The organism is Clostridia bacterium (assembly GCA_036562685.1).
Taxonomy (GTDB): Bacteria; Bacillota; Clostridia; order Christensenellales; family DUVY01; genus DUVY01.
The window spans coordinates 1-40,701 of the sequence record DATCJR010000181.1; the positions used below are offsets into that span (position 1 = coordinate 1).

The following is a 40,701-nucleotide window of genomic DNA, read 5'->3' on the forward strand; positions in this document are numbered from 1 at the left end:
TATCAAGGGAAATGACGGAAAGTTTTGGCTTTATTATTCTATGACTGGATATTTTGGCGGATCTAGAAGCTGTATTGGTTTGGCTAAAGCCGATAATGTTTTGGGACCTTATAAGCATGACAGTATTATCATAAAATCCCCTGCAGGCTGGGCTACTCCAAACACTATTGACGCCCAAGTAATATTTGAACAAAATGACCGTTCTAAGCAGATGTGGCTTGTTTATGGCTCATTTGGAAAAGGCATTCATATGATAAAACTTGACAGTCAAACGGGAAGAAGACTAGACAATCCTGAATATACAGGTACATACAATCTGGTAAACGGTGAAGACGCTTATTATGGAATAAGGATTGCCGGAGAAGGCGGCGGAATGGAAGGACCGGTATTGACGTATCATCCTGATGTAAAAGTGTATAACGAATCCACTGGTAAATATGAAACCAAAAGTTATTATTATCTGTTTACATCATACGGCGATCTTACTTCTACTTATCATATAAGAACTGCTAGGTCAGAAAGCATTACAGGACCTTATGTCGATGTTACAGGTCAGCAATTAAAATCTAATACTAGTAAGTGGGAGAATAGCACAGGCAATAAAGTTATGGGCTCTTTCCAATGGAGCGGATATGACGTAGACTTTAACGCTCCTGGACATAATGACCTTTATACTTTGGATAACGGCGTTAACCTTATGGTTTACCATTGCAGAACATATTACTTTGAAAACACTGGCAAGGGATCGGGCAATAACTATCATTATTTATATTTGTCTCAATATGCCTTTAATGAAGACGGACAAATAGTGGTTAACCCTAACCGCTATGCTTATGAATGGTTAAGACCAATCGACAAAAACGAGCTCCTAGATAAAAGCAACGGCAAGTACAAATTGATTATATTAGATTCTTCTACTACCAATAAAAAATCTGTTGCTGTTACCTTGAATGCTGATGGCACAATTACAGGCAGCAAGACCGGAACATGGGAACATAAAGGCGAGAATTATATCACGATAAGAATTGACAATGTGGTATATAAAGGCGTGATTATGCCGGCATGGCTGCAGGAAGAAAAAGCGGCAGGACTTACGATTTCTGCAATGTCTTCTAACGGAATGGCATTGTATATGAATATGGATTTCTAATGAAAAAGATATTTTCTCTTATTTTAGCTGTATTGTTGGCATTTACGATTGGATTGATTGGCGGATGCAATCGTAATATAGACGATACACCAAAAGATACCAAAGACGATATGGAAAAAGAAATGGCTTATCCTGATAATCCACAATTTTTAGCATTTGACCAATTAATGGGGCAACGAAATTATTTTGAGCAAAAAGAAATGTACGCCCATGATCCTTCTATCTTTCAGGATACAGACGGAACATTTTATGTGTTCTCTACTCATGGCAACGGCGATTTTCAAGTTCAAATAAGAAAATCCACAGACCTTATAAACTTTGAAACTTTGCCTTGCGCTATAAGCAATGACGAATTGACAGAAGGGAAAAATTATACAGGCCAAACAAACGTAGATGTTTGGGCGCCAGATGTAATAAAAGGTTCAGACGGCAAGTATTGGTTGTATTATTCGATGTCAACCTTTGGAAGTCAGACATCGTATATCGGACTTGCCAAGGCTGATAAGGTTACTGGGCCATATTACCATGATTCTATGGTAATAACCTCAAAACAAGGCGATTCTGGACCTAATTGCATTGATCCAAACATAATAAAAGATCCAAAATCCCAAAAGCTGTATATGGTTTATGGCTCTTTTGCGGGTGGAATATATATAAAAGAACTTGATGCTAGTACAGGCAGAGCGTTAGATAATAACTTTGGCGTGCGGCTTGTAGGAAGAAACAATGCATGGATGGCAATAGAAGGACCTTATATAGTATATAATCCAAAATTTAAAAATTATTATTTGTTTTTATCCTATGGCAGTTTGTCATCTGATTACAATATACGCGTTGCGCGAAGTTCAAAAATCGACGGCGAATATGTAGATGCTGACGGCAACAATTTGAGCCTTATGACTGATTTGAGTCAAAATTATGGTACTAAGATTTTGGGTGGATATGCTTTTACACAAGACAGTAAAAATGAACTTAAAAACGGCTGGATGGCACCCGGACATAATTCTGTGATTAATACTTCTAAAGGGTGGTTTTTGGTTCATCATGTACGCACATATCGATATGGTGAAGGACCTTTTATGATGCAGGTCAGAAAAATGGTGTTTAACGAAGACGGCTGGCCTGTGGTGTCGCCCTTTAGATATGCTGGAGAATTAAGCAACACATATACATCAGAAAAAATCGCAGGACAATATCAATTTATTTTTCAAGGCAAGGACACATCAAGTATCGCAAAAACAGCAGTTTTGGTAAACCTTGAAAAAGACGGACATGTGTCTAGTGATGAATTTAGCGGTCGATACAGCGTAGCTAAAGACGGTAAAATGACTATGTATATAGGCGATATAGTATATAAGGGCTTTATACAAGCGACATGGGATAATGACGCAAATCAAAAAACACTTGCAATTTCTTTGCTGGGCGCAGGAGAAAGCGTTATTGCAAGGCGTATATAATAAAAAACAAAATTAAAACTAAAAAACAGGAGCAAGATATCATGAAAAAAGCAAAAATATTTGCAGATAAGAATATGCAAATCGGCAAAGTCGAGCCTGAAATGTTTGGTTCGTTTATAGAGCATCTTGGAAGGGCGGTTTATGAAGGTATTTATGAGCCAGGTCATTATGCGGCTGATGAAAATGGATTTAGAACAGACGTAATAAAATTGATAAAAGAATTAGGTGTTCCTGTCGTAAGATACCCAGGTGGCAATTTTGTCAGCGGATATAATTGGAAAGACGGTATAGGTCCCAAAGAAAACAGACCGCGCCGCCTTGACTATGCTTGGAAATCCACCGAGACCAATCAGTTTGGTACAGACGAATTTATGAAGTGGTGCAAAAAAACAGAGATTCAGCCTATGATGGCGGTGAACTTAGGTACAGGCACTCCTCAGGACGCAGGCTATCTTGTAGAATATTGCAACCATCCAGGCAATACATATTACAGCGAATTGAGAAAACAAAACGGAAGCGAAAAGCCTTATGATGTAAAGTATTGGTGTCTAGGCAATGAAATGGACGGACCTTGGCAGATATGTCATCTAGACGCAGTTGACTATTCCAAAAAAGCGCTTGAAACGGCTAAAATTATGAAATGGGTGGATGACAGAGTTAAGCTTGTCGCCTGCGGAAGTTCAAGCGTAGATCTTGCAAGTTATCCGGATTGGGATAGAGTAGTTTTGGAAAACCTTTATGACCATGCAGACTATCTATCTATACATCAATATTATTGGAACCAAGGCGTAGATAATGATTTTTATGCTAGTTATCAGCGCATGGATGATTTTATAAAGACAGCTATTGCAACCTGCGACTTTGTAAAAGCAAAAAAGCGTTCCCAAAAGACGATTTACTTGAGCTTTGACGAATGGAATGTATGGTACTTAACTCAAACCAAACTGGAAAACTGGACAGAAGCCCCGCATATCTTGGAAGATGTATATACCTTGCAGGATGCTATAGTGTTTGGCGGACTTATGAATACGCTTTTGAATAACTGCCATAGAGTAAAAATGGCATGTCTTGCGCAGCTTGTCAATGTCATTGCACCTATAGCAACCCAAAAAGGCAAGGAAGCAATCAAGCAGACGACATTCTATCCTTTCAAATATGTAAGCCAGTATGGACGCGGCAATGCGCTTATGACTATAAGCGAATGCGATAAACTTGATTCAAAACATGGCGAATTTAAGACTTTAAGCCAATCCATAATATATGACGAAAAGAATAACAGCATTGCGATATTCATTTCTAATTACAGCGAGGATACAACTCAGGCTGAAATAGAGTTAAGGTCGTTTGGGGATTTGGAAGTTTTGGAACATGTTGTTTTAAATGGTACAGATCTAAAAGCTGTCAATGACTTTAACAATCCTAATAGAATTACGCCTAAGAATGTTGAAACAGGCAATATAAAAGACAGCAAGCTCGCTGTTCAACTGCCACCCCTTTCATGGAATATGATAAGAATCAAAATAAAATAATAAATAACCCTCTTATTTCCTCATCGAACGCGTAAAAAAAGCATTGAAGTTTTTCAATGCTTTTTTAACTTTTTTTATTCCTTGATAGCAATTAACCAAAAACCTCAAAAAAAGGCAAAAATATCTAAGATAATAAAAGTCTATTAATCTTCAAAAAAGTTTAATTTGAATTTTACTTGCATAAACTATTGCAAGAGGTTTTTTATGTGGGAAATAAGCATCAGCATTGATTCAAAGAAAGCGGCTTGCATAGACAATCTTATGCGCGATATAAGTCCTTATGTTAAAAAAGCCGGTGGAGTAATGGCTCGCGGCAGAACATTGACGAGGGATTATCTGTCCTTAGCTTGTGAAGACTGCAACCAAAAGCTAATAACGGATGCTTTGCATGACATAATTTCAGATATAATCATAACTGATTTTAAGCTAGAATACCTGCTGGAAAATTCGCGCCTGCCTATTACTAACCGCATCAGCTATAATGCTTTTATTAAGGCGCTTGTGGAATTTGACAGAGAATTTGACAGGGAGATGGTGATAAAAAAACTATTTTTCAAAAAAGAACTTATGCTAGACGGCTTTTATCATTTCCGTCTAAAAGAACTCAGAAGCCGCTGGCAAGAAATCTGCGACCTAGCCAATAACAATTCTATATATCTATCATATCATGAAACATTTCTGGAATTATTAAAGTTTTTGGTTAACACTATCAATTCAAAACTCGAAGAAGTACATATTTTTGATGAAAACGGCAAATATGTTTTTTATGATAAAGACATGAACAGATTGAAAAATGAAGAATTTCATTTAGACGAAGAAATAAACAGCGATACATTAATTCCATCGCTTATCAATCTTTCACCCCAAAAGATTGTATTTTATAGCATAGACAAACTGCCTGTTGTAATAGTAAATATGATAAGCAGTATTTTTGAAAACAGGATTGAAGTTAGATAAACATCGCCGTTTTTAAAAAACGGCTTTTTTTATATCTTGTAGAAGTAAAACAGTGTTTGTGCATATTTCATTGACTGTCCAAATTTTTGGGTATATAATCAAATAAATAATTTTTAAAAGATAATTAATTTATTGATATATTGGAGAAAAATTATTATGGAATTAGAGATTTTAAGACACAGTGCATCACATTTGCTGGCGCATGCTATTAAGCGTTTGTATCCCGATACTTTGTTTGCTATCGGCCCTACAACTAAGACAGGCTTTTATTATGATTTCGAATTTTCCACGCCCATAACAATGGCGGATTTTGATAAGATAGAACAAGAAATGACTAAAATCGCTAAGGAAAATCTTAAGATTGAGAGATTTGAATTGCCGCGTGATGAGGCAATTAAACTTATGCAAGAACAAAATCAGCCTTACAAAGTTGAACTTATCAATGATTTGCCTGAAGGTGAAGTTATAAGTTTTTATCGTCAAGGCGATTTCGTTGACCTTTGCCGCGGTCCTCATGTCAATTACACTTCTAAAATCAAGCATTTCAAACTTTTGTCTTTGACCGGCGCTTATTGGCGCGGCAGCGAAAAGAACAAAATGCTTACCCGTATTTACGGTACAGCTTTTGCTACTCGTGAAGAATTGGATGCATATATCAACGCTTTGGAAGAAGCAAAAAAGCGCGACCATAACAAGCTGGGCAGAGAGCTTGGAATATTTATGACTGAAGAAAATATAGGTCAAGGTTTGCCTTTGTTTATGCCTAAAGGCGCTAAGATAATGCAAAAACTTATGAGATGGGTAGAAGACGAAGAAGAACGCAGAGGCTATGTCTTGACTCGTACGCCTTATATGGCAAAAAGCAATCTATATAAGATAAGCGGACACTGGGATCATTATCTAGATGGAATGTTTGTCTTAGGGGAAGAAGATGTGGATGATGGTCTAAAGGCGCTTCGTCCTATGACCTGTCCTTTCCAATATATGATTTATAAAAACGGCGTAAAAAGCTATAGAGATTTGCCTATTCGCTATGCCGAAACATCTACTTTGTTTAGAAACGAAAACAGCGGCGAAATGCATGGCTTGATAAGAGTTCGTCAGTTTACCTTAAGCGATGGTCATATTATTTGCAGACCAGACCAGATAAAAGACGAATTTAAAAATGCATTAGAATTATCTTATTATTTGCTTGATACTTTGGGCTTAAGAGAAGATATAACCTTCAGATTCTCTAAATGGGATCCCAATAATAAAGAAAAATATATTGATGATCCTGAAAGATGGGAAGAAACACAAAATCTTATGAAAGAGATTTTGGACGGACTCAATATAGATTATGTTGAAGGCATAGGAGAAGCAGCTTTCTATGGTCCTAAGCTTGATTTCCAGATCAAGAATGTTTACGGAAAAGAAGATACTTTGATCACTATCCAGATTGACTTTGCCCTTGCAGAAAGATTTGGAATGGAATACACTGATGCTGACGGAACCAAAAAGCATCCATATATATTACACAGAAGTTCAATAGGCTGCTATGAAAGAACGCTTGCTTTATTGATTGAAAAATATGCAGGTGCTTTCCCGACCTGGCTTGCGCCTGTTCAAGTTGTGGTTATGTCTTTGACTGACCGTACAATACCCGAAGTTCAACAGGTTGCAGACGAGTTGACCAAAGCAGGCATATCTGTTCAAAAAGATATCAGAGCAGAAAAGATCGGCTACAAGATAAGAGAAGCGCAAGTTAATAAAGTTCCGTATATGCTGATTATCGGCGATAAGGATAAAGAAGCCGGTGTTGTAAGCGTAAGAAGCAGAAAAGACGGCGATATAGGACAATTTAAGTTAGAAGACTTTATCAAGAAGATTAGAGAAGAAATAGACACTAAGAGCAGATAAAATATTAGATATTAAAAAAACGGCATTGTTTTAAATGCCGTTTTTTTATATTCAAAATTTAAATTATCTTAATTAATTTATATAAAAAAAGGGCTGTTTTAAAAACAGCCCTTTTTTTGGTTTTAAAATATTACGGAAATAACTTATGTTATTTCTTTACGGGTTTAGCAGGTTTTTCGGGCTTAGAAGGAGCTGAAGTCGGCTTCTTTGTTGTGTCTGCCATAATTTACTTACCTCCTTGATTTTTTAAAATCGACTTCATTATACTACTTGCAATATCAAAGTCAATAATTATATTGGTGTAAAATTTTTTGGTATATCTTAAAAATCAATGAACAAAATTGATAAAAAGGTATATAATTAAATGGGTTGCTATGTTTGCAAACTGTAATATTTAATAAATAATATTGATAAAAACCATTGACAAAACAAACGCTATAATATAAAATAATTCAAGTAAAGCAGAAGTTATCTCTTCTCACCGGTTGGGATTCCCAAACCGAGTCAATATAAAGAATAATTTATATTTGATTTTTGAGAGCAGGTAATTTTTGCCTGCTAATTTTTTTATTTTTGGAGGTCGGTTATTTTTAAGGATTTAGAAATCAATGAAAGGATTCGTGACCGCGAGGTAAGGGTTATTGATGAGAATGGCACCCAGCTAGGCATTATGTCAGCATATGAGGCCAATAGAATAGCGGATGAAAAGAATCTTGATTTGGTTAAGATTTCGCCCACTGCCAATCCACCTGTTTGTAAGATAATGGATTACGGCAAGTACAGATTTGACGCGACAAAAAGAGAAAAAGACGCGCGCAAAAATCAAAAAGTAAGTGATTTGAAAGAGATTTGGCTGTCAATGACAATTGACAAGCATGACTTAGAGACCAAGGCGAAACAAGCTAGTAAGTTTATAGCCGGCGGCGACAAAGTCAAGGTATCCATCAAAATGAGAGGACGCCAGCAAGCATATTCTGATCTTGGTATGGAGGTTATGCAAAAGTTCTTTGAACTTTTGAAAGACGTTGCAGTTCAAGAAAAGAATGCATATAAAGAGGGCAAAAGTATAATAATGGTACTCTCACCCATGAAAGCAAAGTAAATTTACGGAGGAAACATAATATGCCTAAAATGAGAAGCCATAGCGGCGCAAAAAAGCGTTTCAGAGTTACCGGCAGCGGCAAACTGAAAAGAGGACAGCAAGGAAAAAATCATATATTAACTAAAAAACGCCGTAAGACAATAAGAAACTTGCGTCAGACACAATATGTAAGTTCAACGCAAGAAAAAACAATCAAGACTATAATTCAAGGTTAATGGAGGCGTGAATAGTTATGAGAATTAAGAGAGCAGTTAACGCAGTTAAAAAGCGTAGAAAAATATTAAGATTAGCAAAAGGTTATTTTGGTTCAAAATCAAAGCTATATAGAATAGCTCGTCAAGCTGTTATGAAATCCCAGATGTATGCTTACATCGGAAGAAGATTAAAAAAGAGAGATTTCAGAAAGCTTTGGATTGCACGTATTAATGCAGCAGCAAGAATCAACGGTCTTAGCTATAGTAAGTTTATGCATGGGCTAAAAACAGCAGGCATTAATCTTAACAGAAAGATGTTGGCAGATCTTGCAGTTAACGACGCAGCAGCATTTTCAGCACTTGCCGAAAAAGCAAAAGCCGCTGTAAAATAACAAATATAAAAGCCCATGCTTATGGGCTTTTTTGATAATTATGGAAGTAATAAAATCCCGTTCAAACGAAACCGTAAAAATGCTCAAAAAACTAGACCAAAAAAAATACAGGCAGGAGCTGGGGCTTTTTTTGGTTGAAGGGCACAAAATGCTAAAGGACTGCATAAAAGCAGGCTTTGAAATCGTTTTGGTGGCTATTTCTGAGTCCAAAGTGCAGGAATATGCTGAGTTTTTGAATATTTCCAAAACTGTGATTTTGCAAGACGGGGTTTTTGATAGTGTAAGCGATACCGTAAGTCCGCAAGGAATAATCGCCGTAGTTTTGCAAAAAAAAGCTACGTTAGCCTTGCCTTCTGGAGATTCGCTTATCTTAGACAATATCAATGATGCGGGCAATGTCGGTACAATGATTCGTACTGCGGCGGCGGCAGGTATAAGCGATATTTATCTTATCAACTGCGCCGATCCTTATAGTCCAAAAACAATTCGTAGCACCATGGGCGGAATCTTTTTTACGCGCATATATGAAATAGAGTATGATTTTCTTGACCAAATTAAGAAAAACAGCGTTATTTTGGGTGCGGATATGATTGGAACTGATTTTAGAAACTATAAGCGCAGTGGTGGTTTTATAAGCCTTGCAATAGGCAGCGAAGCCAACGGATTAAGTGAACAAGTAAGACAAAAATGTTCGCAATTTTTATCTATACCTATGAAAAACACCGAGTCGCTTAATGCGGCGATAAGTGCAGGAATTTTGATGTATTATTTAAGAAGTAAGGAGTTATGAAATTATGTCAGGGCATAGTAAATGGGCTAATATCAAACATAAAAAGGAAAAAGGCGATGCTCAAAAAGCAAAAATCTTTACCAAGATTGGCAGAGAAATAGCAGTTGCAGTAAAGCTAGGCGGATCTGATCCCAACAGCAATTCCAAACTAAGAGACATAATAGAAAAAGCCAGAGACAACAATATTCCTAACGATAATATAATAAGAAGTATAAAGAAAGCAGCGGGAGAACTTAACGCCGTAAACTATGAAGAAATCACCTATGAAGGCTATGGTGTAGGCGGCGTAGCTGTTATTGTTGATACTTTGACAGATAACAAAAACCGTACAGCGGGCGATGTGCGCCATATCTTTGCAAAATATGGCGGTTCATTAGGAACTACTGGAAGCGTATCTTTTATGTTTGATACCAAAGGGGTAGTTATAGCTCAAAGAGAAGATGAAAGCAAAGACGATGAAATAATGCTTTTGGCTGTGGATAATGGAGCAGACGACTTTTTGCCGGACGGCGACACTTATGAGATTTTGACTGATCCTACTAATATTCACAATCTTAGAAGTAGCTTAGAAAAAGCAGGTGTCAAGGTTGTTTCGGCTGATGTAGATAAAATTCCTCAAACCACAGTTAAACTAGACGCAGAAACAGCGCAAAAAATTCAGAATTTGATAGACGCTCTTGAAGAAGACGATGACGTTCAGAATGTTTATCACAATGCTGAATTGCCGGATGAAGAATAATAATTCTGTTTAGGTCAAGATATGGAAGATTTTATTGTTAATATCTGTTCGCGAGTTAAAAGTGCAAGTGTAGAGCTTGCATTATATGACACACAAAAAAAGAATGCGATTTTGGATCACATCGCTAAGGAATTGTTAAACAACAAGGACTTAATTTTGCGTGCCAATATTGCGGATTTGTCGAATAATAAAGAAAAGCCTTCTCATTATCTTGACCGTATGAAATTGACCGAAGGACGAATTCAAAGCATTGCTCAAGGCGTAAGAGATGTAATCGCCTTGGATGATCCTATAGGTCAGGTTATAGAACAGTTCACTGCACCCAAAAACGGTCTAAAAATTCATAAAGTCAGAGTACCATTGGGCGTAATCGGCATTATTTATGAAGCGCGCCCCAATGTTACAGTAGATACAGCGGTTTTGTGCCTAAAAAGTTCAAATGCGGTTATTTTGCGCGGCAGCCGTGATTGCATTAACAGCAATACTGTCTTAGTTGATATTATGAAAAACGCAATAAAAGACGCAGGCGGCAATCCTGATATTTTGGGATATGTAGATTGCACTCACGAACAAGCAATAGGCTTAATGCGCGCCAATGACTATATAGATGTTTTGGTTCCCAGAGGTTCTGAAAGACTTATAAAAACTGTTGTTCAAAATTCTACAATACCGGTAATAGAAACAGGCACAGGCAACTGTCATGTGTATGTGGAAAGTTCAGCGGATAAAGATATGGCAGTTGATATCGTAGTAAATGCCAAGGTTTCAAGACCGTCAGTATGCAATGCCGCAGAGAGCTTGTTAATAGACGAGAGCATATATCAAGAATATTTGCCGTTGATTTGCAATGCATTAACGGAACATGGAGTACAAATTAGAGGCTGCGAAAAGACCTGTCAGGTGTTTGATAAAGCAATTCCAGCAACTGAGAAGGATTATTATACAGAATTTTTGGATTATATAATTTCAGTAAAAGTAGTAAAAGATTATAACGAGGCGATAGAACATATCAACAAGTACGGAACAAAGCACAGCGAAAGCATTGTTACCAAAAACGATTATATCGCTCGAGAATTTACCAAAAGAGTAGATGCGGCGGCGGTTTATGTCAATGCTTCTACCCGCTTTACTGATGGTGGAGAATTTGGTTTTGGAGCCGAGTTGGGCATTTCAAATCAAAAGCTTCATGCCCGCGGTCCTGTCGGCTTGAAGGAGTTGACTTCGTATAAATATATAATTAACGGCAACGGTCAAATAAGACAGTAACTATTCTTAATAATAGTCTAAGTCAATGTCATCTGTATCATCTTCATACAGTTCGTTGTAATCGTCTCTTTTATAATTTTGATGAATTCCGTATAATTCTTCGTAAGCATCAGCTTGCTCATCTGTTTCAATTCCAGAAGGTATTAATCCTGTGCAGTCACTCATTGATGCGAGATTGTTTACATCATAAGTAATATCATCTTTATTATTCATTGATTTTCCTCCTGTATCTTATTGCATTAATTATATGCGTTTTTAGATGTTTTTATAAAAAATCAAAATTACTTTCAGTTATTACCATAATAGGATAAGAAATCAAAAAAGGTGAAAACCAAAGGACGATATATTCCTGAGTTCAAGATATATTTTAATGAAATTTTTATTATAGATTTTTAAATTTGGTATAAAAAAAGGCGGCCTATTTTGCCGCCCAAAAAATTATTTATAACTTTTTTAATTTTTCTTTCAAAATTTGAGTGCTTTTCAAAACACTCTGCGGCGAAGTTCCGCCCAAACTGTTTCTGTTTTTTACTACATTATCTAGTTTTACTGCGTCTATTATATCGCTTTCAAAAACATCAGAAAAACTTTTGAATTGATCTAAAGTTAATTGTTCTAATGCGAGATTGTTTTTGATACAAAACAGCACTATTTCGCCGGTAAGCTTGTGCGCATCTCTAAAAGGCACGCCTTTTTTGGCTAGATAATCTGCTATATCGGTAGCAGCTGAATATCCCCCGGAAGCCGACTTATACATCTTTTGAGTGTTGAATTTTGCAGTAGCAGCAACTCTTTCTAGTACATCAAGGCACATATTGACTGTATCCTCAGCATCAAACAACGCTTCCTTGTCTTCCTGCATATCTTTGTTATATGACAAAGGCAACGCCTTCAAAAGACATATTGACGAACTCAAATGTCCGGCAACCCTTGCGGTTTTTGCACGAATAAGTTCAAGCATATCTGGGTTTTTCTTTTGGGGCATTATGCTAGAACCTGTGGAATATTTGTCGTCTAGCGTAATAAAAGAAAACTCATCACACGCCCAATAAATCCATTCTTCAGATATTTTGGACATATGAATGCATATAATCGAAACGCAAGCAAGATATTCCACCAAAAAGTCTCTATCCGAAACAGAATCAAGCGAATTAAGAGATATTTCGGAAAAGCCAAGCAACTTACCTGTAAACTCTCGGTCAATAGGATAGGTGGTGCCGGCCAAAGCCCCGCTTCCAAGCGGCATGACATCAATTCTTTTTTTGGCGTCCATCAGTCTGTCTATATCACGCATAAACATACAAACATATGCATTAAAATAATGTCCCAAAGTAACAGGCTGAGCTTTTTGCATATGCGTAAAGCCAGGCATAATAGCGTCATTATATTTTTGCGCTAATTCTAATAAAGTATTGCACAGCTTTTTTAGCTTAAAGACAGTATTGTCAATGCTGTCTTTTAGATACATTCTGATATCCAGCGCAACCTGATCGTTTCTGGAACGCGCAGTATGCAGTTTTTTGCCTGCATCGCCTATGCGCTTGGTTAATTCCTGTTCTACAAAGCTGTGTATGTCTTCAGCATCTTTTATCTCTAATTTATGGTTTTGTATATCGTCAAGAATGCTTTCTAGCCCATTGATTATTGCTTCTGATTCTTGATTAGAAATTATCTTTTGCTTTCCAAGCATTTTGGCGTGCGCGATACTGCCCAAAATATCGTGCTTATATAAGCGCTTGTCAAACTTTAATGACGAATTAAAATCATCGGCAATTTTATCTGTGTTTTGCGTAAAAACGCCGCCCCATAATTTCATATCTGTTTCCTTATTTTTTGTTTTTCCAATTTTTTTGCTTCATGGCACGAACTTTTAAAGGCAGTCCGAACAGATTGATAAAGCCTTCCGCATCTTTTTGGTTATATACTTCGTCTTTTCCAAAAGTAGCTATATCCATATCATACAGTGAATAAGGAGAAGTAACGCCAGCAGGAATGATATTGCCCATAAAGAGTTTAAGTCTTACAGTGCCTGTAACGGTTTCTTGCGTCTTATCTACAAAGGCGGATAGACTTTCTCTTAACGGTGTGTACCAGCAGCCGTCATAAACAAGTTCTGCAAACTTAATAGCAACCAATTCTTTATAGTGCATTGTAGCGCGGTCTAGAGTTATTTCTTCAAGATTGTTATGCGCTGCGTACAAAATCGAACCCGCAGGATTTTCATAAACACCTCTTGACTTCATTCCTACGAGACGGTTTTCTACCATATCAGCAACACCTATGCCGTGTTTCGCTCCGATTTCGTTAAGTACGGTAAGAAGTTCGACAGGCGAATAGCTTTTTCCGTTAACCTTGACAGGAATACCTTTTTCAAATTCAATTTCCACATATTCAGGGGTTTGTGATGCTTGTGACAAAGGTTTTGTAACCATCAGCAATGATTCTTTAGGCTCATTGGCAGGGTTTTCTAGATCCTGACCTTCATGCGACAAGTGCCAGATGTTTCTATCCATACTGTAATTGTTTTGCTTTGTAACAGGAACAGGAATATTGTGCGCTTGTGCATAGTCAATAGCATCTTCACGAGATTTTATATCCCAAATACGCCAAGGTGCAATGATTTTAAATTCAGGCGCCAAAGCCTTGATTGTAAGTTCAAATCTTACTTGGTCGTTGCCTTTTCCGGTGCAGCCATGCGCTATCGCTACTGCTCCTTCTTTTTTTGCGATCTCAACCAATCTTTTGGCTATAACAGGACGGGCAAACGAAGTTCCCAAAAGATACTTTTTTTCATATACCGCACCAGCTTTTAAAGTGGGATAGATAAAGTCCGTTATAAACTCTTCTTTGAGGTCTTCGATATAGATTTTGGATGCGCCTGTTTTTATTGCTTTTTCTTTTAAAGGCGCAAGTTCTTCGCCTTGACCTACATCGGCTGCCATTGCGATTACATCATAATCATAATTTTCTTTTAACCAGCTGATTATAATTGAAGTATCCAGTCCGCCTGAATACGCTAAAACTACCTTTTCTTTTGCCATAATGATTCTCCTAAATAATTATTATCTTGACTAATAATGTTTATATGTTTATTATTGATAATATAACTTAGTAATATAATGCACTAAACTATGTATAATTATAAATCAGTATGCATAAATAGTCAATCAAAAAGCTAAATAAAATTAAAGGTGATTTTTTTTGATAATTTTGGGATTTGACCCTGGGTTTGCGATTGTAGGCTACGGGGTAATAGAAAAGGATAATAAAGGCGTGGTAAAACCTATTGACTATGGAGTCATAAACACGCCCAAAGACGAAAGCATGGCTGTTAGGCTTTCTATAATATACGACCAGATATGTGTTTTGATAGAAAAATTCAAGCCTGATGCAATCGCGATAGAAGAATTGTTTTTTAACACCAATACCAAAACAGCTATCAATGTTGCTCAAGCCAGAGGAGTAATTGTGGTTTGTTCAAACAAGTTTTGCGGCTCTCTTTATGAATATACGCCGCTTCAGATAAAACAGGCCATTACGGGCAACGGCCGTGCCGAAAAGCAGCAGATTCAGTATATGGTCAAAATGATGCTTGGTCTAAAAGCAGTTCCCAAGCCAGACGATGCTGCGGACGCTTTGGCAGTTGCGCTTACTCACGCCCAAACTAATGACTTATCCAATCAAAATATGCTATAATTTTTAAAACATAGGTTTATTAATTTTTTTGGAGAAATAATGTTTGATTTTATTAGTGGACGCATTGTTGATATACAGGATTCAAGAGTAATTTTAGAAAACAACGGAATAGGATACGAAATCTTTGTTACCAACGATACGCTTTCCAAATGCCAAAATAAAGACAAAGTTCAATTATATATATACATGCATATCAAAGAAGACGGAATCAGTCTTTTTGGCTTTTTTGACAAATCCGAAAAGCAGATGTTTTTAAGGCTTATTACAGTAAGCGGAATAGGTCCAAAGCTTGCATCTTCTATTCTTTCGGGCATTTCCTGTCAAAAGCTGGCTTTGGCTATTGCTTCAGGCGATACTTCAGCTTTGAACAAGATAAAAGGCGTAGGCAAAAAGACAGCCGAACGCATTGTCTTGGAACTTAAAGATAAGATCGCAACCGAAGACAATATTATGGTTTCGGATACAGACAAGGTTTTGGATATTGGCGACAATATAAACGATGCTATTTTTGCGCTTATGTCGCTGGGTATGACCAAAGCAGAAGCTATGGCCGCGGTTAATAAGGTTGCGGATAAATCAATGTCCGCAGAGCAGATTTTGGCCGAAGCATTGAAGAGAGGTTGAGATGGAAGACGATGTAAGATTTATAACAAGTACATTAACTCCGGAAGATATAGACAGCGAAGTAACTTTGCGCCCTCAAAGTCTCGATGAATTTATCGGTCAGGAAAAGATAAAGAGCAATCTAAAAGTTTATATAGAATCGGCAAAGTTAAGAGGCGAGCCTTTGGATCATGTAATGCTTTATGGTCCTCCGGGGCTTGGCAAGACAACCTTAGCGCATATTATCGCCAATGAACTTGGCGTTCAGTTTAAGATAACAAGCGGACCGGCGATTGAGCGCGCGAGCGATTTGGCGGCGGTGTTGACCAATCTTTCTCAAGGCGATGTCTTGTTTATTGATGAAATACACAGACTTAACCGATCGATAGAAGAAATACTTTATCCAGCAATGGAAGATTATTGCCTTGATTTTATGATAGGAAAAGGACCTTCTGCCCGTTCTATGCGGTTGAAATTACAGGGCTTTACTTTGATAGGCGCGACCACAAGAGCAGGGAACATTACAGGACCCTTAAGAGACCGTTTCGGGGTTATATTCCGCATGGAGATGTATACGCCCCAAGAGTTGGCAATAATTATTAAAAGGTCAGCAACTATTCTTAATATAAAAATAGCTGAAGACGCGGCATTTGAGATTGCTTCCCGTTCCAGAGGAACGCCCAGAATCGCCAACAGAATGCTAAAAAGAGTAAGAGATCATGCAGTAGTGCAGGGAAAATCAGAAATAGACCGAGCTATTGCAAAAAACGCTCTTGACAAAATGGATATTGATATGTTTGGTCTAGACGACGCGGACAGAAAACTTCTAAAAGCTATGATAGAAAAATTTGACGGCGGTCCTGTGGGAGTAGAAACGCTGTCAGCGGCGACTGGAGAAGAAGCGGTTACCATAGAAGATGTCATAGAGCCGTATTTGCTGCAGCTTGGATTTTTGTCGCGCACGCCAAGAGGCAGAATAGTATTGCCTGCAGCATATAAGCATCTGGGACTTAAGCCTAAGACCATACAAATGAGTATAGATGATATTACATTAGAGGACAATGACTAAACAGAATGGACAAAAGTGATTTTTATTATGATTTGCCGCAAGAACTTATTGCGCAAACACCCGTAGAGCCCAGAGATTCTAGCAGACTGCTAGTTTATGATAGAGCGACAGATACTGTATCACATAAGATTTTCAGGGATCTGGGCAGTTTTTTAAAAAAAGGCGATGTTTTGGTCGTCAATGAAACAAAAGTAATTCCAGCAAGACTATTAGGTCAAAAAATATCAACAGGCGCACATGCAGAGGTTTTGTTGCTAAAAAGGCTTAATCTTACAGATTGGGAAGTTTTATTAAAGCCTGCAAGAAGATTAAAGCCGGGAACAAAGATATCCTTCTCGAACAAGCTGTCATGCGAGGTCTTAAGTTCTGGCGAAGGAACATGGACAGTAAGATTTATTTTTGACGGCGTGTTTGAACAGATTTTGGATGAGCTGGGAACGATGCCTTTGCCGCCTTATATCAAGACAAGACTCAAAGATAATTCCCGTTATAACACCGTATATGCCAAAGTAGAGGGCAGTTCAGCAGCGCCTACTGCAGGACTTCATTTTACTAACCAATTAATTGAAAGTCTGAAAGCGCAGGGCGTTATTTTTGCAAAGGTTTTACTTAATGTCGGATTGGGAACTTTTTTGCCTGTAAAAAGCGAAAAAATAGAAGACCATCACATGCATACCGAATATTACGAAATGCCCAAAGATGCGGCGGACATAATTAATCTTGCCAAGCAGGAAAAAAGAAGAGTAATAGCGGTAGGCACAACATCAGTCAGAGTGCTAGAAAGCTGCGGTGACAGTCAAGGATTTGTCAAGCCTTGCAAGGGCAATACGAATATATTTATTTATCCTGGGTATAATTTCAAGGTTGTTGATTCACTTATAACCAATTTTCATCTGCCCGAATCCACTCTTATAATGCTTGTCAGCGCATTAATGGGCAGAGAAAAAACTCTTGAAATATACAACCTTGCTATAAAAGAAAGATATAGATTTTTCAGCTTTGGCGATGCAATGTTTATAATATAAAGGAAGATTAATGGAAACCTATTTTTCTTACAAAACGATTAAAGTATGTGCTCAAAGCGGAGCGCGAATAGGGGTTTTAAAAACACCGCATGGCGAAATAGAAACGCCTGTTTTTATGCCGGTAGGCACACAAGCCACGGTAAAAAGCCTGGCTCCGCGCGACCTAAAAGACGTAAAGGCGCAGATAATTTTATCCAATACTTATCACTTATATTTGCGTCCTGGACATAAGCTTGTAGAGCGTGCAGGCGGATTGCATAAGTTTATGGCATGGGACAGACCTATTTTGACAGACAGCGGCGGCTTTCAAGTGTTTTCGCTTGCAAAGTTAAGAAAAATAACAGATGACGGCGTTGAATTTTCTTCGCATATAGACGGAAGCGTTCACAAATTAACGCCCGAATATGTAATGGAGATAGAAAATTCTCTAGGTGCCGATATAATTATGGCTTTTGATGAATGTACTGAGGCAAACGCCGATTATGCTCAGGCAAAAAAAGCATATCAGCGTACTCTTGACTGGCTCAAACGCTGCTACAAAACTCATCAAAATCCCGTTCAGGCGTTGTTTCCTATTGTTCAAGGCAATATTTATGAAGACTTGCGCAGAGCTTCGATACAAGAAACCTTGCCCTACGCTAAGCACGGACTTGCCATAGGCGGTTTAAGTGTAGGAGAATCTGCCGAAGAGATGTACAAGATGCTGGATGTTTTACAGCCGTATTATCCTGAACATCTGCCTAGATATCTTATGGGCGTAGGCAGCGCCGATTATATATTAGAAGGCGTAATCAGGGGCATAGATATGTTTGACTGTGTTTTGCCTACACGCTTGGCGCGCAACGGAACAGCGATGACGGCTGAAGGTCAGCTTACGATAAGAAACAACGAATTTAAAGAAGACTTTTCACCCGTTGAACATGACTGCGACTGTTACACATGCCAGAACTTTTCAAGAGCATATATAAGACATCTTATTAATGTGGACGAAATTTTAGGCGGCAAACTTTTGAGTATTCATAATATAAGGTATTTAACTAGACTTACCGAGCAAATAAAAGACGCGATTTGGCATGACCGTTTGTTGGATTTTAGGACAGAATTTTATAAAAAATACAAAAAAACTGCAAAATAGGTAATATCACAAATTTATCAAACTTTTTTAATTTGATAAAATTTGGTTGTCAATAAACTAACAATAATATATTATTATAATTAGTTCAAAAAGGAGAATAATTTGATGTTAAAATATTTAGCAAGCACACCAAGTAAAGCTAATTTATGGGACAATTGGCCTTTGTTATTAGTTTTGGGTGTTTTATTGATAGTGTTCTTTGTATTGCCTATCTTTACCCAAAAGAAGAACAACAAAAAATATCAGGATATGATTAATAAAATCAATCTTGGAGATGAAGTTAAAACCATAGGCGGAGTTGTTGGTAAGGTAATAGAAATTCGAGAAAAATCTGCAACCGAAAAATATATGGTTATTGAAACAGGCGTTGGCGACAACAAGAGCACAATGATTTTTGATATGAACGCTCTTTTAAACGTGGTAACACCCGCTTTTGTAGCAGAAGACAATACCAAAACCGAAGAACCTAAAACTGATTCCGCTGAAGAAAAGAAAGAGTAAGTTTTTTTAAATAATCCAAAAATTAATGCGTTTGTTTAAATTCAAACGCATTTTTTATTTTAATGCAAAAAATTAATTAATAGGCATTAATAAAGCATTTACAAGATTAAACTTAAAATAAATTTTAATTTGTTTTTTTCCAGATTTAACCTTGAAAAAGATAATTTGATAATATATAATAAACATATAAGTTTATATATATGTAGCTTTTTGACATAAAAAATACTAAAGAGACGAGAAGGTACGATGAAAATAATTCACTGTTCGGACATTCATTTGGATTCTAAGCTAGAAGGCGTTAATTCTACCGAGCGTAACAATGAACTTTTAAGTACATTTTACAAAATGGTTGATTATGCAAAAAGTGAAAACGTACGCACTATTATTATCGCAGGCGATTTATTTGACTCTAGCCGCGTTTATGTCAAAACCAAAAACTATATAATTGATCTTATTTCCCAAACACCAGAAATTGATTTTTTATATCTAAAGGGCAACCACGATTTGTTTAGTCCTTTTGAAGGCATGGAAATGCCTGTTAATTTCAAACCTTTTTTTAATAAATGGACTCAATATGTCTATGACGATGTTACGATAACGGGAATAGAAACAGATGCCGAAAATTATCTTACATTATATTATGATCTAAGCCTTGATCCCAATAAAAAAAACATAGTAGTTATGCATGGCGCGGTTTCAACGGTTTCCAAAATGGATACTGTTAATATCGACGAACTAAAAGACAAGAACATAGACTATCTTGCCCTTGGTCATTACCATGCCTTTGTTTGCAAGCCTTTGGACAAAAGAGGGATTTATTGTTATAGCGGATGTCTAGAAAGCAGAGGTTTTGACGAAATCGGCGAAAAAGGTTTTGTGCTTATTGATACGGACCAAAAAATCAAACCTAGGTTGATTACCGGCTTTACATATCGCACTGTTTATGAAAGAGAAGTAGATATTACAGGGCTTAGTACCTATCTGAAGATAAAAAACGCTGTAATCAATGCAGTATCAGATATTGATAAAAGGCATTATCTCAAAATTAAACTCACAGGCAATTACAATCTCAACACCCAAAAAGATGTTCAACATCTTAGCCTTGATTTGAATTCTTTATTTTATTCTGTCAGAATTGAAGACAATACAGTTTTGGACATAAAGCCTGAAGAATATATGTATGATATTTCATTAAAAGGCGAGTTTATAAGAGCGGTGTTAAAGTCCGATTTGTCTCAAAAGCAAAAGGAAGATATTATTAACGTGGGTATAAAAGCATTAAAAGGCGAGGAAATAGCGCTATGATTTTGAAAAAATGCTTTGTGGAAAATTTTGGTACTTTACATAATTTTTCTTATGATTTTCAAAAAGGACTTAATATAATTCAGCAGGACAACGGCTGGGGAAAGACTACGTTGTCTGTGTTTATAAAATCAATGTTCTATGGATTGACGCCGTCCAGAAAATTATCCTTAGACGAGAACGAAAGAAAAAAGTACACTCCCTGGCAAGGCGGAAAATTCGGCGGTTATATTGAGTTTGAAATGGGAGAAAAAGCATACAGAATAGAAAGGTTTTTTGGCAAAAAAGAAAGCGAAGATACCTTTATGCTGTATGACCTTGGAACAAACAAACCTAGCACGGATTATTCCTCAAAAATAGGCTATGAGATATTCAAAATAGACGAAGAAGCGTACGAAAGAAGCACATTTTTTCCTCAAAAAAACTATAAGCTGGGAATCAACGATTCTATTAAGGCAAAATTAACCAACCTTATAGAAAGCACAGACGATATGGGCGGATTTTCGGAAGCGATAGAAAACATTAAACTGAAAAAAGGCGTTTATGAAAAACGCGGAAACAAAGGACTTATTGCCGAACTTGAAAACAGACAGCTTGAGTTATATGACGACTTGGAGCTTTGCAAAGAAAAAGAAAGAACCAAACAAAGACTTACCAAGCGATACAATAATTTGTTAAACGAACAAAGAGAACTTGAACTTCAAGCCCAAAAATTAAGACACGAAATTGATATCATCAAGGAAAACAGGGTAAAAAAAGAAGTTTACGAAAACTATCAAAGACTCAAGACTGATTATCAGCGCGCCTTATCTATGTATAACGGTGTTCAGTCCAACTTTAACAACAGACCTATATCAACTACTACTATGCGTGATCTTGACGAACGTATGTCGTCAATCACTAACGCGTCTTACAGAATAAAAGAATTTCATCAGCAAATAGAGAAAAACAAAGAGGAAGAAAAAAAGACAACAAACAAAGCCAAAACTTTAAGCTGGGTTTTGGGTGTTTTAGATATAATGCTGATTGGCGGCGGCGTTGCTTCATTGTTCATTGAACGTCTAATAGGTTATATACTGTTGGGATGCGCAGGCGCTTTGACCGTATTTAGTTTAATTTCGTTAATAATGATGCTGGTAAAAAAGGGTGTAAAAAAAGGAAAGACTCAAAAGCTTGAAAAAGAAGTACAAGCCTCTAACAGACAAGTAGCCAGCAATTCATATTATGTAACCAATACCTTAAGGTCTTATTACAGTGACGTCAATCAGAACAACTATTATGACAGATACAACGAACTAAAATACAGCGCAAGAATAGTCCAAGAAAGAGAAGAAGAAAAGAACCGTAAATACAAAGCACTTATGGACTATATAAAAGAAAAGAACATCAACGAAAGAGAAGTTGTAGATGTTACCAAACTTAAGACTGATTTTGGCACGTTGGAAACAGAGTTGTATGATGTTCAAAAGTTGCTGGACTCAAAAACGATAGAAATTATTAATCTCAAAAATGAAATAAAGCTCAATGAAAACTTTGTTAAGCAAAAAGATGAAATTTTGCAAGAGTTAAAACAAACTGAACAGGAAATAGAAAAGGCAAAATACAATGTGCAGACTTTGAGCCTTGCAATGGAATTCTTAGAAAAAGCCAGAGATACCTTATCGCTTAACTATCTTGACAAGATGGAATCAAGCTGCAAAAAGTACATAAGGCAGTTTAACAAGACAGACGACTTTAGCATAGATACAGATCTGGATGTCAAGATAGAAAAAAACGGCGAGAAAAAAGATTTGAGTTATTTTTCAGCAGGCCATAGAGATATAGTGGGGCTATGCACAAGGTTAGCGCTCATTGACGCCATGTTTGAAAAAGAAAAGCCTTTTATAGTGTTTGACGATCCTTTTGTAAACTATGACGACAACAACCTCGAAAAAGCAAAAGAAATTTTAACCAAAATCGCCCAAACCTATCAGGTTATTTATCTTGTATGTCATTCCAGCAGAGCACAATAAAGTGATCAAAGCTTCTATCTTTAGAAGCTTTTTTATTTTTTATCTAAAAATAGATTTTTCTTTGGACTTTTTTGTAACTATCATATTAGAAAACATATCGGCATATTTTATATTGAATATCTTATATGCAGGTGGATAATAATGAGTTTAAGTCTAAAAAAAGAAAAGTCAAAAACGACAAGTCCAAAGGTAGGCGAAATATATCTTGAAATTTTAAAAGGTTTGACCATTGCGCTTATTATAAGCCTAATCTTGATTTTGGCAATGGCATTAGTGATTACTTTTGTCGATGTGTCAGATACAGTAATAGCAATAATCAATCAGATAATAAAAGCTGTTTCTCTTCTTGTAGCAAGCATAGTTTCATTTAAAGAAAAATCCAAGGGCTGGAAAAAAGGCTTGATTTTGGGCGTAGTTTACATAATAGCGGCTTATATTATTTTTTCTTTGATGGAAGGCAAGTTTACATTCGGCTGGAGTATTTTGTTTGACCTCATCGCAGGTGCTGTAATGGGCATTGTATGCGGAATATTTGCTGTCAATTTGGGAAAAAAGAACTAAACAGTAATAGGTTAAAATTTCATTTTTTATAATATTTTCTTGATAAACGGGATGTTTTGGTATATAATCATTATATAAAATTAGGAGGAAGTTATGAAGCATATAAAAGTTATTGCAGCCAACACAATTGACAGAAGTAAGGGAACTGGTTGCGGAGAATGCCAGGCAAGCTGCCAGTCCGCATGCAAAACAAGCTGCACAGTAGCTAACCAAAACTGCGAAAAGAAAATAGTACGTAATCCCGTTATCAAAGTTTGCTTAGAATAAAATTTTTTATAAAGGTTGTAAAAAAAATTAGCTATGCAGTAATGTTTAAGTTACTGCATATTTTTTGTAATTGACATGGTACATAGTTTTAAAGTTTTAGACGATTATTTTTTGTTAGATAGTGAAAGCGGAAGTGTTTTTCATATTGATCGTGCTGCACATGAAGCTGTTCAGATAATGACAGGCAATGCGCCTTCTAAAAAAGAAATTTCTGACGACATAAAAGAAGCGATTAATGAGCTTGAGAGTTTGAAAGATCAAGGCGTGCTTTTTTGTCAACCGCCCGAACCCGAGGAGGTAAAGTACAACGGGGATATTAAGTCGATGTGCCTTAATATAAGCCACCGCTGCAACCTTAAGTGCAAATACTGCTTTGCAAAAGAGGGTACTTACGGCGGACAAGCTGCGGATATGAGCTTGGAAATAGCAAAAAAGGCTATTGACTTTTTGATAATGCACAGCGGTAAAAGGCACTTCTTGGAAATTGACTTTTTTGGCGGCGAACCAATTCTTAATTTTGATGTTGTAAAATCTGCGGTTGAATACGCCAAAGTTCAAGCGCCCAAGTTCAATAAAACATTCCGTTTTACCATTACCACTAACGGCGTTATTTTTAATGAAGACCAGATAGATTTTATTAATCAAAATATGTCCAATGTTGTCATCAGCATAGACGGCAGACCAGAGGTTCATAACAACGCGCGTCCTTTTGCAGGCGGACAAGAGAGCTATGACAAGGTTCTGAAGTTTGCCAAAAATTTTAGAAGTATAAGAGGCAGCAAGGATTATTATATAAGAGGTACATATACGGCTCAAAACCTGGATTTTGCAAATGATGTTCTTTGGATAAATGATCAGGGCTTTGACCAGATTTCAATCGAGCCTGTTGTTTTGCCTTATGAACATGTAATGGCAATTAAGCAAGAACATATTCAAAAAATAAAAGACGAATATGAGCGTTTGGCAAAAGAATATCTAGAACGCAGAAAGACCGAAAAATGGTTTAATTTCTTCCATTTCATGATTAATTTTGAAGGCGGACCTTGCGAGAAAAAGAGAGTAAGCGCATGCAGCGCAGGCAACGAATATGTCGCAATAGCGCCCGATGGATTGATATATCCTTGTCATCAATTTGTAGGCAATCATGATTTTGTTTTGGGCGACCTAAAAAATTGGAATAAGGATTCAAAATTACCGCTTAACGAAGAGATAAGAAATAAATTTCAAAACTGCAATATCCACACTAAACCTAAGTGTAAGAACTGTTTTGCAAAATACTATTGTTCGGGCGGATGTGCTGCCAATAACTATAATCTCAATAATGACATTAATGATCCGGTTGATGTTATGTGTGAAGTTATCAGAAAGCGTACTGAATGTGCTATCGCTGTTAACATATTGGAGAATTATTCTAAACAATCGGTTGACTAATAAAGTATAAAAACTTATAATTAATTATTAGTGCGAGATTAGTATAAGGAGATATTATGCAAAAGCATAAAAAAGGCGCAATAGTCAAGTTAGTCTTAATTTCCATAGCTATTGCAATAGCGTTGTTTTTGGCGCTTGTACCGTTTAATGTTCCGTTTACAAATTACAAATATACGTCATTTGCAGGCGGAATAAAGCTAGGAATTGACTTAAAGGGCGGTATTTATGCCGTTTATGACATTGCGGACAATGAAGAAGACCGTACTAATTTGGATTCACGCTTGGAAGGTACGGTAAGCCGTCTTTATAGCATGATAACAGGCAAGGGCTATATGGAAGCTACCGTAAGTCGTGAAGGCAAAACACGCATTCGTGTAGAGGTTCCCGACCTTCAAAACCCCGAAGAATTGTTTGAGGTTATTGGTGAACCTGCCGTATTAGAGTTCAGAATTGATGGGGAAACTGTATTAACTGGTGATACTATTGAAAATGCGTACGCTTCTTATTCGGATACTGAAGGCTATTTAGTTCAGCTTATCTTTAATGCCGAGGGTACTAAGAAGTTTGGCGAAATAACAACAAACAACATTAACAAAACCATGGATATCGTGGTAAATGAGCAAGTTATTTCTTCTGCACAAATACGTCAAGCGATTACCAACGGAAAACCTGTTATAACTAGTCCCAATTTTGATTATCAATCCGCGAGCAAGCTAGCCAATCAAATTGTATCAGGTGCTTTTGATGTAAAACTTCAATTAATTGAATCAAGTGTGGTAAGTCCTACTTTGGGTGCCAATGCATTGACAACCAGTCTTATAGCAGGTGCTATTGGACTTGTAGGAATTATCATATTTTTGTGTGTTTTATACAGAGTAATGGGGGCTATGTCTTCATTATCCTTGCTGTTGTTTACAGCATTGTATCTGTTCTTTTTATGGGCATTGCCGTGGGTACAGCTGACATTGCCTGGTATAGCTGGTATAATCCTCAGTATTGGTATGGCGGTCGATGCTAATATAGTTATTTTTGAAAGAGTAAAAGACGAATATAGACTTGGAAAATCAATAAACGCATCCATAGCGGCAGGATTCAAAAGAGCGCTTGCAGCAATTATCGATTCCAACGTTACTACAATTATCGCTGCAGTCGTATTGATTGCTTTGGGGACAGGCTCTGTAAGAGGATTTGGTATTACATGGCTTATCGGTGTAGTCGTTTCTATGTTCTGCTCGTTGGTTGTTACTAGAGGATTGCTAAAAACATTCTTAAATATCAACAAGACAGACGCAAAATTGTTTAATCTAAAAAGAGATGACGATGTTACCGAAGTTCCGGATGATCATGACACTAAGGGTGACAGACCTCGTGGAATTTTTTCATTGGGCAAAGCAATAAAAAACAAATTTGCCGCAAAAAAACAAACTGGGAGCGTTAACGAATGAGCAGAAATTCTTTTTATAAAAGAGAATGGAGAATAGTTGACCACTGGAAATATTTTTTCTTGGTTTCAGGTCTTATTATACTTCTCGGTATTGTATTGTTATGTGTTCCCAAAATAGGTCTTAACTTAGGTATTGACTTTGAGGGCGGCTACTCAATAGAAATAAAATATGGCGGAACTTTGAACAAAGGTAACTATGACGAAAAATTAGCCGTTGTAGAAAGAGTAGTAGAAAACCTAAAAGATGAAGACGGCAAGCCCTATGGTTTGAAAGTCGCAAGAGCTCAAATGCAGGGCGAATCAGACGAAGCTTCAATCCTTATCAGATTCAAAGCAATCGGCGATGAAGATTTTATGGAAAAAGTTACCGATGATTTGAAAACTGCGCTTATCGCTGAATTAAAAGATAGCGAAGCTCCTTACGTCGGTACTGTAAAAGATTCGTCAGCTATATCACAAACTGTAAGCGGTGAATTGTTGTTTGCCGCAATAGCTGCTATATACTTGAGCCTTTTGTTTATGCTAGTTTATATAACAATAAGATTTGAGTTCAAAAGCGGCATTGCAGCAGTAGTAGCTTTGGCGCACGATGTTTTGATAGTGGTTTCATTTATGGTATTTTCACGCATTGAAGTAAACTCAACATTCATAGCGGCGATCATAACATTGATAGGTTATTCAATCAATAACACCGTTATTATTTTTGATAGAGTTCGTGAAAATTTGAAAAACCCCAACAATGCAGAGCTATCTTATGCTAAGATTGCTAATAAGTCAGTTAAGGAATCTTTCTGGAGAACATTCAACTCATCCTTGACTACTTTGTTTATAATAACCATATTGGCAATAATAGGCGTACCTTCAATAAGAGAATTTGCTTTACCTATCATTGTTGGACTTGTTTCTGGTATATACTCTTCATTGTGTTTGGCTCCTTCAGTTTGGACATTGCTTCAGTCCAAGAAAAAGAGAGCAAAGGGCGACCAGAAAGAAGAAAAGCAATCAGAGACTGTTACAGCATAAAAAATTACGACTTAGATTTAAAATACCCATGCACTGTTTTTTTAAAACAGTGCATTTTTTTATTTTAATGATTTTTTACATAAAATCGATTATGTACTTTTAGACAGCTTTAATATAAAAAGATTTTAATCTTTACAAATTCTCATATGTGACATATAATTATATAAAAAATATCAGTGAGTAATAGATGAATAGTATTTTTAAAAAACGGGATGAACAGCCCGTTAGTGTTCATTTTAATAATTTTAATCTAAAGCTATCTAAAACAGTTCTTGAAATATTATCTGCCAGGGGACTTCAAAGCGAACAGCAAATAAGACAATTTCTCAATCCCACAGAAAAAGACTTATACGATCCGTTTTTGCTTTCAGGTATGAGAGAGCTTACCAGCAGACTCCAAGAAGCCTGCCAAAACAACGAAACCATTGTCATATACGGCGATTATGACGCAGACGGAATATGTGCTACCGCAATTTTGTCTGATTATTTGGCTTCATGCGGAGCACAAGTTTATCCTTATATTCCAAGCAGAAATAATGACGGATATGGATTGAGTGTAGATGCATTGACCAAAATAATTGAGGATTGCACTCCTGACCTTATAGTCAGCTGCGATTGCGGAATTTCAGCAACCTCTGAAGTTGAATTTGTAATGGACCTTGGTGTGGATATTTATATAACTGACCACCATGAAGTTCCTGAAAATCCTCCTAGTTGCGTAATTATCAATCCAAAACTAAAAAATCAGGAATATCCCTTTGATATGCTTTGCGGTGCTGGAGTAGCATTAAAAGTAGTTCAGGCAATGGGCGGAATAAGCGCTGCTTCAAAATATTATGATTTGTGCGCGCTTGCGACCGTAGCCGACCTTGTACCTTTAATAGATGAAAACCGCACTTTAGTAGTTTTGGGACTCAAAAAAATAAATTCATCTTCTGTCAATCTGGGACTTAAGATGCTATGTCAATATCTTGGACTTACAGAACAGATAACTTCGTCTGATATAGCTTTTAGAATTTCGCCTAGAATAAATGCGGCAGGAAGAATGGGAGACGCTTATCGGGCTTTTGAATTGCTCACAGAAAAAGATAAGTCAAAAATTCTTGAATTGATTGAAGAAATAAGCGCAGACAATGAGCGCAGACGCGACATCTGTCAGGAACTGCATAATCAGGCTTTGGCGATGTTAAGTTCAGAAGACCTTGTCAATGAATATGCAATAATTTTACACAGTTCCGAATGGGAAAAAGGACTTACCAGTATAGTCGCAGCACAAATAAGCGGAGAATATCACAGACCCACTTTTTTGATGGTTGAAGTCAATGACAGTTACAAGGGTACAGCTAGAAGCATTGAAGGAATCAACCTATATGAACTGTTGTCCGAGATGTCGGATATAATGATAGAATTTGGCGGACATGCTCAAGCTGCTGGCTTTTCTATATATAAGGATAATCTGGAGATATTTAAGAAAAGGGTAAACAAATATATCAAGGAAAAGTATCAAAAGAATTTATTCCTGCCTTATAGCGTTTATGATATGGAAATTGACGAAAGTGTAATAGACGCGAAATTGATAAAAGAGCTTGATTTGTTAGAACCTTACGGTTTGGGCAATCCAAGACCGGTATTTAAGCTTACTGCAAAGTCGCTGTCAGCTGATTTTATGAAAAACAAATATAATCACGTTATCGCCAAAACGCCCGAAGAAAACACCATTGTTTGCTTTGGATATGGTAAGTTTGTCGAGCTTATGAATGCTTGTTCAGACTTTGAATTGGCGGTTGAACTTTCAATCAATAAGTACAAAAACAAAGAATACCCCACAATGGTTTTGAAGGATATTAACTTTTCATATATTAAGTCCATAAAAGACAACGATAAGCTGCATGCGCAGGCTTTGAAAACTTTATCGTTGAATGGAAAACATATTCCAAAATATGATATAATTAATCAAGATCAGTTGAATGGATTGATAAATAACGACAGACTTTACGGCACGCTTATTTTGTCCTATGATTTTGATTCGTATAAGCAGCTGCAAGAAAGTAATTTGTTAGCCCCGAATTTTGTGCATAATTATATCTATTCAACTACATGCAATAATTACAACCGCATAATCTTGGGCTGTGACTTTGATGTTGACTTTGGGGGCTTTGACACAATAATTTTTCTAGAAAAACCTATATCCGACAATGTCATATCATATATCAATGACCTAACTGATGCCAAAGTTTATGTCGTTGACAAAGAACTGTCATCATCAATTTTTGACGGGCTTACCACCGAAAGGGCAGTATTTGTGCGCGCTTATACAATATTGCAAAAATGTGAAATTGAGAAAGATAATTTCTTTTCGGTGTTTGAACAATATGTCAATGACGGGATTATAACCTACAAGCAGCTAATGCTGTGTTTGGTAGTGTTTTTAGAACTTGGAATATTGGATGTAAAATGGCAGGATTTTTGTATAAATCCTGTACAAGGTGTAAAAACGGACTTATCAAAATCAGAAATACTTAGAAAAATAGAAAAACTCATAAGCAGGTAAAAATACTTTAGCAGGTAAAAATACTTTGAAAGAAGAAGTACAAAAGGTTGGCAAGGAAGAAGAATTAATCGCTAAAATCAGGCATTACTATCCTAATGATAGTAAGACTCTTGAGCATGCCTATTTTTTTGCAAAAGAAGCTCATTCTTCTCAAAAGCGTGAATCAGGTGAACCGTATATAATGCACCCTATGGGCGTAGCCGACATTCTCATTGATTTGGGAATGGATATTGCTACCATTTGTGCTGCTTTTTTACATGATGTTTTAGAAGATACGCCTGTTAATGAAGAAAAGCTCAAACAAGAATTTGGAGCTGAAACTTGCGAGCTTGTAAAAGGCGTTACAAAATTAGACAAAATTGTATTCAAGTCCAAAGAGGAAGAACAGGCTGAAAATTTCCGCAAGATGTTTTTTGCCATGGCAAAAGACATCAGAGTCATTTTGATAAAACTTGCAGACAGACTGCATAATATGCGTACCATTTCTCCGCTTTCTGAAGAACGCCAAAAAGCAATGGCAAAGGAGACTTTGGAGATTTATGCGCCCTTGGCAGGAAGGCTAGGTCTTTCGTATATAAAATGCGAGCTAGAGGATTTGTGCCTAAAGGTTATGCATAGAGAAGTCTATGAAGAACTAGTAAAAGAAGTTAACCTCAAGCGTGCAGAACGCCAGGAAATGGTCAATAAGATAATAAAACAGCTTGTAGAAATCCTTAACGAACTTAATATCCCTGGAGAAGTAAGCGGTCGTCCTAAACATTTTTACAGCATATACCGCAAGATGACCACACAGCACAAGACTTTTGAACAGATTTATGACCTTACCGCAGTTAGAGTTATAGTAAATACCGTAAGTGACTGTTACGAAGTGCTTGGCAAAATCCATACTTATTGGAAGCCTGTTCCAGGCAGATTTAAAGATTATATAGCCGTTCCCAAACCCAACAACTATCAGTCATTGCACACCACTGTTATGACGAATTATGGTTCACCTTTTGAAATACAGATACGAACCTTTGAAATGCACAAGGTAGCCGAATATGGTGTTGCGGCGCACTGGAAATATAAAGAAAACCGTTCTAGCGCAAGCGATTTGGATATAAAAATCGGCTGGTTAAGAGAAGTAATGGATATGCAGGGCGAACTTGGATCTTCAAAAGAGTTTTTGGAGTCCGTTAAGTTTGACCTTTATAGCGGTCAGGTCTTTATATTTACACCCAAAGGCGATGTGGTGATTTTGCCAGAAGGTTCTAACCCTATTGACTTTGCATATAACGTTCATACTGATATAGGAAATAAGTGCGTTAGCGCCAAAATCAACGGAAAAATTGTTCCGCTGACTACACCTTTAAAAACAGGCGATTATGTAGAAATTATTACTTCATCTAACTCAAAAGGTCCGTCAAGAGACTGGCTAAAATATGTAAAGACTTCAGCGGCCAAAGCCAAGATACGTTCTTTTTTCAAAAAACAGATGAAAGAAGAAAATATCAAGCTTGGAAAAGATATTTTAGAAAACGACTTAAAAAGACGCGGTTATACAATGGCGCAGCTTTTCAAACCTGCATGGCTGGATTCGGTTATGTCTAAGCTGTCGCTTACTTCGCTTGAAGATATGTACGCTGCCATAGGCTACGGCGGCATTAATTCAGCGCAGGTTTTGGTCAAATTAATTGACTTTTATAAAAAAGAGCAATATAGTAAAACACGCGAAATCAAAACTCATGAAAAAGTGCATGAGGTTAATCATGGCGTCATAGTTCATGGCCAGACCGATGTGTTTGTCAGAATGGCAAAATGCTGCACACCTGTTCCGGGCGACAGTATAATAGGCTTTATTTCACGCGGTAGAGGAATAGTGGTACACCGCAATAATTGCCCTAATGTCAGTTCTATGGAAAAAGAGCGTCTTATAAAAGTTGAATGGGCAAAAGCCGAAACCAAGTTTTTTGCCAATGTGCAGATTATCGCTAATGACCATTCTGGACTTTTGGCTAAGGTATCCAATGTGTTTGCAGAGCAAAAGCTGTCTATCGGTTCGGTAAACGCCAAGATTTCCAAAGCAGGCAAAGCTGTGATGAACTTAAGCGTAAAAGTTGAAAAAACATCAGACCTTGAAAATCTGTTTACAAAATTAAGACAGCTGGAAGAGGTTGACGAAGTAAGGCGTATAACCAATTAACTTAGGAAAAAATTATGAATATAAAAACAATTACGACAGACCTTGTTCAGAGCAACACATATATAATAACATCTAATAAATCAGCTGTTATAATTGATCCGTCAGGTACGGACAAAATCTTTTTTAAGATTGAAAGCTGTCTTAAGGATATTAGATTAAAGGCCGTATTGTTTACACACGGACATTTTGACCACGTAGCATTGGGACATAAATATGAAGGAAAAGTTCCTATTTATATCCATAAGCTGGACAGTTTTATGCTAAATTCAGACCAAAACTTAGGTGAAGATTTTGGATATGCTGTTAAGCCTTGCAAGGCTGATGTTTTGTTAAACGGCGGAGAGGTGCTAAAATTTGATGATATTACAGTCAAGGTTTTGCATACGCCTGGTCATACCCAAGGTTCTGTTTGTTTTGTAATAGATAATTATATTTTTTCAGGAGATACATTATTTAGAAGCAGCATTGGTCGAACTGACTTTGAAGGCGGTAGCCAAACTGCTATTCTAAAATCCATTAACTGCCTGTTTATGCTAGACGGTGATTATGTCGTTTATCCTGGACACGGCGAGCCTACAACATTAAGATATGAGCAAAAAACTAACCCCTACATTTAATATCAACATACCCAAGATTTTGACCGATACCGAGGACATAATCAGACTGTTTTTCAAAGATTACAAACGCGGCACTCAAGGCGATTTTTTTATAGACCAAGCTATAACATTTGAATCCGATTTGGTTATTAGCGTCATAAAAACTGATTTCAGCGGAGAATCTCAAGAGTTTACAGACACTCAGCAGTTTTTATATGTAAAAGGTTCGTTAGATTATTTAAAATATCTCAAAAGATTTGCCAAAAATGCGCTTTATAGGGTATTAAAAAGCCTTACAGGCAAAATATTGCCCTGGGGCAGTGTTACAGGCGTGCGTCCGACAAGACTTGCTTATGAACTTAAAGAAAGCGGTATTGAAGAAAATAATATAGAGTCTATTTTGCAAAAAGACTTTGATATATTCCCGTCAAAGTCTAGGATTTTGAATCAGATTTTAAAAGCCCAAGAAGGCATATATACAGTTGACAAAAATGCTGTCAATTTATATGTCAATGTTCCTGTATGCACAACAAGATGCAGCTATTGTTCATTTATTTCTTCCGAACTAAAAAGATGCCAAAACTTGCTTGATAAATACAGCGAATTGGTTTCGCAAGAGATAAAATACTGCCTTGAACTTTTGCAATCTCAAAATAAATATATCCGAACTGTATATATAGGCGGCGGAACGCCTACTTCACTTGATATTATGCAGCTTGATAAAATTTTATCAGTGATACCTAAAAACACGCTTGAATTTACCGTAGAAGCAGGCAGACCGGATACAATAACCAAAGAAAAACTGGATTTGCTGGCAAGTCATAATGTAACACGCATCAGCATCAATCCCCAGACTTTTTCGGATAAGGTTTTGAAAGCTATCGGCAGAGAACACAGCACCCAAGATGTTATTGAAGCTTATAATCTAACAAAGCAAAATTATAACTTTGTAATTAATATGGATCTTATAGCGGGTTTGCCCGAAGATGATTTTGACGGTTTCAAGGATACCATTAATAAGACATTGGTGCTAAGACCTGATAATATCACTGTGCATACTTTGGCATTAAAAAATGGTTCTGTTTTGAAACAGCAGGATTATAATAACTTAGTTCTTATCGATGACATGGTAGACTTTGCTTATAATAGAATAACACAATCAGGATATACTCCTTATTATCTCTATCGCCAAAAAAATATGCTTGGCAACCTAGAAAACACAGGCTATTGTTTGCCCAATAAGCAATGCATCAATAATATAGATACGATGGAAGAAAGTATCTCAGTAATAGCCTGCGGTGCGGGAGCTATAAGCAAATGCCTGTTTGGCGGCGGGAGGATAGAGCGCAGTCCCAATGTAAAACATATAGACGAATACATCAGCCGTTTTGATGAGATGTTAAAACGAAAATCAGATTTGTTTCAAATTTGATTAATTATCCATAATTAAATTTATAGTTTTTCGCATAATAAAACAGTAAGGACAACTTAATTTATTTTACATCCGCTTTACCTTATGATATACTAAATCGATACCAAAACTTGGTTTTGCGGCTACTCCTCGCAATACTCAGTTCTTGGCTAATTTTATGAATCCATTAGGAGGTTAAAAAATGGATAAAAATTTAAAACAAGAAATCATCTCTAAATTCGCAAGAAAGGAAGGAGACACAGGTTCACCTGAAGTACAAATCGCATTGCTTACAGAGAGAATCAATCATCTCAATGAGCATCTCAACGTTCACAAAAAAGACTATCATTCAAGACGTGGTCTTTTGCAAATGGTTGGTACAAGAAGAAGTCTTCTAAATTATCTCAAAAAGGTGGACATTGATCGTTATAGAGATATTATCGAGAAGTTAGATATAAGAAAATAATGTTTTTAATAAGGGCGGAGTATCGCCCTTATTATTGTTTGTTGGAGGACATGACTGTATGGAATTAGGACAAGTTTTCAAGACAGAGTTCTGCGGAAGGGAATTAACTGTAGAAGTAGGAAAGTATGCTGAACTCAGTAACGGTTCGTGTATTGTTAGATGTGGAGATACCGTTGTCTTGACTAACGTAACAATGGCAGATGCCCCCAGGGAAGGAATTGATTTTTTCCCGCTGGGTGTTGACTTTGAAGAAAAGATGTATGCCGTGGGAAAAATTCCCGGAGGTTTCAAACGACGCGAAGGTCGTGCAAGTGATAAGGCAATTTTGGTCAGCAGACTTATAGATAGACCTATTAGACCATTATTCCCCAAAGGATTTTTTAACGATGTAGCGGTAGTATGTACTGCGCTTTCAGTAGATACCAATATACCCCCTGAAGTTTATGCAATGATAGGTTCTTCTATTGCATTGTCAATTTCAGATATACCTTTTTATGGACCTACTGGCTCGGTGGTTGTTGGTTATGTTGACGGCAAGTATGTTCTTAACCCTGATACCGAGGCCCGCTCAAAATCCCAAATGCATGTTTATGTAAGCGGAACAAAAGACGCTATCATGATGGTTGAAGCAGGCGCAAACATCGTAAGCGAAGATGTAATGCTAGATGGTATCTTGTTTGCTCATGAAGAAATCAAAAAATTAGTAGCTTTTCAAGAAGAAATTGTAAAAGCTGTCGGCAAGCCTAAAAAGCAGATTGAATATTATACTATTCCTGATGAAATCAATGTAGCAGTTAGAGAATATGCCGATAAGAAACTTGATGAAGCGCTTGACACATTTGACCGTGCTACAAGAGAAGAAAATCAAGAAAATCTTAAGAAAGATGTTTTGGATCATTTCAAGGACACTTATCCTGACAAAGCTAGAGAAATCGGCGATGTCTTGTATAATATGACCAAAGAAAAGGTAAGAGCCAAGATACTAAATCAAGGAATTCGTCCTGACGGCAGAAAGCTTACCGAAATCAGAAAGATTTGGTGCGAAACATCAATTTTGCCCAGAGTTCACGGCAGTGCGGTATTTACAAGAGGACAGACTCAAGCACTTTCAACAGCTACTTTGGGAACAATTAGCGAAGTTCAAAAACTTGAAGGTTTAGACGAAGAAAACTTCAAGAGATATATGCACCACTATAACTTCCCGCCTTATTGCACAGGCGAAGCAAAGCCTCTAAAGAGCCCTGGCAGAAGAGAAATAGGACACGGAGCTTTAGCAGAGCGTGCATTGGAACCTGTTATTCCGCCCGAATCTGAATTCCCTTATGCAATCAGAACAGTAAGTGAAATTTTGAGCTCAAACGGTTCAACTTCACAAGCAAGTGTTTGCGGCTCATGCCTTGCATTGATGGATGCTGGCGTGCCTATAAAAGCACCTGTTGCTGGTATTGCTATGGGTCTTATTAAGGACGAAGAATCTCACAAAGTTGCTATATTGTCTGATATTCAGGGACTTGAAGATTTCTTAGGCGATATGGACTTTAAAGTTGCAGGAACATCTGAAGGCATAACTGCAATTCAAATGGATATAAAAATCAAAGGTATCGATAAAGAAATTCTAAAGACCGCTTTGGAACAGGCAAGAGTAGGCAGATTGCATATTTTGGGCAAGATGCTTGAAGTTTTACCTGCTCCTAGACCTCAATTATCAAAATACGCTCCTAAGATTATTTCTTTTGATATTTCACCCGATAAGATTGGCGATGTAATCGGTAAGGGCGGCAAAGTTATCAATAAGATTATTGAGGAAACAGGCGTTAAGATTGATATCAATGACGATGGCAAGGTTATGATCGCATCCTTAGACCTTAATCAGGCTGAACTTGCTAAGAACAAAATCTTGGCTATAACAGTTGATCCTGAGGTTGGATTCCAGTATCAATGCTTTATCAACCGTATATTAGATTTTGGCGCTTTTGCTGAAATAGCTCCCGGAAAAGACGGCTTAATTCACATAAGCAAATTAGCCGATCACCGCGTAGAAAAGGTTACAGATGTTGTTAACGTAGGCGATGAGGTTATTGTTGAAGTAATCAAAATCGACAACGAAAAGAACAGAATAGACCTAAAACTAGTTAAGAAATTGAGCTAAATATTAAGCAGAGCAAAAATCTGCTCTGTTTAATATTTTTTTGTTGTTTTTAGTTACCAAAATTTGTTAAAATATATCAGGTTTATTTTATAAAAATACTATAAAGAAAGGAGTCAAAAATGTCACACAAGTATGTTTATCTTTTCAGTGAAGGCAATGGATCGATGAGAGAACTGCTGGGCGGCAAGGGCGCTAACCTTGCAGAAATGACCATTTTGGGTTTGCCTGTTCCTCAAGGTTTTACAGTCAGCACAGAAGCATGCACAAGATATTATGAGGATGGTAAAGTTATTGCTGACGAAATCAAAACACAGATTTTTGATGCATTAGCTAAGCTGGAAAAAATAGAAGGTAAAAAGTTTGGGGATGTTAGCAATCCATTACTTGTTTCCGTAAGAAGCGGTGCTCGCGCATCTATGCCGGGTATGATGGATACCATATTGAACCTTGGTCTTAACGATGAAACTGTTGAAGGACTAGCAAAACTTACTAACAACAAGAGATTTGCTTATGACTCATACAGAAGATTTATTCAAATGTTCTCAGACGTTGTTATGGAACAAGAAAAATCCAAGTATGAACGCATTTTGGATGAAATCAAAGAAAGAAAAGGCGCTAAGTTTGATACAGACCTTAACGCTGACGATCTAAAAGAAATCATTGATTTGTTCAAGAAGTTGTATAAAGATGGCGTTGGAGAAGATTTCCCTCAAGATCCCAAAGTTCAGTTGATTGAAGCTGTAAAAGCAGTATTCAGATCATGGGAAAATCCCAGAGCTATTGTTTACCGTCGTATGAACGATATTCCTAGTTCATGGGGAACTGCAGTTAACGTTCAAGCAATGGTATTTGGTAATATGGGCGAAGACAGTGGTACTGGTGTTGCATTTACACGTAACCCTTCAACTGGTGAAAACAAACTTTACGGCGAATATCTTATGAACGCTCAAGGCGAAGACGTTGTTGCTGGTATTCGTACTCCTAACCCCATTGACGTTTTGAAGACACAAAACCCTGAATTATATAATCAGTTTGCAAAAATTGCTAATACTCTTGAAAAACATTATAGAGATATGCAGGATATGGAATTTACTATCGAAAGAGGCAAACTCTATATGTTGCAGACTCGTAACGGAAAGAGAACAGCTAAGGCTGCATTGAAGATTGCTGTTGACCTTGTAAAAGAAGGCATGATCAATGAAAAAGAAGCACTTCTAAAAATTGATCCTAAGCAATTGGATTCATTGTTGCATCCTCAATTTGAAGCCAGCGCTTTGAAGAAAGCTACAGTTATAGCGAAAGGTTTGCCTGCTTCGCCTGGAGCTGCTAGCGGTGCTATAGTATTTACTGCTGAAACAGCCGTTGAATGGAAGAAAGAAGGCAAGAAAGTTGTTCTTGTAAGACAAGAAACCAGCCCTGAAGATATCGAAGGTATGTACGCATCTGAAGGTATTTTGACAGCACGCGGCGGTATGACTTCTCACGCTGCAGTTGTTGCTCGTGGTATGGGAACATGCTGCGTAGCAGGTTGCGGAGATATCAAGGTTGATGAAGAAAAGAAGATATTTACTTTAAACGGAAAAGTATATAAAGAAGGCGATCCTATTTCATTAGACGGAAGCACAGGCTATGTTTATGGCGAAGCTATTAAGACCGAACCTGCTTCTTTGACTGGCGATTTTGCTGTAATAATGGAGTGGGCTGACAAATATCGTGCATTACAGGTTCGTACCAATGCTGATACTCCTGCTGATACAAGACAGGCTGTTAAGTTTGGTGCAGAAGGTATTGGTTTGACACGTACAGAGCATATGTTCTTTGATCCTGACCGTATCCCTGCAATGCGTGAAATGATCGTAAGCAAGACCGAAAAAGAAAGAAGAAGAGCATTAGACAAATTATTGCCTATGCAGAAGAAGGACTTCAAGGGCATTTACGAAGCTTTGGAAGGCAGACCTGCAACAATCAGATTCTTGGATCCTCCTCTCCATGAGTTCTTGCCTTCAACTGAAGAAGATATTCAAGCTTTGGCAAAAGAAATGGGCTTGACCTATGAAGACCTCAAGAACACCGTTGATTCATTGCATGAATTTAACCCGATGCTTGGTCACAGAGGCTGCCGTTTGAGCGTAACTTATCCTGAAATAGCTGAAATGCAGACAAGAGCCGTTATTGAAGCAGCTATTGAAGTAAATAAAGAAAAAGGATACAATGTAGTTCCTGAAATCATGATCCCTCTAGTAGGCGATGTTAAAGAATTAGAATATGTTAAGGCTGTAGTTGTTAAGACTGCTGACGAAATCATCGCAAAGAGCGGCGTAAAGATGGAATATCATGTTGGTACCATGATTGAAGTTCCTCGTGCAGCTGTAACAGCAGATAAGATCGCTAAGAGTGCAGAGTTCTTCTCATTTGGAACTAACGACCTAACACAGATGACTTACGGTTTCAGCCGTGATGACGCTGGCAAGTTCTTGGATGATTACTACGCCAAGAAGATATTTGAATCCGATCCTTTCGCAAAACTTGACCAAGAAGGCGTAGGCGCTTTGGTTAAGATGGCTGTTGAAAAAGGTAAGGCTACTCGTCCTAACATCAAATTAGGAATTTGCGGAGAGCATGGTGGAGATCCCAGCACTATCGAATTCTGCCATAACGTAGGATTGACTTATGTATCCTGCTCACCTTTCAGAGTTCCTATTGCAAGATTGGCAGCAGCACAAGCCAACATTAAGAATCCTAGAAAATAATAATCTTACGGATTATCAAAAAGCCCTGTTTGAAATATAACAGGGCTTTTTTTATAGGTTTTTATGTTTAGTAGTTTTTTGATTGATTAGAAATTTCAAAATCAAATCAATAAACTTGTTAATTTTTGGTTTATATGATACAATTTGATGAAATGAAGTAAGATTATATACTGTTAAGATATCAAAATATGCCAAAGTTTTTTGGAGGACAAATTGAGTAAAAAAACGCTTCCAATAAAGACTATATACTATAAAGATGAACTCAACGACGAATTTTCGGGGATAAAAAGAAAGCTAAAAGTTATTGATGAATCATACAAATATATACCGACCAATAAGCTATGGATTTTTTTATCCAAGATTGTTTATGGTGTTGTGTTTGTTGCTGGTTTTTTATATACAAAAATCAAATTTGGGCTAAAAATCCAAAACAAAAAAGCCTTGAAGCCGTATAAAAAAACAGGATATTTTCTTTATGGAAATCATACTCAAGTTCCAGGCGACGGTTTTATACAAAGCATAGTATCGTTTCCCAAGAAAAATTATGTAATAGTCAATTCTGATAACGTTGCCCTAAAAGGTACAGAACATCTGATATTAATGCTTGGAGCAATGCCAATTCCGACGACAATAAAAGGCTTTAATAATTTTTATACTGCTATAGAAAAAAGGTGCCAGCGCGGAAACTCTATCGTGATTTATCCGGAAGCGCATATTTGGCCGTATTATACAGGAATACGAAATTTTCCTAAAACATCCTTTTTGTATCCCGTTAAATTCAAAAAGCCTGCTTTTTCTTTTACTGTAATATACAAAAAACGAAGATTTTTCAAAACGCCTGGAATTATTGTAAAAATTGACGGACCGTTTTTTGCCGATGAAACCTTAACCACGGGGCATGCAGCACAAAACTTACGCGATATGGTCTATGACGCTATGGTAGCCCGTTCAAAAGAAAGCGATTGTGAATATATAAGATATATACAGATGCCTGATAAGAGTGAGGATAACTAGCTTATGGAAACGATAAATCTATTATATTGTGCCAATGC

At 37.0% G+C, this 40,701-nt stretch carries 34 protein-coding genes, 1 pseudogene and 1 other annotated feature; of the genes and pseudogenes, 32 read left to right on the top strand and 3 right to left on the bottom strand.

From position 1 onward, the window contains the following. From VIL26_07965 to VIL26_08015, 11 genes and pseudogenes are all read left to right on the top strand, one after another. Window positions 1-1,150, top strand: a 1,150-nt coding sequence (locus VIL26_07965; GenBank protein ID HEY8390862.1) for a glycoside hydrolase family 43 protein, incomplete at its 5' end; no start/stop codon positions are given. Further along, complete coding sequence (locus VIL26_07970) at window positions 1,150-2,607, top strand: arabinan endo-1,5-alpha-L-arabinosidase (GenBank protein ID HEY8390863.1); 1,458 nt, start codon at window positions 1,150-1,152, stop codon at window positions 2,605-2,607. The genes VIL26_07965 and VIL26_07970, both read left to right, overlap by 1 nt. Window positions 2,608-2,648: 41 nt before the next feature. Then, window positions 2,649-4,136, top strand: coding sequence for an alpha-N-arabinofuranosidase (locus VIL26_07975; GenBank protein HEY8390864.1), 1,488 nt, complete (start codon window positions 2,649-2,651; stop codon window positions 4,134-4,136). Between the two features lie 204 nt (window positions 4,137-4,340). Next, window positions 4,341-5,093: a sporulation protein YtxC gene (gene ytxC / locus VIL26_07980; protein HEY8390865.1), complete on the top strand. Its 753-nt coding sequence runs from the start codon at window positions 4,341-4,343 to the stop codon at window positions 5,091-5,093. A gap of 174 nt (window positions 5,094-5,267) precedes the next feature. Next, window positions 5,268-6,992: pseudogene (thrS, locus tag VIL26_07985) on the top strand (threonine--tRNA ligase). Between the two features lie 453 nt (window positions 6,993-7,445). Continuing rightward, window positions 7,446-7,565 (top strand) — a sequence feature (ribosomal protein L20 leader region). A 13-nt stretch (window positions 7,566-7,578) separates the two neighbouring features. Then, entirely contained in the window at window positions 7,579-8,094 is a 516-nt protein-coding gene (gene infC / locus VIL26_07990) for a translation initiation factor IF-3 (protein ID HEY8390866.1), read from the top strand. Window positions 8,095-8,114: 20 nt separating this feature from the next. After that, window positions 8,115-8,309, top strand: a complete 195-nt coding sequence (rpmI, locus tag VIL26_07995; protein HEY8390867.1) for a 50S ribosomal protein L35 — start codon at window positions 8,115-8,117, stop codon at window positions 8,307-8,309. A 17-nt stretch (window positions 8,310-8,326) separates the two neighbouring features. After that, complete coding sequence (gene rplT, locus VIL26_08000; GenBank protein HEY8390868.1) at window positions 8,327-8,680, top strand: 50S ribosomal protein L20; 354 nt, start codon at window positions 8,327-8,329, stop codon at window positions 8,678-8,680. Window positions 8,681-8,720: 40 nt separating this feature from the next. Then, complete coding sequence (locus VIL26_08005) at window positions 8,721-9,470, top strand: RNA methyltransferase (GenBank protein ID HEY8390869.1); 750 nt, start codon at window positions 8,721-8,723, stop codon at window positions 9,468-9,470. Window positions 9,471-9,474: 4 nt separating this feature from the next. Continuing rightward, on the top strand, window positions 9,475-10,209 hold the full coding sequence (locus VIL26_08010; GenBank protein HEY8390870.1) for a YebC/PmpR family DNA-binding transcriptional regulator: 735 nt from the start codon (window positions 9,475-9,477) through the stop codon (window positions 10,207-10,209). Window positions 10,210-10,230: 21 nt separating this feature from the next. Beyond that, window positions 10,231-11,475, top strand: a complete 1,245-nt coding sequence (locus tag VIL26_08015; GenBank protein ID HEY8390871.1) for a glutamate-5-semialdehyde dehydrogenase — start codon at window positions 10,231-10,233, stop codon at window positions 11,473-11,475. 6 nt (window positions 11,476-11,481) lie between these two features. Here the strand turns inward: VIL26_08015 and VIL26_08020 are convergent, their stop codons facing one another. The 3 genes from VIL26_08020 to VIL26_08030 all read right to left on the bottom strand — a co-directional run bounded on the left by VIL26_08020 (window position 11,482) and on the right by VIL26_08030 (window position 14,519). Next, complete coding sequence (locus tag VIL26_08020; protein ID HEY8390872.1) at window positions 11,482-11,688, bottom strand: hypothetical protein; 207 nt, start codon at window positions 11,686-11,688, stop codon at window positions 11,482-11,484. 229 nt (window positions 11,689-11,917) lie between these two features. Then, a complete protein-coding gene (gene argH, locus VIL26_08025) occupies window positions 11,918-13,291 on the bottom strand; it encodes an argininosuccinate lyase (GenBank protein HEY8390873.1) in 1,374 nt (457 codons plus the stop codon). A 10-nt stretch (window positions 13,292-13,301) separates the two neighbouring features. After that, a complete protein-coding gene (locus VIL26_08030; protein ID HEY8390874.1) occupies window positions 13,302-14,519 on the bottom strand; it encodes an argininosuccinate synthase in 1,218 nt (405 codons plus the stop codon). Between the two features lie 157 nt (window positions 14,520-14,676). Here VIL26_08030 and ruvC point away from each other — a divergent pair, with 157 nt between their 5' ends. The 21 genes from ruvC to VIL26_08135 all read left to right on the top strand — a co-directional run bounded on the left by ruvC (window position 14,677) and on the right by VIL26_08135 (window position 40,663). Next, entirely contained in the window at window positions 14,677-15,171 is a 495-nt protein-coding gene (gene ruvC / locus VIL26_08035) for a crossover junction endodeoxyribonuclease RuvC (GenBank protein ID HEY8390875.1), read from the top strand. 39 nt (window positions 15,172-15,210) lie between these two features. After that, on the top strand, window positions 15,211-15,795 hold the full coding sequence (gene ruvA, locus VIL26_08040) for a Holliday junction branch migration protein RuvA (protein HEY8390876.1): 585 nt from the start codon (window positions 15,211-15,213) through the stop codon (window positions 15,793-15,795). 1 nt (window position 15,796) lies between these two features. Then, a complete protein-coding gene (gene ruvB, locus VIL26_08045; GenBank protein HEY8390877.1) occupies window positions 15,797-16,843 on the top strand; it encodes a Holliday junction branch migration DNA helicase RuvB in 1,047 nt (348 codons plus the stop codon). A gap of 5 nt (window positions 16,844-16,848) precedes the next feature. Then, window positions 16,849-17,868: a tRNA preQ1(34) S-adenosylmethionine ribosyltransferase-isomerase QueA gene (queA, locus tag VIL26_08050; protein HEY8390878.1), complete on the top strand. Its 1,020-nt coding sequence runs from the start codon at window positions 16,849-16,851 to the stop codon at window positions 17,866-17,868. A 10-nt stretch (window positions 17,869-17,878) separates the two neighbouring features. Beyond that, the gene (gene tgt, locus VIL26_08055) at window positions 17,879-19,003 is read left to right on the top strand and encodes a tRNA guanosine(34) transglycosylase Tgt (GenBank protein ID HEY8390879.1); all 1,125 of its coding nucleotides are present in this window, start codon (window positions 17,879-17,881) and stop codon (window positions 19,001-19,003) included. A 105-nt stretch (window positions 19,004-19,108) separates the two neighbouring features. Beyond that, the gene (gene yajC, locus VIL26_08060) at window positions 19,109-19,504 is read left to right on the top strand and encodes a preprotein translocase subunit YajC (protein ID HEY8390880.1); all 396 of its coding nucleotides are present in this window, start codon (window positions 19,109-19,111) and stop codon (window positions 19,502-19,504) included. A 246-nt stretch (window positions 19,505-19,750) separates the two neighbouring features. Then, on the top strand, window positions 19,751-20,809 hold the full coding sequence (locus VIL26_08065) for a metallophosphoesterase (GenBank protein HEY8390881.1): 1,059 nt from the start codon (window positions 19,751-19,753) through the stop codon (window positions 20,807-20,809). Next, window positions 20,806-22,818, top strand: coding sequence for a hypothetical protein (locus VIL26_08070; GenBank protein ID HEY8390882.1), 2,013 nt, complete (start codon window positions 20,806-20,808; stop codon window positions 22,816-22,818). Before VIL26_08065 ends, VIL26_08070 begins: the two co-directional genes overlap by 4 nt. Before the next feature lie 141 nt (window positions 22,819-22,959). Continuing rightward, window positions 22,960-23,379: a TIGR04086 family membrane protein gene (locus tag VIL26_08075; protein ID HEY8390883.1), complete on the top strand. Its 420-nt coding sequence runs from the start codon at window positions 22,960-22,962 to the stop codon at window positions 23,377-23,379. Window positions 23,380-23,472: 93 nt separating this feature from the next. Next, window positions 23,473-23,646 carry a six-cysteine ranthipeptide SCIFF gene (gene scfA, locus VIL26_08080; protein ID HEY8390884.1) on the top strand — a complete coding sequence of 58 codons (174 nt, stop codon included), beginning with the start codon at window positions 23,473-23,475 and terminating at the stop codon, window positions 23,644-23,646. Between the two features lie 75 nt (window positions 23,647-23,721). Next, complete coding sequence (gene scfB, locus VIL26_08085) at window positions 23,722-25,077, top strand: thioether cross-link-forming SCIFF peptide maturase (GenBank protein ID HEY8390885.1); 1,356 nt, start codon at window positions 23,722-23,724, stop codon at window positions 25,075-25,077. Between the two features lie 56 nt (window positions 25,078-25,133). Then, window positions 25,134-26,522 (top strand): protein translocase subunit SecD, encoded by a 1,389-nt coding sequence (gene secD / locus VIL26_08090; GenBank protein ID HEY8390886.1) that lies wholly within the window; start codon window positions 25,134-25,136, stop codon window positions 26,520-26,522. Further along, the gene (gene secF, locus VIL26_08095) at window positions 26,519-27,544 is read left to right on the top strand and encodes a protein translocase subunit SecF (protein HEY8390887.1); all 1,026 of its coding nucleotides are present in this window, start codon (window positions 26,519-26,521) and stop codon (window positions 27,542-27,544) included. Before secD ends, secF begins: the two co-directional genes overlap by 4 nt. A gap of 187 nt (window positions 27,545-27,731) precedes the next feature. Continuing rightward, the gene (recJ, locus tag VIL26_08100; GenBank protein ID HEY8390888.1) at window positions 27,732-30,095 is read left to right on the top strand and encodes a single-stranded-DNA-specific exonuclease RecJ; all 2,364 of its coding nucleotides are present in this window, start codon (window positions 27,732-27,734) and stop codon (window positions 30,093-30,095) included. 25 nt (window positions 30,096-30,120) lie between these two features. Further along, a complete protein-coding gene (locus VIL26_08105; GenBank protein ID HEY8390889.1) occupies window positions 30,121-32,277 on the top strand; it encodes a bifunctional (p)ppGpp synthetase/guanosine-3',5'-bis(diphosphate) 3'-pyrophosphohydrolase in 2,157 nt (718 codons plus the stop codon). A 14-nt stretch (window positions 32,278-32,291) separates the two neighbouring features. Continuing rightward, entirely contained in the window at window positions 32,292-32,894 is a 603-nt protein-coding gene (locus tag VIL26_08110) for an MBL fold metallo-hydrolase (protein HEY8390890.1), read from the top strand. Continuing rightward, the gene (gene hemZ / locus VIL26_08115) at window positions 32,866-34,305 is read left to right on the top strand and encodes a coproporphyrinogen dehydrogenase HemZ (GenBank protein HEY8390891.1); all 1,440 of its coding nucleotides are present in this window, start codon (window positions 32,866-32,868) and stop codon (window positions 34,303-34,305) included. The genes VIL26_08110 and hemZ overlap by 29 nt, the downstream gene beginning before the upstream one ends. A 181-nt stretch (window positions 34,306-34,486) precedes the next feature. After that, window positions 34,487-34,750: a 30S ribosomal protein S15 gene (gene rpsO / locus VIL26_08120; GenBank protein HEY8390892.1), complete on the top strand. Its 264-nt coding sequence runs from the start codon at window positions 34,487-34,489 to the stop codon at window positions 34,748-34,750. 58 nt (window positions 34,751-34,808) lie between these two features. Next, window positions 34,809-36,899: a polyribonucleotide nucleotidyltransferase gene (locus VIL26_08125; GenBank protein HEY8390893.1), complete on the top strand. Its 2,091-nt coding sequence runs from the start codon at window positions 34,809-34,811 to the stop codon at window positions 36,897-36,899. A gap of 119 nt (window positions 36,900-37,018) precedes the next feature. Then, entirely contained in the window at window positions 37,019-39,649 is a 2,631-nt protein-coding gene (gene ppdK, locus VIL26_08130; GenBank protein HEY8390894.1) for a pyruvate, phosphate dikinase, read from the top strand. 213 nt (window positions 39,650-39,862) lie between these two features. Further along, the gene (locus VIL26_08135; GenBank protein ID HEY8390895.1) at window positions 39,863-40,663 is read left to right on the top strand and encodes a hypothetical protein; all 801 of its coding nucleotides are present in this window, start codon (window positions 39,863-39,865) and stop codon (window positions 40,661-40,663) included. The last annotated feature ends 38 nt before the right edge of the window (window positions 40,664-40,701 follow it).

Coding starts and splice junctions, on each gene's coding strand:
- VIL26_07970 (HEY8390863.1), top strand. CDS start 1,150: ATGAAAAAGATATTTTCTCTTATTTTAGCTGTATTGTTGGCATTTACG.
- VIL26_07975 (HEY8390864.1), top strand. CDS start 2,649: ATGAAAAAAGCAAAAATATTTGCAGATAAGAATATGCAAATCGGCAAA.
- ytxC (HEY8390865.1), top strand. CDS start 4,341: ATGTGGGAAATAAGCATCAGCATTGATTCAAAGAAAGCGGCTTGCATA.
- rpmI (HEY8390867.1), top strand. CDS start 8,115: ATGCCTAAAATGAGAAGCCATAGCGGCGCAAAAAAGCGTTTCAGAGTT.
- rplT (HEY8390868.1), top strand. CDS start 8,327: ATGAGAATTAAGAGAGCAGTTAACGCAGTTAAAAAGCGTAGAAAAATA.
- VIL26_08005 (HEY8390869.1), top strand. CDS start 8,721: ATGGAAGTAATAAAATCCCGTTCAAACGAAACCGTAAAAATGCTCAAA.
- VIL26_08010 (HEY8390870.1), top strand. CDS start 9,475: ATGTCAGGGCATAGTAAATGGGCTAATATCAAACATAAAAAGGAAAAA.
- VIL26_08015 (HEY8390871.1), top strand. CDS start 10,231: ATGGAAGATTTTATTGTTAATATCTGTTCGCGAGTTAAAAGTGCAAGT.
- VIL26_08020 (HEY8390872.1), bottom strand. CDS start 11,688: ATGAATAATAAAGATGATATTACTTATGATGTAAACAATCTCGCATCA.
- argH (HEY8390873.1), bottom strand. CDS start 13,291: ATGAAATTATGGGGCGGCGTTTTTACGCAAAACACAGATAAAATTGCC.
- ruvA (HEY8390876.1), top strand. CDS start 15,211: ATGTTTGATTTTATTAGTGGACGCATTGTTGATATACAGGATTCAAGA.
- ruvB (HEY8390877.1), top strand. CDS start 15,797: ATGGAAGACGATGTAAGATTTATAACAAGTACATTAACTCCGGAAGAT.
- queA (HEY8390878.1), top strand. CDS start 16,849: ATGGACAAAAGTGATTTTTATTATGATTTGCCGCAAGAACTTATTGCG.
- tgt (HEY8390879.1), top strand. CDS start 17,879: ATGGAAACCTATTTTTCTTACAAAACGATTAAAGTATGTGCTCAAAGC.
- yajC (HEY8390880.1), top strand. CDS start 19,109: ATGTTAAAATATTTAGCAAGCACACCAAGTAAAGCTAATTTATGGGAC.
- VIL26_08065 (HEY8390881.1), top strand. CDS start 19,751: ATGAAAATAATTCACTGTTCGGACATTCATTTGGATTCTAAGCTAGAA.
- VIL26_08070 (HEY8390882.1), top strand. CDS start 20,806: ATGATTTTGAAAAAATGCTTTGTGGAAAATTTTGGTACTTTACATAAT.
- VIL26_08075 (HEY8390883.1), top strand. CDS start 22,960: ATGAGTTTAAGTCTAAAAAAAGAAAAGTCAAAAACGACAAGTCCAAAG.
- scfA (HEY8390884.1), top strand. CDS start 23,473: ATGAAGCATATAAAAGTTATTGCAGCCAACACAATTGACAGAAGTAAG.
- scfB (HEY8390885.1), top strand. CDS start 23,722: ATGGTACATAGTTTTAAAGTTTTAGACGATTATTTTTTGTTAGATAGT.
- secD (HEY8390886.1), top strand. CDS start 25,134: ATGCAAAAGCATAAAAAAGGCGCAATAGTCAAGTTAGTCTTAATTTCC.
- secF (HEY8390887.1), top strand. CDS start 26,519: ATGAGCAGAAATTCTTTTTATAAAAGAGAATGGAGAATAGTTGACCAC.
- recJ (HEY8390888.1), top strand. CDS start 27,732: ATGAATAGTATTTTTAAAAAACGGGATGAACAGCCCGTTAGTGTTCAT.
- VIL26_08110 (HEY8390890.1), top strand. CDS start 32,292: ATGAATATAAAAACAATTACGACAGACCTTGTTCAGAGCAACACATAT.
- hemZ (HEY8390891.1), top strand. CDS start 32,866: ATGAGCAAAAAACTAACCCCTACATTTAATATCAACATACCCAAGATT.
- rpsO (HEY8390892.1), top strand. CDS start 34,487: ATGGATAAAAATTTAAAACAAGAAATCATCTCTAAATTCGCAAGAAAG.
- VIL26_08125 (HEY8390893.1), top strand. CDS start 34,809: ATGGAATTAGGACAAGTTTTCAAGACAGAGTTCTGCGGAAGGGAATTA.
- ppdK (HEY8390894.1), top strand. CDS start 37,019: ATGTCACACAAGTATGTTTATCTTTTCAGTGAAGGCAATGGATCGATG.